This is a genomic window from Micromonospora humida (assembly GCF_016901255.1).
GTDB classification, from domain to species: domain Bacteria; phylum Actinomycetota; class Actinomycetes; order Mycobacteriales; family Micromonosporaceae; genus Micromonospora; species Micromonospora wenchangensis.
Window position 1 is genome coordinate 113,910 of record NZ_JAFEUC010000009.1, and the last position, 57,671, is coordinate 171,580.

Below are 57,671 nucleotides of genomic sequence, written 5' to 3' on the forward strand. Positions count from 1 at the left end.
CGAACCTCTTCGCCATCAACGGCCTGTCCACCGAGGCCCAGAACATGGTCAAGGGCGGCATCATCGTCGGCGCCGTCCTGATCCAGCAGGTGCAGTTCCGCAGCGTCACCCAGTTCCTCAGCCGCAACAAGCTGACCACCCCCGCCTGACCCGGACGCGTCGCCCCACCGGGCGCGTCCCGACCCTCCGCATCACCGCATTCCGGCGGCCACCGACGGTGGCCGGGATCAGCACAACCTTTTTCACCCCCACCATCCGTCATTTCCTGGAGGTCGTCATGACCCAGCCCCGTGACCTGTCCCGTCGCCGGTTGCTCTTCGGCGGCGCGGCGGTCGGCGCCGGTGTGCTCCTCGCCGGTTGCACCAGCAACGAGTCCACACCGACCGCGGCGCAGACCAAGGCGGCCGACAACGCCGAGGGCGGCAACAGCGCCCCCGGCAAGAAGGTCACCATCGGCTTCTCCGCCCCCGCCGCCGACCACGGCTGGATCGCCGCCATCACCAACAACGCCAAGGCGCAGGCCGGGGCGTACTCGGACGTGGACTTCAAGACCGTCGAGGCCGGCGCGGACGCGGCGGCCCAGCGGGCGGCGCTGTCCACCCTGGTCGCCCAGAAGCCGGACGTCATCGTGGTGCTGCCGCACGACGGCAAGGAGCTCAACGCGTTCGGCCTGGAGTCGATGAAGGCCGGCATCCCGGTGGTCAACCTGGACCGGGCGTTCCCCGACGCGCTGGCCTACCGGCTGCAGATCATGGGCGACAACTACGGCATGGGCGTGGCCGCCGCGAACTTCATCGTGGAGCAGCTCAAGGCCAAGGGCGTCAGCAACCCGATCATCGGTGAGATCCCCGGCATCGACTCGCTGGAGCTGACCCAGCAGCGGTCCAAGGGCTTCGCCGACACCCTGGCCACGGCCGGGTTCAAGGTGGCCAACCGGCGGCCGGCGGAGTTCACCGCCGACTCCGGCCAGCAGGCGGCCACCGGGCTGTTCCAGGCCCTGCCGAAGATCGACGCGGTCTGGAACCACGACGACGACCAGGGCATCGGTGTGCTGGCCGCGGTCAACCAGGCCAACCGCAAGGAGTTCTTCATGGTCGGCGGCGCCGGCTCGAAGAAGGCCATGGAGGACATCCAGGCCGACAACACGGTGCTCAAGGCGACCGTGACCTACAGCCCGTCGATGGCCTCCTCGGCCATCTCCCTGGCGCGTCTCATCGCCCAGGGCAAGGGCATGTCCGACCTGGTGGAACTCCAGGTGCCCAAGGAGATCGTGCTCGCCTCGGAGACGATCACCAAGGAGAACGCGAGCAACTACCTCAAGCTCGGGTTCTGATACACGGGGGGAGACCCACCTTGTCCACTCACGACAGCGAACTCCGGATCGGGATGATCGGGTATTCGTTCATGGGCGCCGCGCACTCACAGGCGTGGCGCACCGTGAACCGGGTGTACGACCTGCCCGCCCGGGTCCGGATGGCGAAGATCTGCGGCCGGGACGCCGCGAAGGTCGCCGAGGCAGCCGACCGGCTGGGCTGGGACGCGCACACCACCGACTGGCGTGCCCTGGTCACCTCGGACGACATCGACGTGGTCGACATCTGCACACCAGGTGACAGCCACGCCGAGATCGCCCTCGCCGCGCTCGCCGCCGGCAAGCACGTGATCTGCGAGAAACCGCTGGCCAACACGGTGGACGAGGCGCGGGCGATGACCGCCGCCGCGACCACCGCGGCAGCCGCCGGGGTCCGGTCCATGTGCGGGTTCAACTACCGCCGGGTGCCCGCCGTCGCCCTGATGCGACAGCTCGTCGCCGAAGGACGGCTGGGGACGATCCGGCACGTCCGGGCGACGTACCTGCAGGACTGGATCGTCGATCCGCAGTTCCCCCTGGTCTGGAGGCTGGAGAAGGACAAGGCGGGCTCCGGTGCCCTCGGTGACATCGGGGCGCACATCATCGACCTGACCCAGTTCGTGACCGGGCAGCGGATCACCGGGGTCAGCGCGGTGACCGAGACGTTCGTCAAGGAGCGTCCGCTGCCGGGCGCGTCGAGCGGTTTGGCCGCCGAGGTCGACGGCACCGCCACGGCGACCGGCACGGTCACCGTCGACGACGCTGCGATCTTCGTGGCCCGGCTGGACGACGGGGCACTGGCCACGTACGAGGCGACCCGGTTCGCCACCGGCCGCAAGAACGCCCTCCGGGTGGAGATCAACGGTTCGCTCGGTTCGGTGGTGTTCGACCTGGAACGCCTCAACGAACTGGAGTTCTACGACGCCACCCGGCCGACGGCCGAGCAGGGGTTCGCCCGCATCCTGGTCACCGAGGCCGAGCACCCGTACATGGCGGCCTGGTGGCCGCCGGGTCACATCATCGGCTACGAGCACTCCTTCACGCACGAGATGCGCGACTTCGTCGAGGCGGTCGCCACCGGCGTCGACCCGACCCCGTCGTTCGCCGACGCGTTGCAGGTCCAGCTCGTGCTGGATGCGGTGACCCGCTCGGCGGAACTCGGTTCCCAGTGGACCGACGTCGAGCCGGCCCTGGCCGCGCTCGCCGTCTGACCAGCCACCTCCGCCGCCGACCGGCGAGGGACCGGCCGCGGTTGCGCCCCGCGGCCGGGCCGGGGTCGGTGTCGGAGGGCGTGCGCCGGGCAGTCGGCCCGGGGCACGCGCACGTCGGCCGTCCGGTGCGGCCGGACCGGGATTCCCCGGTCGCACCGGAGGGCCGCCTGTTAGAACATTGATGAACGTGATTCGATAAACCGGATCACCAACCACAGTCGTCCGGCCGGAGGCGCGCCGCCGCCGTCGGCCGGATGCGGGGAGGCAGGGCCGAGACGCCGAACCGGCCCTGCCTGCCAGCCCCGTCCGCACGCCGTACGGGAACCGGATGCGGTGACGATGCCGCCGACATCGTCGCCGCGCCCGGTGCCATCCCGCACGACGGGCGGGCGGGGCCACCCCGCGCCCCACCCGTACGACTCGACCGACGCGATGTTTCCACCCGACGGAAGGAGCACCATGAGAACGGGTGTCTGGCTGGTGGGAGCGCGCGGTTCCGTCGCGACCACCGCCATCGTCGGGGGCCTCGCCCTGCGTGCCGGTCTCACCGGCCCCACCGGCTGCGTCACCGAACTGCCCGACCTGCGCGGGCCCGCCCTGCCCACCTTCGCCGACCTGGTCTTCGGCGGTCACGACGTGGCCACCACCCCGCTGACCAAGCGGGCCGAGGCGCTCGCCGCCGCCGGGGTGCTGCCCGGCCGGCTGGCCACCGCGCTCACCGCCGACCTGGCCGCCGTCGAGGAGGACCTGCGGCCCGCGCCCACCGCCGGCAGCCAGGCCGACCGGGCCGCCGCCGTGGCCGCCGAGCTGACCGCGTTCCGCGACCGGCACCGGCTGGACCGGGTGGTGGTGGTCAACGTCTCCGCCACCGAACCCGCCCCCGCCACGCACCCCGGCCACGCCGACCCGGACGCCCTGCGGGCCGCCCTCGCCGGCACCGACGAGGTGCTGCCGCCCAGCTCGCTCTACGCGTACGCGGCCGTCGAGGCGGGCTGCCCGTACGTCGACTTCACCCCCTCCACCGGGCTGCGCCTGCCGGCGCTCGCGGCGCTGGCCGCCCAGCGCGGCCTGCCGTACGCCGGGCACGACGGCAAGACCGGCGAGACCCTGGTCAAGTCGGTGCTCGCCCCGATGTTCGCGATGCGGAACCTCGCGGTGCGCTCCTGGTCCGGGGTCAACCTGCTCGGCGGCGGCGACGGGGCGACCCTGGCCGAGCCGGGCGCCAACGCCGCCAAGGTGGACAGCAAGCAGCGGGTCCTCGGCGAGACCCTCGGCTACGTGCCGCAGGGCGGCACCCGGATCGACTACGTCGAGGACCTCGGCGACTTCAAGACCGCCTGGGATCTGATCACCTTCGCCGGGTTCCTCGGCACCGGGATGCGGATGGAGTTCACCTGGCACGGCTGCGACTCCGCGCTGGCCGCCCCGCTGGTGCTCGACCTGGCCCGGCTCACCGCCGCCGCGCACGCCGCCGGCCGGGTCGGACCCCTGCCCGAGCTGGCGTTCTTCTTCAAGGACCCGATCGACTCGCCCACCCACTCGCTGAGCACCCAGTGGCAGCGGCTCGTCGACTTCGCCCGGGAGCTGCACGCCGGCGGTGCCGGGTGACCAGCCTGGCCGACCTGGCCGAGCTGGTCCGGGCACCGGCCGCGCTGTCCGTACCGGGGGACCTGGTGGCCGGGGCGGCGGCGGCCGGGGTGCTCGGCCCGCGTACCGCCGGGCTGGCCGGCGCGTCGGTGCTGCTCTACTGGGCCGGGATGGCCGCCAACGACTGGGCCGACCGGGGGCTGGACGCCGAGGAACGCCCGGAACGGCCCATCCCGAGCGGCCGGATCACCCCGGCCGCCGCCGCCGGGGTCGCCGCCGGGCTCACCGCCGCCGGCCTGGGCCTGGCCGCCGCCGTGGGCGGTCGCCGCGCCGCCGCCGTCGCGCTCCCACTCGCCGCCACCATCTGGGGGTACGACCTCGCGGCGAAGAACACCGCCGCCGGTCCCGCCGTGATGGCCGCCTGCCGGGGGCTGGACGTGCTGCTCGGCGCGTCCCCCGGCCGGCCGGTGCGGGCGCTGCCGGCGGCGCTCACCGTCGCCGCGCACACCTGGACGGTCACCGCCCTGTCCCGACGCGAGGTCAGCGGCGCCGACGCGGCGCTGCCCCGGCGTACCCTCGCCGGCACCGCCCTGGTCGCGCTGGCCGCCACCACCCTGCCCCGCCGCACCGCCGCCGCGCCGTCCCCGCGTCCCCTGGCCGCCGTGCGGTCCCCGGGCCCCCGGGCCGGGATGGTCGCCGCCGCGTTGCCGGTCGGCCTGGCCGGCTGGTACGTCGCCCGGTACGGCGGCGCGCAGGCCCGGGTCGCCGCCGACCCCACCGCCGGCCGGGTCCGGGCCGCCGTCGGGGCCGGCATCACCGGGCTGCCCTCGTTGCAGGGCGCGCTCACCGCGCGGGCCGGTGCCGGGCTGGTCGGCGCGCTGGTCGCGCTCGCCGCGCCGCTGGGCGGCCGGTTGGCCCGGAAGCTCTCCCCGACATGACCACCCCACCGCCCACCACCCCCGCCGACCCCCCGGCCGTCGAGCGGCTGCGGTTCGGTTACGGCACCAACGGGTTCGCCAACCACCGGCTCGACGACGCCCTGACGGTGCTGGCCGACCTCGGCTACGAGGGGGTCGCGCTCACCCTCGACCACGACCACCTCGACCCGTACGCGCCGGGGCTGGCCCGTCGGGTCGACGCGGTGGCGCACCGGCTGGCCGCGCTGGGCCTCGGCGTGGTGGTCGAGACCGGCGCCCGCTACCTGCTCGACCCGTGGCGCAAGCACGCCCCGACGCTGCTGCACGACGAGGCGGCCGGCCGGATCGACTTCCTGGAACGGGCGGTGCGGGTCGGCGCGGACCTCGGCGCGGAGGCGGTCTCGTTCTGGGCCGGGGTCCGGCCCGGCCACGTCCCGGTGGAGGTGGCCCGGGACCGGCTGGTCGCCGGCTGCGCCACGGTGGTGGCCGCCGCCGACCGGGCCGGGGTGACCCTGGGCTTCGAGCCGGAGCCGGGGATGCTGGTCGAGGACATCGCCGGCTGGCGGTGGCTGCACCGGGCCCTCGGCGAGCCGGCGTGCTTCGGCATCACCCTCGACATCGGACACTGCCGCTGCCTGGAGTCGGCGACCGTGCCGGACTGCGTCCGCCAGGTGGCCGGCCACCTGGTCAACGTGCAGATCGACGACATGCGCCGGGGCGTGCACGAACACCTGGAGTTCGGCACCGGCGAGATCGACTTCCCGCCGGTGCTGCGTGCCCTGGCCGACGGCGGCTACCGGGGACTCGTCGCCGTGGAGCTACCCCGGCACTCGCACGCCGCGCCCACCGTGGCCGCCCGGTCGCTGGACTTCCTGCGTACCGCCGCCCGGCAGGCCGGTCTCGCGGTGGGCGCACCACCCGTGCCCGCCGGCACCACCGGGGCGGCCTGACCACCGCCGACCGTACGCACCTGGGGAGGGAAGACGGATGACACCGGATCGACTGCGGGCCGCGCTCGGGGGCGCACCCGGTCCCGACTGGCTGGACACCGCGCTGCGGCACGTCGCGGCCGAGCCCGACACGGTCGCGCGGTACTTCCCGGCGGCCGCCCGCCGGTGCGGCCGGCACGAGCTGCCCGACGCACCCGGCTGGAGCGCCGACGAGGCGGCCCGCGCGCTGCTGCTGGCCGCCCTGCCCGCCGGCCGGGCCGCCGGGCAGGTCGAGCAGGTCTACCGGTACGGCGACGCCGCCGAGAAGCGGGCCGTGCTCAAGGCCCTGCCGCTGCTGCCGATCGGCGACGCCGGGGTGCCGCTGCTGCACGACGCGATCCGCACCAACGACACCCGGCTGGTCGCCGCGGCCCTCGGCCCGTACGCCCGGCACCTGACCGCCGACGCCTGGCGGCAGGCGGTGCTCAAGTGCGTCTTCATCGGGGTGCCGCTGGCCGTCGTCGCCGACCTGGACGACCGGGCCGACGGGGAACTGGCCACCATGCTCGCCGCGCTCGCCGCGGAACGGCACGCCGCCGGTCGGCAGCTCCCCGCCGACGCCACCGCACTGCTCGACCGGCTCACCATCAGGGAGGCGTGAATGCGCATCTTCGACCCCCACATCCACATGACGTCGCGGACCACCGACGACTACGAGCGGATGGCCGCCGCCGGGGTCCGCGCCGTGGTCGAGCCGGCCTTCTGGCTGGGGCAGCCGCGCACCAGCGCCGCCTCCTTCGCCGACTACTTCGACTCGCTGATCGGCTGGGAACCGTTCCGGGCCGGCCAGTTCGGGGTCCGGCACCACGCCACCGTGGCGCTGAACCCGAAGGAGGCCAACGACCCCCGCTGCCGTCCGGTGCTCGACCTGCTGCCCCGCTACCTGGAGAAGGACGCCGTGGTGGCGGTCGGCGAGATCGGCTACGACGACATGACCCCGGCCGAGGACGAGGCGTTCGCCACCCAGCTCGCGCTGGCCGTCGACCACGACCTGCCGGCCCTGGTGCACACCCCGCACCGGGACAAGGCGCGCGGCGTCGAACGCAGCCTGGCGGTGGTCGCCGAGAGCGGCATCGCGCCGGGCCGGGTGGCGCTGGACCACCTCAACGAGGTGACCGTGAAACTGGCCCGGGACAGCGGCTGCTGGCTGGGCTTCTCCATCTACCCCGACACCAAGATGTCGCCACCGCGGATGGTGGAGCTGCTGCGCACGTACGGCACCGAGCGGATGCTGGTCAACTCGGCCGCCGACTGGGGCCGGTCCGACCCGCTGCTCACCCGGGCCACCGGCGAGGCGATGCTGGCCGCCGGGTTCACCGACGACGACGTCGACCTGGTGCTCTGGCGCAACCCGGTGGAGTTCTACGGGCAGTCCGGCCGGCTCGACCTGACCGACCTGGACACCCCGACCAGCGGCACCTTCGAGGGCAACTCCATCCTGCGCGGCGGCGACTGATGCGGCTGCGGCACGCCGACGGCAGCACCGTCCACCTCGGCTACTGCACCAACGTGCACCCCGCCGAGGACGCCGCCGGCATCCTCGCCCAGCTCGACACGTACGCCCTGCCGGTGCGGGAGGCGCTCGGCTCCGACCTGCTCGGCCTGGGGCTGTGGCTGGCCGCCCCGGTCGCCGCCGAGCTGGCCGCCGACCCGGCCGCCCGCCGCCGGCTGCGCGCCGAACTGACCCACCGGGGGCTGGAGGTGGTCACCCTCAACGGCTTCCCGTACGCGGCCTTCCAGGCCCCGGTGGTCAAGGGCGCGGTGTACCACCCGGACTGGACCACCGGGCAGCGGCTGCGCTACACCCTCGACCTGGCCCGGATCCTGGCCGACCTGCTCCCCGACGACGCGGCCCGGGGCTCCATCTCCACCCTGCCGCTGGCCTGGCGGGAGCCCTGGGACGCGGCCCACGCCGACACCGCCCGTCGCCGGCTCGACGCGCTTACCGCCGGCCTGGCCGAGGTGGAGCGGGACACCGGCCGGGTGGTGCGGGTGGCCTTCGAACCGGAACCGGGCTGCGTGGTGGAGAGCAGCGGGCAGGCCGCCGCCCTGCTGGGCGGCCTGGACCCGGACCGGCTCGGGATCTGTCTCGACCTGGCCCACCTCGCCTGCGCCTGGGAGGAACCCGTCGCGGCGCTGGCCCGGCTGCGCGCCGCCGGGCTGCCGGTGGTCAAGGTGCAGGTGTCCGCCGCGCTGGAGTCGGCCGACCCGGTCGCCGACGCCGAGGCGCTGGGCCGCTGGGTGGAGCCGAGGTTCCTGCACCAGACCCGCACCGCCGGCTGCGCCCATGCCGCCGATCCGGCCGATCCGGCGTACGCGGCCGACGACCTGGACGCGGCGCTGACCGCGCGGCTGCCCGGGGCGTGGCGGGTGCACTACCACGTGCCGCTGCACGCCCCGCCCGAGCCGCCGCTGACCTCCACCGTGCCGGTGCTGCGCGCCGCGTTGGCCGCGCTGCTCGCCGGCCCCACCGCCGGCTGCGACCACCTGGACGTCGAGACGTACACGTGGGGGGTGCTGCCGGCGGCGCGGCGGCCACGCACCGACGCGGAGCTGGCCGTGGGCATCGCCGCAGAGCTGGCCTTCGCCCGCGACGAACTGGTCACCCTCGGCCTCACCCCGGCCGAGCGAGCCGTCCCGACGACCCTGGGAGTACGACGATGAGCGAGCGTCACCGACCCGGTACGACGAGGTGCCACCGCCGCGCCGGACGCAGCGGGGTGTCGGCATGAGCCGCCGGCTGGTGGTGCTGGACGTGGTCGGGCTGACCCCCCGGCTGCTGGCCCACATGCCCCGGCTGCGCGCCGTCGCCGAACAGGGTTTCTCCGCCGAGCTGGGTACCGTGCTGCCGGCGGTGACCTGCTCGGCGCAGGCCACCCTGCTGACCGGTGAGCAGCCGTCCGGGCACGGCATCGTCGGCAACGGCTGGTACTTCCGCGACCTCGGTGAGGTGCTGCTGTGGCGGCAGCACCACGCGCTGGTCGGCGGGGAGAAGGTGTGGCAGGCGGCCCGCCGGGTCGAGCCCGGCTACACGGTGGCCAACGTCTGCTGGTGGTACGCGATGGGCGCGGACGTCAACTGGACCGTCACGCCCCGCCCGATCTACTACGCCGACGGGCGCAAGGAACCGGACTGCTGGACCGACCCGCCGGAGCTGCACGACACGCTCACCGACGCGCTGGGCACCTTCCCGCTGTTCACCTACTGGGGGCCGGGGGCCGGGCTGCCGTCGTCCCGGTGGATCTGCCGGGCGGCCGAGCGCATCCTCGCCGACCAGGCCCCCGACCTGACCCTGGTCTACGTCCCGCACCTCGACTACGACCTGCAACGCTTCGGGCCGTCCTCGCCCCGGGCCGCCGCCGCCGCGGCGGAGCTGGACGCGGTGCTCGCCCCGCTGCTGGACGCCGCGCGGGCCGCCGACGCGACGGTGGTGGCGCTGTCCGAGTACGGCATCACCGACGTCTCCCGCCCGGTGGACGTCAACCGGCTGCTGCGCGCCGAGGGGCTGCTGCGGGTCTACACCCAGGACGGCATGGAGTACCTGGACCCGTGGACGTCGCGGGCGTTCGCCGTCGCCGACCACCAGATCGCCCACGTCTACGTGAAGGACCCGGCGGACGTGGCGGCGGTGGCGAAGCTCTGCGCCGGGTTGCCCGGGGTGGCCGAGGTGCTCGACGCCGAGGGCAAGACGGCGGCCGGGCTGGACCACGAGCGGGCCGGCGAACTGGTGCTGGTGGCCGAGCCGGACTCCTGGTTCACCTACTACTACTGGCTCGACGACGCCCGCGCCCCGGACTTCGCCCGGAACGTGGAGATCCACCGCAAGCCCGGGTACGACCCGGCGGAGCTGTTCTTCGACCCGGCCGCGCCGGGTGCGGCGAAGCGGCGGGCGGGGGTGGCGCTGGCCCGTAAGAAGCTCGGCATGCGCTACCTGATGAGCGTGGTGGGTCTGGACGCGGGGGCGCGGGCGGTGCGCGGTTCGCACGGCCGGTTGCCGGCCGACCCGGCGGACGGTCCGGTGCTGCTCTGCTCCGACCCGTCGCCGGCCCGGGACACCTTCGCCGCGACCGAGGTCAAGGCCCTGCTGCTGGAGCTGGCCGGGCTGGGAGCGGGTGCCGGTGCCGACGGGGCGTCGGCGGCCCCGACCGGCCCGCCGGGCGCGGGGGAGCGGCGGTGACGCTCACCGCCGCCCCGACCGACGCCAGTGAGCTGCGCACCCGTTTCGACGCCGAGCTGGTGGCGTTCCTCGACCGGCAGGGCCCGGACTGGCCGGACGGTGCCCCGCGCGGCATCTTCTCCGCCCTGCACCGGTTCGTGCTGGCCGGCGGGAAGCGGCTGCGGCCGTTGTTCTGCTACTGGGGTTGGCGGGGGGCCGGCGGCGTGGACGACCGCCCGATCGTGGTGGCGGCGGCGGCGTTGGAGCTGTTCCACGCGTTCGCGCTGATCCACGACGACATCCTCGACGGCAGCGACCACCGTCGGGGCGCGCCGTCGGTGCACCGGGTCTTCGCCGAGCTGCACACCCGTTCGGCGTGGCGGGGCGACCCGGAGACGTACGGCCGCAACACCGCGCTGCTCTGCGGGGACCTCTGCGCGGCCTGGTCGGACCAGATGTTCCACGAGTGCGGGATGACCTCCGCGCAGATCTGGCAGGGGTACCGGGTCTTCGCCCGGATGCGTACCGAGGTGATCGCGGGGGAGTACCTGGACCTGGTCTCCGGGGTCGGGGACGGCTCGGTGGCCAGCGCGCTCACCGTGATCCGGATGAAGGCGGCCCGGTACACGGTGACCCGGCCGTTGCAGATCGGTGCGGCGCTGGCCGGGGCCCCGGCGGAGCTGATCGCCGCGCTCGTCGACTTCGGTGACCCGCTGGGTGACGCGTTCCAGCTCCGCGACGACGTGCTGGGGGTCTTCGGTGATCCGGCGGTGACCGGCAAGTCGATCCTGGACGACCTGCGGGAGGGCAAGCCGACGGTGATGATGGCGATGGCCCGCGACGCCGCCGACCGGGCCCAGGCCGCCCGGCTGCGGGACCTGTTCGGCAATCCCGAGCTGGACGCGGCGGGCGCCGCCGAGCTGCGGACGATCATCGAGGCGACCGGGGCGCGGGAGAAGATCGAGCGGTTGATCCGGGTCCGGGCCGACGCCGCCCGGGTGGCGCTCGCCCAGGTGCCGCTGGCGGAGCCGGCCCGCACCGCGCTGGCCGCCCTGGCCGACCAGGCCGTGCACCGGCAGCACTGAGCCGTCGCCGCCCCGGCCCGCTGCGGCGGCCCCGGCGCGTGGACCGGGTGCGGTGGGTGGTGTTCCGACCGGAAGCGGTCCGGACTTTCATCAGATGAATGTGGATTCGCCTCCGGGCGGCCCGTTCCGGTGCCACGGGCCGGCGTCGCCGGGGTCGGGCAGGTCCCGGCCGCCCGGGGGGTGGAACGTGGGGTCACCGCCCGGTGACCCGCAGGTCGTCTCCCGTGCCGCACGGCCCGCCTTTGTCGGGCGTGGGGCCGGGGAGGGTGGCCGGGGTGCGGGCTTCATCTGATGAAAACCCACAACGGTGGGCAGAGGGTATGGACATTGATATAGGTCACCATTAATGTTTGTGGCATCACGGGCATGTTTCGTCAAGGTGAACCGGCGGCGCGGTAACCCCTCGACGAGAGACCTTCCGCCGGGCGCTTCGCGCCCCGGCCGAGGGTGCTGACCGGCCGACCGGGACACCCCCCGGCCGCCCGGCCTGCCCTGCCACACCCCACCACTCCACCCCACCACCCCGGCATCCGGCGCGGCGGCACGCGTCCCGCCCTGGCCGTGATCCGTCAGGAAGGGACAGCCCTCCAATGTCCATAAAGGACCCCACCGGTCACCGTTCCCGACGGTGGCTACCCTCCGCCGCCGCGCTGCTGCTGGCCGTCACCGCCGGCACGGTCGCCGCCACCACCGGCCCGACCGCCCCGGCCGCCGCCCACACCATCAACGCCAGCGACTTCCAGCAGGTCGAGCTGGCCCGGGGCGTCAACGAGATGGGCGAGCCCATGTCGCTGGCCGTGCTGCCGGACCGGTCCGTGCTGCACACCGCCCGCAACGGCACGGTGCGACGCACCGACTCCGCCGGCACCACCCGGACCATCGGCACGATCCCCGTCTACACCCACGACGAGGACGGGATGCAGAGCCTCGGGGTCGACCCGAACTTCGCCACCAACCGGTTCATCTACCTCTACTACGCGCCGCCGCTGTCCACCCCCGGTGGCGACGCGCCCGCCACCGGCAGCAACTGGTCGGCCTGGCAGGGCGTGAACCGGCTGTCCCGGTTCACCCTGAACGCCGACTTCACCATCAACATGTCCAGCAAGGTCGACATCCTCGACATCGGCACCGACCGGGGCATCTGCTGCCACGTCGGCAGCGACATGGACTTCGACGCCGCCGGCAACCTCTACCTGTCCACCGGCGACGACAGCAACCCGTTCGACTCCGCCGGCTACTCGCCGCTGGACGAGCGCACCAACCGCAACCCGGCGTACGACTCCCAGCGCAGCGCCGGCAACACCAACGACCTGCGGGGCAAGCTCCTGCGGATCAAGGTGAACGCCGACGGGACGTACTCGATCCCGAGTGGGAACCTGTTCCCCCCGGGCACCGCGAAGACCCGCCCCGAGATCTACGCGATGGGCTTCCGCAACCCGTTCCGGATCAGCGTCGACAAGGCCACCGGCGTCGTCTACGTCGGCGACTACGGGCCGGACGCCGGCAGCACCAACGCCAACCGGGGCCCCTCCGGCCAGGTCGAGTTCAACCGGGTCACCGGCCCCGGCAACTACGGCTGGCCGTACTGCACCGGCACCAACACCACGTCCGAGACGTACAACGAGTGGAACTTCGCCACCAACTCGACCGGCCCGAAGTTCAACTGCACCGGCGGGCCGACCAACAACTCGTTCCGCAATACCGGTCTGACCACCCTCCCGCCGGCCAAGCCCTCCTGGATCAAGTACGGCGGCGACTCCGGCAGCCCGCCCGCGTTCGGCGGCGGCTCCGAGTCGCCGGCCGCCGGCCCGGTCTACCGGTACGACCCGAACAACCCCTCGGCGACGAAGTTCCCGCAGAGCTTCGACGGGCTGTTCTTCGCCACCGAGTTCGGCCGGGGCTGGGTCAAGCCGATCCACGTCAACGCCGACGGGTCGCCCGGCACCATCGACAGCTTCCCCTGGGTGGGCAAGCAGGTGATGGACTCCGCGTTCGGCCCCGACGGGGCGTACTACCTGCTCGACTACGGCACCGGCTACTACAACGGCGACGCCAACTCGGCCCTGTACCGCTTCGACTACGTCGGCGTCGGCAACCGGGCACCGGCGGCCCGGGCGAGCGCCGACCGGACCTCCGGTCCCGCGCCACTGACCGTGAACTTCTCCTCGGCCGGCTCCGCCGACCCCGAGGGCGGCGCGTTGACCTACTCGTGGGCGTTCGGCGACGGCACCACCTCCACGGCGGCCAACCCGACGAAGACGTACACCACGGACGGTTCGTACACCGCGACGCTCACCGTGCGGGACCCGCAGGGGGCGACCGGCACGAACAGCGTGACGGTCAACGTCGGCAACACCGCCCCGACGGTCACCATCACCGGCCCGGTCGACGGCTCGCTGTTCTCCTTCGGGGACACGGTGCCGTTCAGCATCACCGTCACCGACCCCGAGGACGGCACGGTCGACTGCACCAAGGTCAAGATGACCTACGTGCTCGGCCACGACCAGCACGGTCACCAGATCTCCTCGGTCGACGGCTGCTCCGGCACGATCACCATCCCGGTCGACGGCGAGCACGACGACGCGGCGAACATCTTCGCCATCTTCGACGCCGAGTACACCGACGCCGGTGGCCTCACCACGCACACCCAGCACACCCTCCAGCCCCGGCACCGGCAGGCCGAGCACTTCAAGACCTCGTCCGGCGTGACCCTCTACGACAAGACCCCGGCCGAGGGCGGCAAGACCGTCGGCAACATCGAGAACGGGGAGTGGATCGGGTTCTCCCCGTACCAGATCGGCAACGTCACCTCGTTCACCGCGCGGGTCTCCTCGGCCGGTGCCGGCGGCACCCTCCAGATCCGCGCCGGCTCGCCCACCGGCACCGTGCTCGGGCAGGCCAGCGTGCCGGTCACCGGCGGCTGGGAAACCTTCACCACGGTCACCGGCACGGTGTCCGGTGCGCCCACCGGCACCACCACGCTCTACCTGACCTTCGCCGGTGGCAGCGGGCTGCTCTACGACCTGGACGCGTTCACCCTGAACACCGGCACCGTCCCGCCGCCGACCAACGGCACCGGGCCGATCAAGGGGCTGGGCGGCAAGTGCCTGGATGTGCGTAACGCGGCCACCGCCGACGGCACCCAGGTACAGATCCTCACCTGCAACGGTGGGGCCGGGCAGACCTGGACGGTCACCCCGAACGGCCCGATCAAGGCGCTGGGCAAGTGCCTGGACGTCAACGGCGGCGGCACCGCCAACGGCACCAAGATCCAGCTCTGGAGCTGCACCGGTGGCAGCCCGCAGGTCTGGTCGGCGCAGTCCGACGGCACGCTGCGCAACCCCGCCTCCGGCAAGTGCCTGGACGTCTCCGGCAACAACTCGGCCGACGGAACCGTGGTCCTCCTGTGGACCTGCAGTTCCTCCGCGGCCAACCAGAAGTGGACCCTGCCCTGACCTGACGGGCGCGGGACCGGCGGTGTCCGGTCCCGCGCCCCCGGCGTACTGGAGCACGACATGAGACTCTTCCGACCGATCCTCGGCGCGGCCACCGCCGTCCTCGCCGCCCTCGCCTGCACCGCCCCGGCCACCTCGGCATCCGCCGCCGACGCCGCCTACGACGTGCTCGTCTTCTCCAAGACCGCCGGTTTCCGGCACGACTCCATCGCGGTCGGCACCCAGGCCATCCGCGACCTGGGCGCGGCCAACAACTTCACCGTCACCGCCACCGAGGACGGCGGCCAGTTCACCACCGCCAACCTCGCCCGGTTCGAGGCGGTGATCTTCCTCAACACCACAGGTGACGTGCTCAACGCCAGCCAGCAGAGCGCCTTCGAGTCGTACATCGGCGCGGGTGGCGGGTACGTGGGCGTGCACTCCGCCGCCGACACCGAGTACGACTGGCCGTTCTACGGCAACCTGGTCGGGGCGTGGTTCGCCTCCCACCCGGCCATCCAGCAGGCCACCGTACGGGTGGAGGACCGCGCGCACGCGGCCACCGCCCACCTCGGCCAGACCTGGCAGCGCACCGACGAGTGGTACAACTTCCGCACCAACGCCCGCTCCACCGCGAAGGTGCTGGCCAACCTCGACGAGTCGTCGTACTCGGGGGGCGGGATGGGGGCCGACCACCCGCACGTGTGGTGCAAGACGTACAACGGCGGCCGGTCGTTCTACACCGGCGCCGGGCACAACCAGTCGGCGTACTCCGAGCCGGCGTTCCGGGCCCACCTGCTCGGCGGCATCCGGTACGCGGCCGGCCGGACGAAGGCCGACTGCCGGCCCGAGACCGGTTACACCGCGCTCTACAACGGTTCCACCAACGGCTGGTCGCAGGCCGGGCCGGGCAGCTTCACCAACTCCAACGCCACCCTCAGCTCCGTCGGCGGGCTGGGCATGCTCTGGTACAGCGCGAAGCAGTTCACCAACTACTCGCTCAAGCTGGACTGGAAGGTCGACGGGGACGACAACTCCGGCGTCCTGATCGGTTTCCCGCCGTCGAGCGACCCGAACTCGGCGATGGACAACGGCTACGAGGTGCAGATCGACGCCACCGACACCGTCGACCGGACCACCGGCTCGGTCTACTCGTTCCAGGCCGCCGACCAGGCAGCCCGGGACGCGGCGCTGAACCCGCCGGGGGAGTGGAACACCTACGAGCTGCTGGTCGAGGGGGAACGGCTCCAGGTCTTCCTCAACGGCACGAGGATCAACGACTTCACCAACACCAACCCGGTGCGCTCGCTCGCCGGCCACATCGGCATCCAGAACCACGGCACCGGTGACGACGCCTCGTTCCGCAACATCCGGATCAAGGAGCTGGGTGGCACTCCGCCGCCGACCAACGGCACCGGCCCGATCAAGGGTCTGGCCGGCAAGTGCCTGGACGTCCGCAACGGCGCCACCGCCGACGGCACGCAGATCCAGATCTTCACCTGCAACGGCAGCGCCCGCCAGACCTGGACGGTCACCCCGAACGGCCCGATCAAGGCGCTGGGCAAGTGCCTGGACGTCTCGGGTGGCGGCACCGCCAACGGCACGAAGATCCAGCTCTGGACCTGCACCGGTGGCAGCCCGCAGGTCTGGTCGTCGCAGTCCGACGGCACCCTGCGCAACCCGGCGTCGGGCAAGTGCCTCGACGTCTCCGGCAACAACTCCGCCGACAACACCGTGGTCCTGCTCTGGACGTGCAGTTCCTCCGCCCCCAACCAGAAGTGGACCCTCCCCCAGTAACCCCACCCAGCCCCGTCCCACCCACCCGGCCGTGCCTGCCGCTCGGCCCTCGGCCGGCCCCGGCTGGCCCTCCGGCCGGGCCCCCGGCCGGGCTGAGCATCGGTGATCAAGAGGTTTGCGTCACGCGGGTCACCCCGTCGTGACGCAAACCTCTTGATCGTCGTGGGCGTGTGGGCGTGTGGGCGTGTGGGCGAGCGGGCGGGCGGGGGAGAGGGGTTTCGTGGGGGGTGGGGTGGGCTTAGAGTGGTGGGCGGCGACCTGCGGGTGGCCGGTGACCCGACGGGAGGCGCAACCCGTTGGGCCCAGGTGCGTGTGCACCCACCGGTGACCCGGCACGGCCGTCGACGTACCGGCCCGGCCCGGTCACCCTCGCCCCGGTCAGCTCAGGAATCCCCACCACAACAGGGGAGACAGACGATGGCGCGACCGATCACGCTCTTCACCGGCCAGTGGGCCGACCTGCCGTTCGACGAGGTCTGTCGACTCGCCTCCGAATGGGGCTACGACGGGCTGGAGATCGCCTGCTGGGGCGACCACTTCGAGGTCGACAAGGCGCTCGCCGACGACTCGTACGTCGAGCGCAAGCGGGAGACGCTGGCCAAGCACAACCTGAAGGTCTTCACGATCTCCAACCACCTGGTGGGCCAGGCCGTCTGCGACCACCCGATCGACGAGCGGCACCAGGACATCCTGCCCGCCCGGATCTGGGGCGACGGCGAACCCGAGGGGGTACGCCAGCGGGCCGCCGAGGAGATCAAGGACACCGCCCGTGCGGCGGCGAAGCTCGGCGTGGACACGGTGGTCGGCTTCACCGGGTCGTCGATCTGGCACACGCTGGCGATGTTCCCGCCGGTGCCGCCGGCAATGATCGAGCGCGGCTACCAGGACTTCGCCGACCGGTGGAACCCGATCCTCGACGTCTTCGACGAGGTGGGGGTGCGGTTCGCCCACGAGGTGCACCCCAGCGAGATCGCGTACGACTACTACACCACCAAGCGGACGCTGGAGGCGATCGACCACCGGCCCGCGTTCGGGCTCAACTGGGACCCGTCGCACTTCGTGTGGCAGGAGCTGGACCCGGTGAACTTCATCTTCGACTTCGCCGACCGGATCTACCACGTCGACTGCAAGGACGCGAAGGTGCGCACCGGGGACGGTCGGCGTGGCCGGCTCGCCTCCCACCTGCCCTGGGCCGACCTGCGGCGCGGCTGGGACTTCGTCTCCACCGGCCACGGTGACGTGCCCTGGGAGGACTGCTTCCGGGCGTTGAACGCCATCGGGTACACCGGGCCGATCTCGGTGGAGTGGGAGGACGCCGGGATGGACCGGCTGGTCGGCGCGCCGGAGGCGCTGGAGTTCGTCCGCCGGCTGGCGTTCGACGCCCCGACGGCGGCGTTCGACGCGGCGTTCAGCAGCGGCAAGGACTGACACGTACTTCGGGCCGGTCGCCACCTGGCGACCGGCCCGACGACGTACGGACGATCAGAGGGTGCTGCCGTTGGTGCCGGTGCCCGGCGCCTTGGGCTTCGGGGTGGTGGTGGTCGAGCTGGTCGGGCTGACACCCGACTTGGCGCCGACGGTGGCCGGCGTGCCGGCGAAGGCGTCGTCGGCCGGGGTCAACTCCGGCTTGCCGCCGTTGCCGGTGTGCAGCTTCTCGCCGAGCTTGGACTGGCCGAGCTTGTCCTTGCCCTCGCTGTACAGGCGGGTGGCCTGAGCCTGGGCGACTCCGGCGGCCTCCTGAACGGTCGGGTGGTCGAGCACCTTGCGGCCCCGCACGACCAGCTCCTCGTACTTCTCCCGGCCGGCACGGGCGCCCAGGACGAAGCCCGCAGCCAGCCCGCCAAGAAACATGATCTTTCCGCGCATGGCGGCTCCTTCCGTACCTGACGCTCCCGTCGCTCCCGCCGGTGGTGCCCGGTCGGGACCGACCATCGTCGCGCCCCACGTTTTTCCTCGGTCGACAGCTAACTACCCATCCTGCTCCGCAGTCATACCTGGTTGTGCCGGGATGACGAATTGTCCGCATTGTGAGCGTAGATCGTTCCGGGCGGTAGCGCGGTGGTCGAATGCGGTAACCCCCTGGACCTAACCCCCCCGAAGTCCTGTACTCTTGTGCCGTCGCCGAGCGCCGGAGAGATCCGGAACGACGCGGTGCAGCAGTCCCCCGTAGCTCAATTGGCAGAGCAGCCGGCTGTTAACCGGCAGGTTTTTGGTTCGAGTCCAAACGGGGGAGCCTAGTCTTCCACTCCCGCCCGTCGGCCCCGCCGACGGGCTTTTTCGCGTATCCCCTTCCCCGCCGCCGACGATCCGCGCTGACCGCGAAGAGGGTGCGCCGGATGGGCGGTTTCGGCCCCGCACGACGTACCTGGGCGGCAGGATGACGGATGTCGACCTGGACTCGCGCCGCGTCGACCGGTGCGTCGACTGAGGGGTGGACCGGGATGGCCGGTGGACGGGGCCGCGGCGCGGCCACGCTGACCGCCGTGGCGGTCGTCCTGGCCTGGCTGGTCGTCGGCGGCATCGCCGGACCGTACGCCGGCAGGCTGAGCGACGTCGCCACCAACGACAACGCCGCCTTCCTGCCCGCCGACGCCGAGGCGACCCGGGCCCAGGACCTGGCCGCCGACTTCGTCGCCCGACCCACCACCCCCGCCCTGGTGGTGTACGCGCGCAGCACCGGCATCACCGGGGCCGACAAGGAACGGGCGGTCGCCGACAGCACCCGGTTCGCCCAGGTCAAAGGGGTGGCAGGGCCGCTGCCCCCACCGATCCCCAGCCAGGACGGGCAGGCCCTGCAGGTGGTGGTGCCGATCGACGACGCCGAGGGCGAACAGATCGGCCGGGTGGTCGACGAGTTGCGGAGCATCGCCGGGGGCGACCGGGACGGGCTCACCGTGGACGTCGCCGGCCCGGCCGGCCTGCTCGCCGACCTGATCGAGGTCTTCTCCGCCATCGACGGGCCACTGCTGCTGGTCACCCTGGTCGTGGTCCTGATCATCCTGCTGGTCGTCTACCGCAGCCCGGTGCTGTGGGTCTTCCCGCTGCTGGCGGCGGGGATGTCGTACGCGCTGGCGTCGGTCTTCGTCTACCACCTGGCCAAGCACGACGTGATCAAGCTGAACGGGCAGGCACAGGGCATCCTCACGGTGCTCGTCTTCGGCGCCGGCACCGACTACGCGCTGCTGCTGATCGCCCGCTACCGGGAGGAACTGCACCGGCACGAGCGCCCCTGGGACGCGATGCGTACCGCCTGGCGGGGTGCCGCCCCGGCCATCGCCGCCTCCGGGGCCACCGTCATCGTGAGCCTGCTCTGCCTGCTGCTGTCCAGCCTCAACTCCAACCGGGCGCTCGGTCCGGTGGCCGCCATCGGCATCGCCGCCACCCTGCTGGTGATGCTGACGTTCCTGCCCGCGCTGCTGGTGCTCGGCGGCAGGTGGGCGTTCTGGCCGCGTACCCCCAGGGTCGACCTTGCCGACCCGCAGGCCGAACACGGGCTGTGGGCCCGGATCGCCCGCTTCGTCGCCCGGCGGGCCCGGGTGGTCTGGCTGGCCACCGCCGTGGTGCTGGCGCTGCTCACCCTCGGCCTCACCCAGCTCGGTGCGACCTCGCTCGGCCAGTCCGAGCTGTTCACCAACCGTACCGACTCGGTCGCCGGGCAGGAGGTGATCGCCCGGCACTACCCGGCGGGCACCGGCAGCCCGGCGACCATCTTCACCCTCCAGCAGACCGCCGGGGAGGTCGCCCGGGTGGCGCAGGGCGTCGCCGGGGTGTCGACCGTCCGCCCGGTCACCCAGCGGGACCAGACCGGCCCGCCCAACCCGGACGCCCCGCCCCTGGTGGTTGACGGGCGGGTGCAGCTGGAGGCGACACTCACCGACCCGCCGGACAGCGACGCGGCCGAACAGACCATCCGTGACCTGCGCGAGGCGGTGCACCGGGTGCCGGCCGCCGACGCCGTGGTCGGCGGGTTCACCGCGATCGACGTGGACACCTCCGACGCGTCCACCCGGGACCGCAACGTGATCATCCCGGTGGTCCTGGTGGTCATCGCGGTGATCCTGGCCCTGCTGCTGCGGGCGCTGGTCGCACCGGTGCTGCTGATCGCGACGGTCGTGCTGTCCTTCCTGGCCACCCTCGGGCTCTGCGCGTTGATCTTCACGTACCTGTTGGACTTCCCCGGGGTCGACGCGTCCTTCCCGCTGTTCGCGTTCGTCTTCCTGGTCGCGCTGGGCATCGACTACAACATCTTCCTGATGAGCCGGGTCCGTGAGGAGTCCGCCCGGCGGGGCACCCGGGCCGGGGTGCTGGCCGGACTCACCGTCACCGGCGGGGTGATCACCTCGGCCGGTATCGTGCTCGCCGCCACCTTCTCGGCGCTCGCCGTGCTCCCGCTGGTGGTGCTCGTCGAGTTGGGTGTGGCGGTCGCCGTCGGGGTACTGCTGGACACCATCGTGGTCCGCTCGCTGCTGGTGCCCGCCCTGTCGTACGACATCGGGCCCGCGGTGTGGTGGCCGAGCCGACTGTCCCGGTCGGCGCGCGACGACGCGGAGGTGGCACATGGTCGCTGAGACGGACGTGGTGATCGTCGGCGGTGGTCTCGCCGGGCTGGCGGTCGCCCGCCGGCTGCACCGGGCGGGGGTGCCCTGGCGGCTGCTGGAGGCCGGCGACCGGATCGGCGGCCGGGTCGCCACCGACGCGGTCGACGGCTACCTGCTCGACCGGGGCTTCCAGGTGCTCAACACCGCCTACCCGAGGCTCGGCACCCTGCTCGACCTGGACACCCTCGACCTGGGCTGGTTCACCTCCGGGGTGCTGGTCCGCCGCGGCGACCGGCTCGACCGGCTGGTCCACCCGGTACGCGAACCCGGCGGCACACCCGCCACCGTGCTCGCCGGCGTCGGCTCACTGGCCGACCGGCTGCGCTTCGCCGCCCTCGCCACCGGCTGCGCCACCCTGCCGGCACACCGGCTGCTCGGCGCGCCGGAGACCACCAGCGAGAGCGCCCTGCGCCGGGCCGGGCTGTCCGACACCATCATCGAGGAGCTGATCCGGCCGTTCCTGTCCGGCGTGCTCATCGACCGGGAACTGGAAACCTCCAGCCACGTGCTGGCGATGATCCTGCGCTCCTTCGTCCGGGGCCGGATCGGCCTGCCCGCCCGGGGGATGGCCGCGCTGCCGCAGGCCGTGGCCGCTCCGCTGCCCGCCGACCTGATCACCTGCGACACCCCGGTCACCTCGGTCGCCCCCGGCCGGGTCCGCACCCCGGCCGGTGAGATCACCTGCCGCGCCGTCGTGGTCGCCGCCGACCCGACGGCGGCGACCACGCTGCTGCCCACCCTGCCCCGGGTACGCACGCACAGCTACACCACCTACTACCACAGCGCCCCCGAGCCGCCGCTCGACGAACCGATCCTGCTCGTCGACGGCGACCGGCGGGAACTCGTCGCCAACACGGTGGTGGTCAGCCGGGCCGTCCCGTCGTACGCTCCGCCCGGCCGGCACCTCGTGGCGACCTCCGTGGTCGGCCCCGCCGCCCCGCCCGAGCCGACGATCCGGGCCGAACTGGACCGCCTCTACGGACGCTCCACAGCGGACTGGGAACACCTGACGACGGTGTCGGTCCCCGAGGCGCTGCCAGCCGCGCCACCCCCGCAGGGGCGGCTGCGCAAGCCGGTGGCGCTCGGCGGAGGGATCTTCGTGGCCGGTGATCACCGGGACAGTCCGTCCATCCAGGGGGCTCTGGCCAGCGGCTGGCGTACGGCCGGTTCGGTGCTCGCGGAACTGCGCGCGGCGGGCTGATTCGGGTGCCATCGCAGCCGCTGCTGACTGTTATCCTCGCGTAGCCCATCGTGCCGAGACGGTGCCGACGGGTGGCACCGTTTCGGCGGTGGCCGGTGGTTCGTCGGGCGGGTTACGATCCGGCGCGGTACGGGGGCGGTAGCTCAGCCGGTTAGAGCAGGGGACTCATAATCCCTCGGTCGCGGGTTCGAACCCCGCCCGCCCCACCAGCGAAGGGATGTCCGGACCGGCGGGGCGTAAGAGGTGCGGAAGCACAGGCCGCGACCGGTATCCCCGTGCCCGGTGCTGGTCAGTCCTGGCCGCCGCGGTACTCGTACAGGCCGTCGATCATCCTGCGTTTGAGCGCCGGCACCCGGTCGACCACGCGCAGGTAGCCGCGCATGCCGGCCAGCGCGACGCGACCCAGCACCGGCTTGTGGACCAGGGCGTCGGCGGTCATCTGCTCCCGGGAGTCGCGGACGGCCTGGAAGCCGTACTCGATCATGCGGGTCTCGTAGTCGTGGACGGCCTCGACCAGCCCCTTGCGCCCGTCGCGGACGAGCGTCAGCTCGTCGGTCAGGCGCTGCGCGTCGCGCAGCGCGGTGTTGGCGCCGACCCCCCGGCCCGGCGTCATGGTGTGGATGGCGTCGCCGAGCAGGGTGACGTTCGTGCTGGGCCAGGCCGGGATCGGCACCGAGGTGCGGATGGTGATGGCGAACGCGGTGCTCGGGTCGCCGAGGGCGAACAGTTGGCGCAGCCGGGGGCTCCACGTCGGGGTCATCCGCAGGGCGGCACGGACGAGGTCGTCGCCGCCGTGGGTCGTGATGTCGGCCGGGAACGTGTCGGCCGCTGCCGCGATGCCCCAGTTGAGGTAGTCGCGGGTGTTGTCGAACAGCAGGCCGGGCCAGCGCGCCAGCAGTTCGTCGTCGTTCCTCGGCCGGCCCTGCTGGTCCCAGGGGAACTCCATCCAGTGCAGGATGCAGGATTTGCCGCCGGGCGCGAGGACCATGCCGATGCCGGGGAAGAACCGCGTCGGCAGCAGCGCCGTGGTCCGGGGTGTCATCGGGACCTTGGCGGCGATCGCGATGATGCCCGTGTCCTCGGTGCGGGCGTGGGGGAGGTACTGGCGGCGTATCGCCGAGTTGGCGCCGTCCGCCGCCACCAGCAGGTCGCCGGTCGCGGTGGTCCCGTCGGCGAAGTGTGCGGTGACGCGACCGTCGGCCTGGTGCTGGTAGCGGACGAAGGTCTTGTCGAAGTGGATGACGTCCTGCATGCCGGTGAAGAGCACCTGGCGCAGGGTCATCCGGCTCACCGACTTCTCGCTGTCGACGTCGTCGGTGGCCGGGCGCAGGGGCAGCGCGAGCGTCGGCCGGAGCTGCTCGTCGAAGAACACGAAGTGTTCCGGCGCGCGGGCGCAGGTTGCCACGAACGTGCGGTAGAGCTGGTCGGGCAGGCACGCCTTGAGCGCCCGGCTGCCGTGCGGGTCGATGCCGACCCGGTAGCCGTGCAGGCCGTCGCTGCGGGTGCGGTCCCGCTCGTAGACGGCGACGTTGATGCCGGCTTGCCGCAGGCCGTGTGCCAGGCACATCCCGCCGGTCCCGGCACCGATCACGAGTACGTCCACGTCCCCGCTCCTCTAGAAACTCTGATTACTAGATTCTCTAGATACCTTACGACGGTTCGCTAGAATTTCCCACCATGGGTCTGGCAGAGCAGCTCGGCGAGGCGATGCAGGCGTACCAGCGCGCGGTCGACGTGCTCGACCAGCGCGCCGCCGACCTGCTCGGCCTGAACCGCACGGACATGCGCTGCCTCGAGCTGCTGTTCGCGCCGGAGCCCCCGAGCCCCGGCGAGCTGGCCGTCGCGGCCGGGATGACGACCGGGGGCGTCACCACCGCGATCGACCGGTTGGAACGCGCCGGATACGCGACCCGGGAACGCGACACCGCCGACCGTCGCCGGGTGACCGTCCGTCCCACCGAGGCGGCCAACCGGAAGATCGGCGCGATCTACGGGCCGATCGTGACCGACGGACAGGCGTTCCTGCGGCGGTACGACGACGAGACGCTGGCGCACATCCTCGAATTCGTCAGGCACGCCACGCAGAGCTGTCACGAGCACGCCGAGCGGCTGGGCCGGTAGCGGGTTGCCGCCGTGATGCGCGGCGTCACGCACGCGGGGGAACGGGGCTGCCCGGTGGCCGGGGCGGACCTGGCGGCCCCGGCAGGGGCAACAGCAAAGGCAGGGAGTCAGACCCTCCCTGCCACTTCTAACATATATCGCACCCCGGGTCTTGTGGCAAGACCCCGGTGCCGGTGCAGAATCTCCAGTCGACGCCAGAACCTGGCGAAATCCGAGATTCGCGAAGCATGCGTTGGTTTCGACGCATCAGGCAACGCGAGCAGTCGAACGGGGAATCCATGATCGATGTGACCATCGTGGGCGGTGGGCCGACCGGCCTGATGCTGGCCACCGAGCTGCGGCTGCACGACGTACGGGTGGTGGTGCTGGAGCGCGACGCCGAGCCGACCAGCGTGGTGCGCTCGCTCGGCATGCACGTGCGCAGCATCGAACTGCTGGACCAGCGGGGCCTGCTGGAGCGGTTCCTCGCGCACGGCAAACAGTTCCGGATCGGCGGCTACTTCGCCGGGATCGTCAAGGACTGGCCGTCGGGGATGGAGACCGCGCACGGCTACATCCTCGGCATCCCGCAGCCGGTCACCGAGCGGCTGCTGGCCGAGCACGCCACCGCGGTCGGCGTCGAGATCCGGCGGGGCACGGAACTGGTCGGGCTGAGCCAGGACGGGGACGCGGTGACCGCCGAGCTGGCCGACGGCACCCGCCTGCGTACCCGCTATCTCGTCGGCTGCGACGGCGGCCGCAGCACGGTGCGCAAGCTGCTGGGTGTCGGCTTTCCCGGTGAGCCCACCAGGAACGAGACGCTGCTGGGCGTGATGGAGCTGACCGCGCCGACCGACGAGGTCGTCGCGGTGATGACCCGGGTGCGCAAGACGCAGCTACGGTTCGGGGTCGGCCCGGTCGGGGACGGCGAGGGGTTGTACCGCGTCGTCGTACCGGCTGCCGGGGTGAGTGAGGACCGGGCGGTCCCACCGACCATCGAGGACTTCCGGCAGCAGTTACGGGCGACCGCCGGCACGGACTTCGGGGTGCACTCGCCCCGCTGGCTGTCCCGCTTCGGCGACGCCACCCGGCTGGCCGAGCAGTACCGGGTCGGCCGGGTGCTGCTGGCCGGCGACGCGGCACACGTGCACCCGCCGTTGGGCGGGCAGGGGCTCAACCTCGGTCTCCAGGACGCGTTCAACCTGGGCTGGAAGCTGGCCGCGCAGGTCGCCGGCTGGGCACCGGCGGACCTGCTGGACACCTACCAGGCGGAGCGCCGGCCGGTGGCGGCGGACGTGCTGGACAACACCCGCGCGCAGACGGAGCTGATGTCGCTCGCCCCCGGTCCGCAGGCGGTGCGTCGGCTGCTGACCGAGCTGATGGACTTCGAACAGGTGAACCGGTACCTGATCGAGAAGATCACCGCGATCTCGGTCCGCTACGACCTCGGTGCCGATCACGACCTGGTCGGCCGGCGGATGCGGGACGTGGAACTGAAGCGGGGACGCCTCTACGGACTGATGCACCGGGGCCGGGGGTTGCTGCTGGACCAGACCGGGGAACTCTCGGTGCAGGGCTGGACCGACCGGGTCGACCGCGTCGTCGACGTCGGTGGGGAACTGGAGGTGCCCGCGCTGCTGCTGCGGCCCGACGGGCACGTGGCGTGGGTCGGTGACGACCAGGGAGAGCTGCGTGACCGGCTGTCCCGGTGGTTCGGCGTCGCCACCGTGACCCAGGGACTGTCCGGGTTCAGCCGTTCCGGCCGGTAGGGCCGGCGTCAGGGTGCGTCGGGCCGGGTCGTGCCGTCGCCGCCGTTGCGCTGGGCGGCCCGCAGTGCGGCGTGCATCTCCCAGGGTGCCTGGGGCAGCGTGCGGCCGGTTTCGAGCAGGGACTTCAGGTTGGCCATGACCGCGGGCCACCCGGCGGAGACCGCGTCGAAGTCCTCGTCGGACGGCAGGTTCACGTGCGTGACGGTCAGCCGGACGATGTCCCGGTGCGGTTCGATGAGGAAGGTGACCGTGGAGGCGTCCGGCCCGGCCTCGGCGTCGACGTCGCCGAAGGTCATCACCAGCCGGGTCGGCGGGGTCGCGTCGAGGACCGTGCCGCCGCCGTCGGCGATGCCCGAGCCGTCGGTGCGTCGGTGTTCCCACCGGGAGCCGGGTCGCCAGTCGGAGACGTTGTGGTGACCCCAGTAGGCGCCGGTCAGGTCGGCGTCGGTCAACGCCTCCCAGACCCGTTCCGGGGTGGCGTGGATGTAGGTCACGTACACGAAGGTGGGTTTGGTGACGGTCATCTGCGGCTCCTCTGCCTGTCGGCGGATCGCGTCGAGCACCCGTAGCCGGGGTTCCTCGAACGCGGCGATCCAACGCTGTGGCAACTCGTGGATGGGGACCGGGTTGAGGTAGTGCCACCTCTCCCGGCCGCGTCGGACGGCGTTGACCAGGTTGGCCTCCTGCAACACGCCGAGGTGTTGCGTCACCGACTGCCGGGTGATGGCCAGTTGGGCACAGAGTTGGCCCAGGGTCTGACCGTCCTGGCGGCGGAGGCTGTCGAGCAACCGGCGACGGGTCGGGTCGGCGAGCGCCTTGAACACCTTGTCCATGTCACCGGCCATGACCAGCATTATGCAGGCATCTGACTGCCTAATGTCAAGCGAGGTTCCGCCGGCGGCGAGGAGGGTGGGCGGCCCGCGCACCGGATCCAGGAGTCGGGCGCGGAAAGCTCCCCCGCCCGTCACCGGGCGGGGGAGCGGATCATCAGGTACGGGCCGCGCGGCCCGCACCTGATGACAGGTCGCACCTGGAGAGGTGGACCGGGTCGGTCAGGCGACCGTGCAGGCCGCGCCGTTGAGGGTGAACGAGGAGGGTTTGGCGGTGTTGCCGGTGTGGTTGGCCTGGAAGCCGATGTCGATCGAGCCGCCGGCCGGGATGGTGCCGTTGTAGCTGGCGTTACGGGCCGTCACCTGCCCCGACGAGGGGGAGTAGGTGGCGTTCCAGCCGGAGGTGATGCTCTGCCCGCCGGGCAGCGTGAACACCAGGGACCAGCCGTTCACGGCGCTGGAACCGGTGTTGGTGACGGTCAGGTTCTCGGTCAGACCGCTGTTCCAGGCGTTGACGCTGGCGGTGACCCGGCAGGCCCCGGAGCTGGGCGGCGGGGTGGTGGTCGGCGGGGGCGTGGTCGGCGGCGGGGTGGTGGGCGGGGGCGTCGTGGGCGGCGGGGTGGTGGGCGGAGGCGTGGTCGGCGGCGGGGTGGTGGGCGGGGTGGTCGGGGTCGGGTTGGTCAGGCCGAAGAACTGGAGGGCGACGGCGGCCATCCCACCGGAGGGCAGGCTGTGCCCCGCCCCCTGGACGCTGTACGCCTCGACGAGCACGTTGCCGCTGGCGTCGGCGTAGCGGCGGCGGTTCCAGTTGGCCTGGGGGGTGTCGGTGGAGGTGGGCGTCTGGCTGAGCCCGAACACGTTCGTCCACTGCTCGATGGTCTCCTGGAGCAGCGAGTACGGCACCAGGGTGTCGGCGGTGCCGTGCCACAGCTGCACCTTCGGCCGGGGGCCGGTGTAGCCGGGGTACGCCTGCTGGCGCACCGCGTCGCCCCACTGCTGCGGGGTGCGGTTCATGTTCCCGCCGGTGCACTGGCTGGCGCCGGGCGGGTAGTCGGCCGCGTTGGCGAAGCAGTTGTAGGGCACCCCCATGAACGCGGCCCCGGCGGCGAACACGTCGGGGTAGACCGCCAGCATGTGGTTGGTCATCATGCCGCCGGACGAGCTGCCGGTGGCGAACACCCGGCGGGGGTCGCCGCCGTACTGCCGCTGGGTGTAGTTGATCATCGAAACGATCGACACGGGGTCGCTGCCGCCGCCCCGGCGCTTCGCGGCGTCCGACCAGGTGTCGAAGCAGTTGCCGAAACCGGCCTGCTGGGTCGCCGACGGGTAGATCACGATGTAGCCGTACCGGTCGGCGAGCGAGGCGAACTCGCTGCTGGAGTAGAAGCCGGGGCCGGTGCCGCCGCAGCCGTGCATGGCCACCACGATCGCCGGGTTGGTCGGGCGGGTGTTCGGCACGTAGATGTGCATCCGCATCCGACCGGGGTTGTCGCCGAAGTTGGTCACCTCGACCAGCGACGCGGCGTACGCCGGCTGGAGCGTCGGTACCACCAGGGCGGCTGCCGCCACGGTGGCGACCAGCGGCGCCGCCAGGGCGAGCAACAGTCTCCGTCTGATTCTCATGGGCGTGACTCCCTCACAGGTTGAGATCGGCCGCGCGACCGTGCGGCACGGGTACGCCCGGATGCCCGTGTCGTCCGCGCCGGCCCACTACGTCCGGCATGCCCTGCCCCGGCCCTAGGGCATTGCATGGCACTTAGTGTTCTCCTCGGTCCCACAAGTGTCAATCGAATGGCCTCGATACACTTGACGGTCACCGGTTCCGCACCCGGGTCCACCCCGGACCGCGTTCGGTAGGCGGGCACCGGTGCGCCGTCTACAGTCGGTGCCACCGTCGCCCAGCCGAGCCCGGAGCGTCCCAGTGCCACACCCGTTCGACATCGAGGAGATCTTCCCCGACGACGGGGACCACCCGGTGCGGCTGCCCCGACGGCAGGCCGGCAACTCGCCCCAGGGCGTCGCGGTGACCCTGCTGGCCGACTACACGCTGCGTACCCGGGCGTGGCTGCCGTCCGCCGCCATCGTCGCGCTGCTTGCCGAGTCCGACGTCAGCCTCGCCGGCGCGCGGACCGTGATCAGCCGGCTGGCCCGCCGGGGCGTACTGGAGGGCAGCAGGCAGGGGCGGCGCAGCTCGTACCGGCTCAGCCGGTCCGCCGCCGTCAGCCTCTCCGTCGGCGGCAGCTGGGTGATGGCCGCGACCACCACCACCCAACCGTGGGACGAGTGCTGGACCCTCGTCGCGTTCTCCCTGCCCCAGGAGCGCAGCGCGCAACGACGTGCCCTGCGCGGCCAGCTCCGGTGGCTGGGCTACGCGCCGCTGTACGACGGACTGTGGATCTCGCCGCACGAGCTGACCCCGAAGGTACGGGCCCAGCTCACCCAGCTCCATCTCGGCGCGGTCACCGTGTTCCGGGGCCGTCGGATCGACCTCGACGCGGTCGCCGGCCGCGACCCGCTCGACGCCTGGGACGTCGCGGCGGTCGCCGCCCAGTACGAGAGCTTCCTGCGGCGCTGGCGGCCCCTGCTGCCACGGATCGCCGCCGGCCGGGTCGACGGCGCCGAGGCGGTCCGGGCCCGCACCGAGGTGATGGACACCTTCCGGCGGTTCCCCACCCTCGACCCGCAGCTACCGCTGCGGCTGCTGCCCGCCGGCTGGCTGCGCGGCCCCGCCCGGGAGACCTTCGCCGCCGTCTACGACGGGCTCGCCGACACCGCCGAGCGGCACGTCCGGGCCGTCGTCGCCCGGTTCGCCGACGGTACGCAGGCCGACGTGCGGGCGCACACCACCGCCGACCTGCTGGCCGGCGTGTGCGCCGAAGCCCACAGCCCCGTCCCACCCGCAGCCGCCACCGACCTGGCGGAGTCGTCCCCGGCGCACTGACCCGGCCGTCCGGCCCCGGCGCTAGAGTTTCAACCCCTCGACGGTGCCCAGGTCGTACCAGGTGAGGGAGAAGAGGTCGTCGCCGGACGGCACGACCGGGAACACGCCCCAGCTCTCCAGGACCGCACCGGGCCGCAGGGTGAAATCCGTGCCGGGCCGCTGCGACGCGCAGTACGTGTCGACCGGGAAGACCTGCCGCCCGTCGCCCATCGTCAGATGCGACGACTGGAGATCCGCCGTCCGGGCCGGGCAGCTGAGCACCCAGCCGCCGGGGGACCGGGTCGCATAGCGCAGCTGCACCCGCAACGTCCCCGCCGTCACCTCCAGACCCGTGACGGTCGCCGTGTTCTGCCCGTCGTCGTACAGCAGGCGACTCATCTGCCGTGGGCCGGCCTCCGGCGACGCCGAAGCGGCCGTGCCGGTCGACGGGGTGGCACTGCCGGACGGCGATTGCGGTGCCCCGGAGGTGGTTGCCCCGGCCGGTGCCGCCGCGTCCGGACCCGGCCCGGTCGGCTCCGGCCCGTTGAGCGTGAGCCAGACCACGGCGGCGGCCCCCAGCGCCACGATGACGACGACGCCGACGATCAACCCGACCAGATGCTTGCGCAACATCGATGATCCTTACTGCCGGTGAACAGGCTCCTTCCACGCTAGATCCCGGTGGCAAGATCCGCAGGTCGGCGGCCGTCGGCTCACCGGCGGCGGGCCCGGTCCAGCACCTCCTCGACGGTCAGCGGACTACGCGGGTGATGGGTCAGACACAGCGGCGCCTGGACCTTGGTGAACTCGCTCCCCTCGAGCGTCGCGTAGAACTGCCCTGTCCGTAGCCGTGCGACATCGCTGATTTCGCTGCCCTTGGCCCTGGCGAGTTCCTTCGCTGCGTCGATCTGGGCCGGGCTGTTCAATAGCCCGAAGAACTGGGTCGCCGCGTTTCCGGGGATCTGGTTGTGTAGACCCTTCGGTGCCTGGGTCGCGAAGACCAAGCCGAGCCCGTACTTGCGGGCCTGCGATGCCAGCGCGAGCGTGCTCTGGGTGCAGGCGGTCAACGCCCCGGACGGGGCCAGGGTCTGCGCCTCGTCCATCACGAACAGCCCGCCGAGCGGCCGGTCCCCCGCCGGATTCCGCTTGATCCAGGCGAAGAGCGACAGTTGGAGTTGATTGACGAAACTCTGCCGTTGTTGGTCATCAGGTAGGCCGACGAAGCTGATGACCGACACCCGAGCCCGTCGGCCTGGCGGAGGAGTCAGGAGCACACCCGGGTCCACCGGTGCGCCGTTGCCGCCGAAGAGTGGGTCATTGACCATAGCCGCAGTCAGTAACTGAGCCATGTTCGCGCCCAGCCGAGGCGCATCGGCCAACAGGCTGACACCATCCGGGAGCGCGTTGAGCAAGCCGATGAAAGCCCGCAACTCGCTGCCTCCGGTCCGCGCGTAGCTCATGAGCGCTTCGCGGAGCACGGCACGGCCCAGTCTGGCCTTGTCCGTTCCGCCGTCCACTCTCGCATGCGGAGCGAGGGAGACCACGGCGGCGTCCACGCCGGCGGCGAACGCGTCCGGGTCGTCAAGAATGTCGGCGAAGTTCGGCAGCGGCTGGAAGGTCAGTGGCCGGCCACCTGTCAGGCGGGGAGTCCACACGGTCACCTCGGTCTGCGCGAGGTAGGCCGCTGCCCGATCGGTGTCCGTGTCCTCCCACGCGCCAGGTGGAGTGGGCCATCGGTCGCCGAGTCGGGCGAGGTCATTGTTCGGGTCGAGCACGATCGAGGAGACCCCTCGCAGGGCGCACTCCTCGACCAACCGCCGGATCAGAACTGTCTTGCCCGAGCCTGACCCGGCGAATATGGCGACGTGTCGTCGCAACGCCTCCAGATCAATGCCCACGGGCGAGCCGTCTCTGACCATCCGCCCGATCGGCAGGGCCGCATCTGGAGTCGGGGCGACAGCCGGTGCTGGAACGCCATCGCCCTCGGAACGCAGCGCCTCGGGCGGCATCGTCGTCTCGGACCGCCCGGCCGCCTCGGACGGTCCCACCACCGCTGGGGGACCGACCGGTTCGACGTGGGCGGCTGCCTCTGACGAGGTGGTGTCGGATGGGAGGGTGACATCGGCGAACGCTTGGCGGAAGATGACCACCTCATCGGCCGGGCAGCGGGTGATGAACCACTCCCGGAGACTCTCCAGCCCGAACTCGCCGATCAGATCACGCAGCGCCATGAGCCGGACCACATCCGGTTCATCGAAGGGCAGCGTTCTTCCCCCGGCGTCCTGGAACGCCTTGATGACCTCCTGGGTGCGGGTTCCCGGCGACCAGGCAGGCGTGCGGAGCAGGAAGAGCCGGCGTTCCGCCACCCCGGCGGTGAGCCCTGCGGTGGTGACGGCGTTCCGAATCCGGTTCAGGGCGGCGATGTGGTGCGGTGCGCGGACAGCCCGGAACGACCAGTGCTCCTGGCGTTCGGTCTCCTCGTCGACGTTGCGTCGCATCCGTGCATGGAGTGCGGGTTTGCCGCCGGCGCGAGGGTCGATGCTGAACGGTCGTGTAGTCGTGCCCTGCGCGGCGATCCAAGCAGTGAGACCGGCCGTGAGCAGTTCGGGTACCACCGCGTCCTCGGTCTCCGGCCGCAGCGCCGAGGAAGGATCCACCTGCGCGAGCAACTCGGCGAACCGGCTGTCGATCAGGCCTGGGTTTCCTTGACCCGCTGCCGGCCCGGAGGTCTCGTCAACCGTCCTGACCAGCACCCGTGCTGCGCGCGCGGGCTGCGTCAGGTGTGCCATCTCGTGGACCTCGCCGACGGACAGGCAGGTCCGGATGTGTGCATCGACCGTGCGGAGCAACTCACGCGGGGTGAAGTCTACCGCCTCGTCGAAGGCAGCCGGCAACACCGGCCAGGTGTCGTACGGCGGAGTGAAGTCCACCTCCGCGAAACAGCGGGCGAATCGCCGAGCGACCAGATCCCGGGCGACCTCGGCATTGGGCAGGCCGTTGAGCTGGATGGCCTCCCGGAAGCGGTCCTGGACCGTGTCCGTCGCCTCATTCTTGATCTTTGCCCACACCTGAGGAAGGCAGGAGACCACCGACAGCGACCGACGGGTGTGCTCCCGCAGGGCCATCAGCCCACCGGCGATCTGCTCCAGCAACAACGTGGCCTGCCAGCGGGCCTGCTCGTCGTGGGCCTGCATCTTCTCGGACTGGTTGACCAAGATGTCGATCTGGTCGACTGCGACAACTGTCGGTCCGGTCAGGGCCAGGAGGCGAGACACATCGCGAACGACCTCCTGGGCGGACCGCTTCCCTCGTCGCATACCCCAGGCGGCCCGCTGACCGGCCTCCTCCTCGTCGTTCGAGCAGAGGAACTCGTAACCGATGTCCTGAAGCCGCGGATCCTCCGCGGCCTGGAGGACGAGGGCACGTATGGTGTCCTGGCACTCCATTCCAACCTGGCGGTTGAGCTTACGAGTCAGGTCAACGAAGGCGTCGAGATTCGGGCGGGTTAACTCGGTGTCCCCGATCACCGCCCGACGGACCGCCCGAGGTGCGCTGACCTGCTCTGCGAGTCGGCGCAAGAAGGTCCTGAGTTGGGTCTCCCCGCTGGGTAGCTCGCGGAAGAAGCCATCGAGGATGGACAGAGCCGTGCTGCGCCAGAACGCGCTTGCCTCTAGCAGGCTCACCAGGAAGAAGTAGCCTCCCTCGGCATGGACCTGCTCCCTGACCGCGCCCAACAGGTGGGTCTTGCCGGTGCCGCGGATACCGAGGATGGCGAAACCGATCGGGCTGGAGTCGCCGGACTTCCTCGCCTCGGCGACCCCGTCGAGCACCTGGCGCAGAATGCTGTCATGCAGCGCCGGAACATGCACGTCGGTCAGTGGTTGCCAGACATCGTCCGGGGTGGGAGCCCAATCGAAGCGGAGCGCTGTCAACGCGCGCTGGTGTGCCTCGTCCATCACGAGGTGATGGAGATTAGGTGCCGGTCCTGGTTTCCGATGCGGACTGCTGCGGCGCGGTCCTCGGCCGTGAGATCTCCCTGCTGGGAGTTGGGGATGATCTGTACGTCCGGTTCACGGTTCATCCGAATGAGGGCGGCATCGATCTGGGCCTTGAGCGCGGTGCGCAGTTGGGTGAGAGGGAGCAGATCCCCGCTCTGTGCCACCGTCCCGTACGCCTCGCGGATGGCGGATGCCACGTCGAGTTGCGAGGTAGGGGGCTCAGCCTGGGCCGGAGTGAGGGTAGCTTCGTGGATGGCGAACCGTAGCGTGAACAACTCGGATGGCGCGACCTTCAAGTGATCAAGGAGACCTCGGAGGAAGCCCAGGGCGATGTAGAGCGCACCGCCGGCCGCGCCGGCCCGTGGCGGAACGCTTCCGCTCAACTCTTCAATCGCCTGACCCCACCCTTTCTCGGTGAGTTCCAGAACGAGCGGCTTCTCGGCGACGGTGATGAATCCACGATCGCGCAGATCATCGCGGTGTGGTCGACTCAGACTGATGCCGGCGGTGTTTCGCAAATAGGTGTTCGGCACAGCGCTGCCTTTGATCATCAGGGTGATCAGAACGAACCGCTGGACGGATGACAGCTCTGCGCCGGCCATGCGGACGCTCCTTCGGGCAGGGAACACGGATTTTGTCGAAGCCGACAAGCCGAGGGTTACTCGGCACCTCGCCGATTCTGCACACGGTGTGCGGACCGCGCAAGCTCCACGAATAGCTGCCGATATCCGACAGCTGATCGCTACCCGGTCAGGAAAACCGCTGCTCACCAGGGGTTTGGTAAGTCGAGAGGGGTGTGTGGTCGGGGCTCGTGGTCGGGTCCTGTGCGCTATGGTCGGCGACCTGTCCTGGTTGCTGCGGCCAGAGCCCGGCGCGCTGCCGACTGCCTGCCGATCCACCCACTTCGAGGCTGCGTGCGGATGAGCGACGAGAGGTGACGTAGGTGTCCTCAGAGGTTGTCAGTTACGAGTTGACCGACACGTCGACGGTACGGTTCGAGATCGAGCCGGTCGCTGGTTTCCAGCCCGCTGGAGTAGGGGACATCGCCGGCTGTGTGAAGGACGCCGCAGGCCCGGCGATCGAGGCTGCCCGCGAAGTGCTCGAGCAGGTCAGATCCCTCGCCCCCGATGGAGTCGACGTCAAGTTCGGTATCAAGGTGACCGGCACCACGAACTGGTTGGTGGCCAAAGCCGCCACCGAGGGAAACTTCGAGATCACCCTCTCCTGGCGGCCGGGAAACCCGTTGGCCGGTGTCGATCGGGCGGAGGGCTGAGAGCGGTGCCGCGATGACCGCGCCGGTGGACCCCTGGGCCGTCGCCCTCCACATCGGCGGGCGGAGCGTGAAGCCGCCGATCGGCTCCGGAGTGGTGATTGACACCAATCTTGTGCTGGCCTGCGAACACGTGGTGTTCCACAACGGCGCGCTGCGAGACGATCTGTGGGTGTCGTTCCCCAGGGCCGCAGGAGTCGGCTACTGGGACCGGCGACAGGTGGGGCAGTGTCTGCACAACGGCCGAGTGGATAAAAACGTCGATCTGGTCTTGCTGGAACTCGTCGAACCGGTGCCCGCATCGGTCATCCCCGCCAGGCTGCGCTGCCTCACGTCAAAGGAACTGGTGGAGAAGCCGTGGTGGGCGTACGGCTTCCCGGCGCACACCGAGGGTGGTCGTTCCGCCCAGGGGACGATCCGCTCCGAAGGGGGATGGGGCCGGGTCCACCTGGTGCCCGACTCCGGCACCGAGGTGGTCGGCGGTTTCAGCGGGGCGGGACTCTGGTCCCCCGACTACCAGGCGGTCGTCGGCATCGTCATCGAGGCCGCCGGCCAGACGGGTGACGGGCACGCGCTCACCCTTGCCCACGCCGAGGAACAACTACCAGAGTTCAAGCTCTCCGCGTTGGCCGCATGGCGTGCCGAGGACGCGGGTGACTCCGCCCTTGCTGCCTGGGGCTGGTCTCTCAGCAGTGACGAGGAGGCAGGGCGACACTGGTCGCCCCGGGCGCGTGGAGTGGCGTCCAACACCGAGGGAGGATCGCGCTTCCGCGGTCGTACTGCGGCGCTGCGCCGGGTGATCGACTGGCTCGACCAGCCGCTTGCCGCCGGCCGTCCCCTGGTCGTCACGGGGTCACCCGGGGTCGGGAAGTCAGCGGTGCTGGGTCGGATCGTGACCACGGCGGACTCCAATTTTCGCGCCATGTCCCCCGCCGACGACACAGCGGAGCAGGCGACCGTCGGCTCGGTCTCCTGCGCCGTACACGTCAAGGGCAAGACGGCCTTGGAGGTGGCGACGGAGATCGCCCGGGCCGCCGCCGTGGCGCTCCCGGCAGCCCCGGTGGACCTCGTACCCGCTCTGCGGGACCGGTTGGCATCCCATCGGGACCGCTTCACCCTGGTGATCGACGCGCTCGACGAGGCGGTCGCGCCGCAACACGCGCGGACCCTGATCAACGACGTGCTCGCTCCGCTCGCCCGGGCGGTCGGCGTGCAGGTCGTCGTCGGGATGCGGCGGGCCGACGGCCGCGGGGACCTGCTTACCGAGTTCGGGAGCGACGTGGAGATCGTCGACCTAGACGCGTCCGAGTTCTTCGCCGAGACGGACCTTGCCGACTACGCCCAAGCCACGCTTCAACTACTCGGGGCGGAACGTCCTGACAACCCATACCGGGATGCCGAGGTCGCAGCGCCAGTCGCCCGCCGGATCGCCAGCCTGGCCAACGGGAACTTCCTTGTTGCCGGACTGATCGCCCGTGCCCGTGCTCTGCGGGACACCGAGGCCGTCGCGCCGCACCGGGTCGACTTCACCGCCACGGTTGCGGATGCCCTTGACACCTACGTGGCGGGGCTGCCACCGATCGGTGTGTTGCCGGCCCGGTTGGCGCTCACCGTGCTCGCCTACGCCGAGACGCCGGGTCTGCCGATCGCTCTCTGGCAGGCGGGGACCGAGGCGCTCGGTGGGATAGTGAGTGGACCTCAGCTAACCGAGTTCGCCCGGACGTCGGCGGCGAACTTTCTGGTTGAGTCGGGCGGTGCCGGCAACCCGACCTACCGCCTGTTCCACCAAGCCCTCAACGAGGCCCTACTGGCCAACCGGGAGGAGGTGGGCGTTCGGTCGTCCGACGAACGACAGCTCGTGCGGACCTGGATGACACTGGGTTGTTCTGTTGGTTGGGAGGCTGCCCCTGAATACCTGCTCCGCTCGTTGCCCCAGCACGCCGCGCATACCGGCCTGGTGGACGAACTGCTGACCGACGACGGCTACCTGCGGCACACCCACCTCGACCGACTGATGCCGGTCGCCGAGTCAGCAACCGGGCCGGTGGCGCGAGCCCGCGCCCAACTGCTGCTGCGTACCCCGGCCGCACTGGCCGCCCGTCCCACAGAGCGGGTCGCCCTCTGGTCGGTGGTCGATCGGCTCGACCAGCTCGGTGGGGAGGTACCCGCCGACGATGCCCCGTACTTCGCCCGCTGGGCGAACACCCCCGCCCGCACCGAGCGTACCGTGCTCGAAGGGCACTCCCAAGCGGTACACGACGTGTGCGCGGTGCCGGTAGGCGGCCGTCACCTGTTGGCCTCGGCGGGGGAGGACGGCACCGTTCGGCTCTGGGATCCACTGACAAACCAGAGTGAGTACGCCTTCGACTGCCATGACGACTGCGTCCGAGCCGTTCATGCGGTGCACCTCGGCAACGAAGCACTTGTAGCCACGGGAAGCCACGATGGCACCGTCGCCCTCTGGGACCCGCTCACCGGGCTGCGGATGCACGAACTGCGCGGACACCAGGACTGGGTCCGCAACCTGTGCACCGTGCGGACAGCGGACGGCCCACTGCTGGCCTCGGCAAGTGATGACCGCACCGTCCGTCTGTGGGACCCCGTCACTGGAACGTTGCGTCACCTCCTGACCGGCCACCGGGGGTGGGTGACCGCCGTGACGGAGGTGCCAGTGGCGACAGGGTCGCTCCTCGCCTCCACCGGATTCGACGGAACGATCCGGCTCTGGAACCCGTTGAATGGCCGGCAGATGCGGGTACTGGGCGGCCATGGAGGCTGGGTGACCACCCTGTGTTCGGTGCGCTCCTCCGGGCGGGTGCTGCTGGCCTCCGCCGGCTACGACGGGGTGGTACGGCTGTGGAATCCGCTCGACGGTGAGCTGGTCAACGAGTTCTCGGTCGGCGGCAGACCTCTCACCGACCTCTGTGCTGTCGACGGTGACGACACGTGCCTGCTCGTTGCTACGGGTGAGGACGGCGTGATCCGGCTCTGGGACGCCAGCACCGGCCAGCACCAGAACAGCCTGCGCGGACAATCCGACTGGATCCGGGCGGTCTGCGAGATTCCGATGGCGGATCGGAAGCTGATCGCGACGGCCGGTGATGACGGGATGGTGCGACTGTGGGATCCCCGCAGCCTGACCGCCGCCCCGGTGGTCAGCGGCGGGTGGTCCGGACCGGTCACCGCCGTCTGCGCGGTACCGACGGAAGGTGCGGCGCTCGTCGCGTCGGCCGGTCTGGACGGCTCGGTGCGGCTCTGGTCACCGATCGACGGTAGCTCTCGGGGGGAACTGCCGCCTGTGGGTATCGACGGCGCGATTCATGACCTGAGCATCATCGACGACGAACCGCGCCAACTGGCTGCCGCCCATGAGAACTACTCCGTGCAGCTCTGGGAGGTCGACTCGGGTCAGGCTGGCTGCCGAATGGCGGAGCACTACGGTGCGGTCAACGCGGTTCGGGCCATCCGGACGGCGGCCGGGGTGACCATGGCCTCGGCCGGGGAAGACGTGACCATCCGTCTGTGGCATCCGTTGCGGGGCAGCATCCGCAATCGACTCACCGGGCACAGCGACTGGGTGACAGCGCTGGCGGTCGTTGAGTCGGCGGAGGGCGAGGTGCTCGTCTCCGGCGACAAGAGCGGCGTCATACGGCTCTGGAACGACGACGGGAGCCAGCGGTGGCAGCAACTCGCCCACCACGACGCGATCACCGCACTGGGCGCGGTGCCACTCGAAGGTCAGGTGTGCCTTGCGTCGGCCAGCGCTGACCGGACCGTCGGGCTCTGGGACTGCGCAGATGGCCGTCGGCTGCATGTTCTGGCCGGACACACCGGCCAGGTAACCGGTGTGTGCGTGGTTCGGATCGGCCAGCGGACCCTGCTGGCGTCCACCAGCCGCGACCGGACGGTCCGGCTCTGGGATCCGCTTACCGGGCGGGCTCTGCTGACAATTCCGGTTCATCACCCTGCGCTGACCTGCTGTCACGTTGACGGCACCCTGGTGGTGGGGCTCGATCGAGGGCTGCTGGCCCTGACCATCCGGCTTTGAAGCACTCCAAGCCCGACCCGGGTCGGTGCGACGGGCTACCCGGACCTGCCGGGTTTTCCGTCGGCGAGCGACTGCGCCCGGCGGCTCAGCGACTCGACGTGGGTGGTCAGCTCCCGTACCGCCGGCTCGTCGGCGTCGTCCAGGGTCGACAGCCGGTCGAGCAGGGCGGTGTGGTCGGCGGTCAACTGCCGGTAGCGTCGGACGAAGCTGCTGTCGTCGCCGTCGGGGCGGCTGCTCAGCAGGGCGTACGTCGGGTCGAGGTCGATGATCTGCTGGGCCAGGCCGGCGGTGGCGGCGCTGAGCGCGCTGCGGCTGTCGGTGCGTTCGTCGCGGCGGACCCGCCGGGCCGCCGCCAGCCGCCCGGCCCGCCGGCCGCCGAGGTAGAGCACCGACGCTCCGGCGACGACCCCGGTCACCGCCGCGGCGGCGAGCAGGAACCGGGGCAGCGACGGGCTGATCGTCCGCGCGCCGTCGGGCACGGTGCCGGCCTTGACCAGCCGGTCGTAGTTCACGGCGATGACCTTCACGGCCTCCAGTGGGCGGTCGACGAACGTGTCGATGCCCCGACCGATGATCATTTCTGCGGCGGCGGCCTTGCCCAGGTTCTTCTTCTCGTAGCCGGGCACCAGGGCGCAGCCGTAGGTGTCGTAGTCGTCGCCGTCGCGGCTGAGCACCAGCACGACGGTCCCGTCGGCGGCCCGGTGCACCTGCTTGCAGGTGTCCCGCAGGTCGGCCCCGGGCGAGCGTAGGATCACCACCAGCCGGCGGTTGCCGATGACCCGTTCCGCCTCGGCCCGGTCCACGTCGAGCCCGGGGTCGGCGTAGAACGACGTGGTGCGCACGTGCCTGGCGATCGGGCCGTCCAGCGCCCCACCGCTCCACACCGCCCAGCCGGCCAGCACCAGGCAGGCCAGCACGGCCAGGCCGAACGGGGTGCCGAGCAGACCGGCGACGCGTCCCCGCCCCGGGCGGGCGGTGGCGGTCTGCGGGGACGGTGAACGTGTCATGACAGCCTGCCCCGCAGGTAGTTGTCCGGTCGGTAACTGGAGATGCCTACCTGGCGCGCGGTGTCGTCCAGCTCGGCCGCCGCCTCGTCGAGCAGGGTGCGGACGTGCCGGGCGGGCAGCTTCTCCTCCCACGCCGACCGGGCGGCCTGGAGTTTGACGATGCCCCGGGTCAGCGCCGGGTTGCTGCGGGCGTCGGTCAGCAGGGACACCTCGACGGCCAGCGCGGTCAACCCGGCAAGCCGGGTCGGCGCGGTGTCCCGCCGGCTGCCCGGCCGGCGGTCGGGCCGGCGCAGCGACCGGGCCGACAGCACCATGAACGCCGCCACGCAGCCCGCGAAGAGCCACGGCAACGCCGGCAGCGCCACCCGCAGCGGATCGGCCGGCCGGTACGGCAGGGGCCGCTCGAACAGGCCCGCGTAGCGGATGTCGGTCACCCGGTTGAGGTAGACGCCCAGCACGTTGCGCTGCGGATAGTCGGAGCGGCTGAGCACACCGGCGAACTGACCGTAGAAGCTGGCCCCGGCCAGCTCCGCGAAGTCCGCCGCGCCGGGCCCGTGGTATTCGATCCAGAGCCCGTACATCACCACGATCGGCTGGTCGGGGAACCGGGCGCTCAGGGCGGGGCCGTACCGGGGCAGGGGTTCGCCGTAGCGTTGCACGGGCAGCGCGACGTACCAGGCGCCGTCGGGGAAGGCGTTGCGGGCGGCGGTCTCGGGCACGTCGGTGAGGGTCGCGCCGGGCGCGATGTGCCGGCCGGTCGCCCGCAGGTCGGTCAGGACGGTGGTCAGCTCCGGCCCGCTCGGCTCGCGCCAGCGCAGCTCGTCCCGGTCGGCCGGGGTGGACTCCTTGCGCAGCGCGGTGATCAGGGCGATCAGCAGGTCGGTCACGTCCCCGGTGGCGAACTGCGCCCGCCAGGCGGGCAGCCGGTCGGAGCTGGCCTGGTAGAAGCCGCCGCTGACCTCGGTGCCGATCACCCGGATCGTGGCGTTCTCCACGTCCCGGACCCGCTCCCGTTCATCTTTGTCCAGGCCGGGCGGGGCGACCAGGATCCGGGTGTCGCCGGCCACCTCCCGCACCCGCTGCTCGTTCCAGTACGCCACCGAGCCCGGCAGGCGGACCACCGGCGCGGCGGCCACCAGCGCGGTCATCTCGTCCACCGACGGCACGGTGGCCCGGTCGGAGGTGCCGGCGCCGCCCGTCTCGACGCCGGCCGTCGACGCCGGTGACCGGCCGTAGCTGACGTCGATGCCCTGCTGCCGCTGGGCGAGCAGGAAGACCACCAGGACGAGCACGGCGAGCCCGAGCAGCGTCCAGCGCAACGGCTCGGCCAGGCGGCGGTACCTGCCGGCGTTCACCGGTGCTCCCGCCACAGCCGGTCGGCCTGCCGGGCGTGCTCGGCCGCCGCCCGCGCCGCGTCCACCCCGCCGCGTGCACCCGCGAGCGACTCGGCGCGGGTCAGCAACCGTTCCGCCTCGGGCACCCGGTCGGGGGCCGCGTCCCGGCTGACAGCCGCGCTGTCGATCGCCGCCCGCGCGGCCGACCAGGCGGTCCGTCGCTGCTCGGCGTGGGCCCGCCGGTGGGGCAGCAGGCTGGTCGCCACGCCCGCGGTCACCAGCAGCACCGCGCCGGCCAGCCAGAGCAGGGAGGGGTCTGCCATGGGCTCCAACCGTTCGCCGGGGTCCGGGGGACGGCCCCCGGGGGTGGTCCGACCGAGTCTCGCCGATCGGGGCAACCCGCGCCACACGGCCCCCGAGCAGGGCGGTTACGGCTGCGAAGGGTGGTGCGACGGTGATCGTGAGTACGGGTGCTCATCCGGTGACCGGCCCCGCCGACGATGATCGGGGCGTGCAGATGACGCGTACCCGTACCCTCCTCGCCGGTGTGCTGCTCGCGGCCGCGACGATCGGCACCTGGGCAGCCTGGCTGGGGTGGGAGAGCGGCTACTCGACCGACCCCCGCACCGGCGCGACCACCGGCCCGTACGCGGTCTGGCAGGTGGTCGGCGCGGTGCTCACCCTGGTCGTGGTCGCCGCCGTTGCCGGCTGGCTGCTCAGCCCGGTGCTGGTGGCGCCGGTGATGACGGTGGCGTTCACGGCCGCCTGGTCGGGGCACGCGGCGGCCACCGACGACTCCGGGCTGTGGGTGGTGGGGGCGGTGCTGGTGCTGTTCGGCACCGGCGTCGGCAGCACCCTGGTCAGCCTCGGCACCCATCTGCTCCGCCGCCGCACCCGGTGACCGCACCGCCGGCCCTGCTGGCGGATTGCCGACAGGACGCCCGGGGCCGGTAGGGGGCACTGTTGACGCAGGTGGATGGGGGTGTGGCCGGGGAGGCGCGGCGCACCCGCCCGGCCGGCCGGTGGTGACCGCGCCCGGCCGCCACCGCCCGGTCCGGACAACGACGTCACCATCTCCGGCCGGCGGGCGTCGCGTCCGTCGACCGGGCCAGCAAGGAAGGAGGGGCCGGGATGGCCGCTCCCACCGTGACCGCCAGCCTCGACGCCTCGACCTACGCCCCGGGTGAGCCGATGACGCTCACCGTCGGCTACGCCGACCCGGACACCCGCCCCGTGACCGTCACCATCGTGCTGACCGACGCGGACGGCAACAGCAGCGCCCCGGTGCGGGTCACCGCGGTGATCGACCCGCTCGGCGTCGAGGTAGCCGACGACTCCGGCCGGGCCTGGACGAGGGTCTCGGACACCGGGACGACCGCCGTGTACCGGGCGGTGGCCTGATGCCCCGGGTCACCGTGACGGTACGTGACCAGGGTGGACGTACCGCCAGCGCGGCGGTCGACTACGCCCTGGCGCCCCCGGTGTGGGGTGGCTACTACCTGGCCGGCAACGCCGACCCGACGGGGGACATGGTGGGCGGGAACTTCCGTTCGCTGACCCAGTACCGCAGCCTCGCCGACGCCTACGTCTTCCCCGGCTACGGCATGTCCTGGCTGCGTGATCTCGGTCGGGCCGGGGTCGCGCCGAACATGGTGCTGGAGTTGAAGCACTACGGCGCGGGTAGCCCCGGCGCGCAGACGTTCACCGTCGACGGGGTGAACTGGACCGTTCCCGCGCCGGCGATGACCATCCAGCAGCGTCCGGGCACCACCTGGCCCCGGGCGTACGGGTACGGGCAGGTGCTCGCCGGTCAGTGCGACGGGCTGCTCGCCCGCGCCCTGTCGCAGTACCGGACGCTGGGGTTCCCGGTGAACCTGCAACTCGCCTCGGAGTTGGACACCGACCACGAGTTCGGTACCACCGAGTCGGGGGTGTCGTTCACCTGGGCCGAGTCGGACGCCCGCGCGGTGCAGGCACTGACCTACGTGGTGAACTGGCTGCGGGCCCGGGGCCTGCCCGCCGGCACCACCTTCTCGGTCGGCTCGGGCGGCTTCGACCGGGCCGCCTTCCGGCGTACCCATCCGGAGGCGTTGATGTCCCGGGTGGATTTCCTCCAGTGGAACGTCTACGCGACCGACCCGACCCACACCGCGCTGGGCCGGTTCCGCCGGACGCGGGACTGGGCGGTGGCGGACCTCGGGCCGGTGGCGCTCTCCCGACCGGTGATCATCGCCGAGTGGGGGGTGCAGGCGTCCGCCCTTCCCGACCAGGCGGCCTGGATCGCCACCGTGCCACCGGCCCTGGCCCGGCTCAACGCGGAGCGGGGGCCCCGGATCGTGCGGGCGAACTACTTCAACTCCGGCTGGGGCACCCTGACGCCGAAGCAGCCGGGCCTGGCCGCCCTGCGCGCCGCGTACGCGACCAGGCCGTTCGGCTGAGGCGCGGGTCGCGGGTCAGCCGTCGCCGAGCCGGCGGGCCGGGGCGGAACGCGCGGCATATGCCTGTCACGGTATATGAGCTGCCGGTGGAGCCCGAGCGGGTGCCCGCCCGGCTCCCTATGCTCGGGGCATGGAACTGCGGATCTTCACCGAGCCCCAGCAGGGCGCCACCTACGACCAACTGCTCACGGTGGCCCGCGCCGCCGAGGACGCCGGCTACGGCGCGTTCTTCCGCTCCGACCACTACGTGGCGATGGGGTCGTCCACCGGCGAACCCGGCCCCACCGACGCCTGGACCACCCTGGCCGGGCTGGCCCGGGACACCACCCGGATCCGGCTCGGCACGCTGGTCACGGCGGCCACCTTCCGGCTGCCCGGCCCGCTGGCGATCACCGTCGCCCAGGTCGACCAGATGAGCGGCGGCCGGGTCGAGCTGGGCATCGGCGCCGGCTGGTTCGCCGAGGAGCACACCGCCTACGGCATCCCGTTCCCGCCGGTGGGGGAGCGCTTCGACCGGCTGGAGGAGCAGCTCGCCGTCATCACCGGGCTGTGGGCGACCCCGGCCGGCGAGCGGTTCGACCACGCCGGGAAGCACTACCCGGTCAGCAACTCCCCGGCACTGCCCAAGCCGGTGCAGCAGCCCCGCCCGCCGATCCTGCTCGGCGGCAAGGGACCCAAGCGCACCCCGCGCCTGGCTGCCCGCTACGCCGACGAGTTCAACCTGCCCTTCGTCTCGGTCGAGGAGACGGTGGCCCAGTTCGGCCGGGTCCGCGCCGCCTGCGCCGAGGCCGGCCGCGACCCGGGCACCCTGCGCTGGTCCAACGCGCTGGTGCTCTGCTGCGGCCGGGACGACGCCGAGGTGGCCCGCCGGGCCGCCGTGATCGGTCGGGAACCGGCCGAGCTGCGGCAGAACGGCGTCGCCGGCACCCCCGCCGAGGTGGTCGACACGATCGGCCGGTACGCCGAGGCGGGCAGCGAGCGGATCTACCTCCAGGTGCTCGACCTGGCCGACCTGGACCAGCTGGAACTGGTCGCCGCCGAGGTGATGCCCCAGCTGTGACCCCGGCGGCCACCCACCGGTGGCGGTCGGCCGGAACGGTCAGGGGCGGCGGGCGCCCGGCTCGCGCAGCACCGTGTCCAACCGGCCGTCCCGGTCGCTGTCCAGGTAGGTGATGTCCGGTACGCCGTCGCCGTCCAGGTCGAACTGGACCACGTCGGCGATCCCGTCCCCGTCGAGGTCGGTCACCACCTGCGTCGAGCCGTCCAGGTGGTGGGTGACGATCGAGTGCGCCCCGCCCGGTGCCACCCGGGGCGTCGGCGTCGTCGTCGGTCCCGCCCGGTCCGGGTACGCCGACGGCGGGTCGCTCGCCGGCTCCAGGCCGACCCCGGTCGGGTCGATCTCCTCCTCGGACGGATAGACGTCGCCGTGCAGGATCGGGTCGCGGTAGCTGCTCATCGCGCCATGGTTCCCCGTGGACGCCGCCGACAACCGTGCCGGATGATGCACCGGACCGCGCTCATCGACGGGGAGACGACGTGGAGCTGCACCGGGAACGGGGCCGGCAGGTGTTGTCGGCGGTGTGCGTACTGGCCGGGACGGTGCTGCTGGCCACCGGCGGCGGGCTGCTACGGACGGCCACCGCCCTCGGGGGCGTCGCGCTGGGCGGGGTGGGGCTGGCCAACGGCCTGCGACCGTTCCGGTTCGTCATCGACGCCGACGGGCTGACCGTACGCCGACGGGGGCTGCGGCGTCGGCTGCCCTGGGCCGAGCTGGCCCTCGTCGTGCTCGACCGCCGGGCACCCGGCACCGGCGGGGTGCGGCTGCTCGGCGTACCCGTCGAGGGCGTCGGGTTGCCGCCCGACGCCCGGGTCGACGGCCGGCCGGCGACCGAACTGCTCGACCTGGGCCAGGTGCGGGAGAACCCCGACGAGATCGCGGCGGCCCTGGCCCGGTACGCCGGCGACCGGTTCCGCGACGACCGCGACGTCGCGGTCCGTTCCGGCACCGAGTTCGGCGTCGGACTGCGCGGGTACAGTTCCGACGTGGTCGACACACTGGTGGGACACGCCCGCGCGGCACTGGACTCGGACGACCCGGCGCGCCGTCGGGCGGTCCGCGACGAGCTGGCCGCCGCCCGGGCGCAGGGCCTGCCGGTCGCCCTGCGCGGCTACGACGTGCGGCAGGTCGACGCGGCGCTGGACGACCTGCATGCGGCGCTGGCCGAGGGCGGCGACGCGTGAGCGGGGTGCCCCGGCACAACTGGGCCGGCAACGTGCACTACGCCGCCCGTGCCTTCCACCGGCCGACCACCCTCGACGAGCTGCGCCGGCTGGTCGCCGGCAGTGACCGGGTCCGGGCGGTCGGCAGCGGCCACTCGTTCAACCGGATCGGCGACACCACCGGCGACCTGGTCTCGCTGGCCGGGTTGCCGCCCACCGTCGAGGTCGACCGGGAACGTGGCACCGTCACCGTCGCCGCCGGGCTGCGCTACGGGGACGTGGCGACCCGGCTGCACGAGCAGGGGCTGGCCCTGGCCAACCTCGCCTCGCTGCCGCACATCTCGGTGGCCGGGGCGGTCGCCACCGGCACCCACGGCTCCGGCGACGGCAACCGCAACCTGGCCGCCGCCGTGGCCGGTCTCGAACTGGTCACCGCCGACGGGGACGTGCTCACCGTGGACCGGTCCGCCGGTGACCGGTTCGCCGGCATGGTCGTGTCGCTCGGCGCGCTGGGCGTGGTCACCCGGGTCACCCTGGACGTGCTGCCCACCTTCACCGTCCGCCAGTACGTCCGCGAGGGCCTGCCCGTCGGCGCGCTGGACGCGGCGCTCGCCTCGGCGTACAGCGTCAGCGGGTTCACCACCTGGCGCTCGACGGACATCGACCAGCTCTGGCGCAAGCAGCTCGCCGACGCCCCGCCGCCGGAGCCGGACTGGCTCGGCACCACCCCGGCCGACCGGCCGGCGCACCCGGTGCCCGGGATGGACCCGGTGAGCTGCACCCCGCAGTTCGGCGAGCCCGGCCCGTGGCACGAGCGGCTGCCGCACTTCCGGCTCGGCTTCCTGCCGAGCAGCGGCGACGAACTCCAGTCCGAGTACCACCTGCCCCGCTCGGCCGGGGCCGGGGCGCTCGCCGCGCTGGCCGGGATGCGGGAGCGGATCGCGCCGGTGTTGCAGATCTGCGAGCTGCGCACCGTCGCCGCCGACGAGCTGTGGCTCAGCCCCAACCAGGGGCGCGACACGCTTGCCGTGCACTTCACCTGGGTCGACGACGCGGCGGCGGTGCAGCCGGTGCTGGCCGAGGTCGAGTCCCGGCTCGCCCCGTTCGACCCCCGGCCGCACTGGGGGAAGGTCTTCACCCTCGACCCGGCCGTCGTCGCCACCACCTTCCCCCGGTACGCCGACTTCGCCGCCCTGCTCACCGAGCTGGACCCGGCCGGGGTGTTCCGCACCGACCTGCTCGACCACTACTTCCCCCGCGCCTGACCGGTCGGTCGTCGGGGTCGACCCGGGTGGCGACCGGTCAGGGGTTGGGGATGTCCCGCACCCCGTCGCGGCACGGGCCGGCCCGGCGTCACGGACTCGCGGCCGGTCGACGTGCCGCTCACACGACAGCCAGGTAGCACCCCGCCGCGAGGAGCACGCCGGTGACCGCTCCGGCGACCACCTGGGCGACGGTGTGCGCACCGAGATGCACCCGGGACCAACCGATCAGCACCACGACCAGCATCCCGACGGCCGCCACCCCGACGGCCAGCGCCGGCCAGACCAGCAGGACCAGCACGGTGCAGGCACCGGCGGAGACGGCCGTGTGGGCGCTCATCTTCCACATCTGATTGACGGCGGTGGTGCCGGCCAGCACGACCAGCATCACCGCGATCACGGCGACCAGTGGCCGGGGAGCGTCCAGGGCCACGAACAGCACCAGCCCTGCGGCGACCGAGGCGACACCGGCCAGCAGGACGCCCCGGCGCTGCTCGCGGCGGCTGAGGTGATGGTCGGTGACCCGGCCGGTGTGCTTGGCGTAGAGGATCGCCCCGAACGGCACCACGGCGGTGAACAGCGCCGCGAGCGCTCCCCACCCGAGGCCGGCGGGGACGGTCCGGGCGGCGACCACCGCGACGACGACGGGCATGGCAGCCGCCCACACGGCGGGCTGGAGCACCTCGGTGACGACCCGGGCGATCCGCGTCGCGGTGCGGGTGACGCCGGTGGTGGCGTGTCCGGTCACAGGCTCCCCTCCCTCGTTCAGCAGTCGTCATTCTGTCGTCGTCGACGGTGCCGGAGATTCGTCGGGGTCATTCGGAGACCATGTCATCGGTCCCGGGACCCGTGAGCGGAAGGAGATCAGGTGCTGGAGCGGCTGAACGAGGCCCTGGCGTACGTGGAACGGCACCTCGACGCACCGGTCGAGGTGGCCGATCTGGCGCGGATCACCCTCACCTCGGAGTACCACTTCCGGCGGATGTTCTCGGCGTTGGCCGGGATGCCCCTGTCGGAGTACGTCCGCAGGCGGCGGCTCACCGTCGCGGCGGCCGAGGTGCTGGCGGGTGAGCGGACGTTGCTCGACGTCGCGGTCCGCCACGGGTACGGCTCGACCGAGGCGTTCACCCGCGCGTTCCGGGCGATGCACGGCATCGGGCCGGGTGAGGCGCGGCGTACGGGGGCCGTGCTGCACTCCCAGCAGCGGTTGTCCTTCCGGCTCGTCGTCGAGGGGAGTGGCAGCATGCGGTACCGGGTGGTGGAGAAGCCGGCGTTGCGGCTGGTGGGTCGGCGGGCCCGGGTGCCCCTGGTGCACGAGGGGATGAACCCGGCGATCGTGGCGTTCGTCAAGGGCATCCCGGCGGAGACGACGGCCCGGATCGAGGCCCTGTCCGACCAGGAGCCGGCGGGCATCGTCAACGTCAGTGAACTGCTCGGTGAGGACCGGTCCGAGGGTGTCGAGCTGGACTACTGGTACGGCGCGGTGACCGGTGCGGACGTGCCGGACGACCTGGAGGCGCTCGACGTGCCGGCGGGGACCTGGGCGGTCTTCGCGGCCTCCGGCGAGTTCCCGGCGGCCGTGCAGCACCTGTGGCGGGACGTGTTCACCCAGTGGTTCCCGTCGAACCCGTACCGGAGCCGGCCGGGCCCGGAGATCGCCAGTGTCCGCATCGCGGCCGGTGGCACCCACGCCGACGCCGAGCTGTGGATCCCGGTGGAGCGGGCCGGCACTCCCTGATCGACACCATTGTCGGCGATGTTGCGGGGTCCGCATGCTGCGGATGCCGCAACATCGGCCCAGTTGCGGCCCGCCGGCCGGCGGCCGGCGGGCGCGGCCGGGCGGTCACCTGGTGGGGTGGGGGTGCAGGGTGCTGCGTTGGACGGCGCGGCTGATGTCGCTGGGGGAGACGATGCCGACGAGTTGGTCGCCGGTCACTACCAGGGCGCGGCCGTCGGAGCACTCGCCGAGGCGGGGGAGCAGGTCGTTGAGCTGCTCCTCCGGCCGGGCCAACACCAGGTCGTCGGCCCGGCAGGCGACCTCGGCCAGCGTGGTGGCGGCCCGTCGGTCGGCCGGGACGCCGCGTACCCGGTCCAGGGTGACCAGGCCGACCGGTCGGCCGTCCTCGGTCAACGGCAGCGCCGTGTGCCGGTAGGCGAACAGGTAGTGGTCGACGAAGTCGGCGACGGTCATCTCCGCCGAGGCGGTCTGCGGCTGCGGGGTCATCACCTCACCGACCCGCACGCCGGTCAGCGCGCTGCCCAGCCGGGCCTGGCGCTCCTCCATCCCGGCCGCGCCGATCAGGAACCAGCCGATCAGCGCCAGCCACAGCCCGCCCACCCCGTAGCCGGCCAGGAACTGCCAGATGCCCAGGCCGATCAGCAGCACGCCGAGCACCCAGCCGGCGCGGGCGGCCACCACCGACGCCCTGGCCCGGTCGCCGGTGGCCTTCCACACGGCGGCGCGCAGCAACCGACCCCCGTCCAGCGGGGCCGCCGGCAGGATGTTGAACACCGCCAGCAGCACGTTGATCCCGGCCAACCAGGACACCGAGCCGAGCAGCAGCCCCTCCTGCCCGGCCAGCGCCAGCAGCACCGCGATCGCCCCGAAGAACACCCCGAGGAGCAGGCTGACCAGCGGGCCGACCCCGGAGATGCGCAGCTCCGCGCCCGGGTCGGCGGGCTCGCCGCGCAGCTCCGCGACGCCGCCGAACAACCACAGCGTGATCCCCTCCACCTGGAGGCCGTTGCGTTTCGCCACCACCGCGTGTGACACCTCGTGGGCCAGCAGGCCGACGAAGAAGACCACCGCCGCCGCGAGCCCGGCCAGCAGGTACGCCCAGCCGGGCCGGTCGGGGTACGAGCGGGGGAACTGGTTGGCCGACAGCAACCACGCGATCAGCACGAAGATGACCAGGACGCTCCAGTTGACCCCGACGGGTACCCCCGCGATCCGGCCAAGCCGGAAGCTCGCCCTCATGCCCCGCTCATACCCGGCGCTGCCGCGCCCATGCCAGGCCGGCGCGACGGGTCCCGGGGTCCGGGCCCGGTCAGGGGCAGGGTCGAGGGCGGGTTGACCGGTCGGGAATACTAAACGGGGTGACGCTGATCGATGAGGGCGACGACCCGTACCGCTGGTTGGAGGAGCTGGACGCGGAGCCGGCCGCCGGCTGGGTCCGCGAGCGCAACGCGGCGACCGTCGCGGCGCTGACCGGCGACGACGCGTTCGCCGCGATGCAGGCCGAGATCCGGCAGGTGCTCGACGCCGACGACCGCATCCCGTACCCGGGCTGGCGTGGCGACGGGTACTACTACGACTACTGGCGGGACGCGGCGCACCCCCGGGGGCTGTGGCGGCGTACCACGCTGGCGGAGTACCGGCGGCCCGAGCCGGCCTGGGACGTGCTGCTCGACCTGGACGCGCTGGCCGCCGCCGAGGACGAGAACTGGGTCTGGGACGGGGTGACGGTGCTGCGCCCCGGCCACCGCCGCTGCCTGGTCAGCCTGTCGCGGGGCGGCAAGGACGCGGTGGTGGTCCGCGAGTACGACCTCGACACCCGCGCCTTCGTGCCCGACGGGTTCACCCTCGCCGAGGCCAAGAGCGACGTCACCTGGATCGACGTCGACCGGATCTACGTCGGCACCGACCTCGGCCCCGGCTCGCTGACCGTCTCCGGCTACCCGAGGGTGATCCGCCGGTGGCGGCGGGGCACCCCGGTGAGCGAGGCCGAGATCGTCTACGAGGGGCAGGCCGACGACGTCTCCGCGTACGCCTCGCACGACCCGACACCCGGGTACGAACGGGACTTCGTCGGCCGCAGCCTGGACTTCTACCGGACCCGCAATTTCCTGCTGACCCCCGACGGCGGGCAGGTCCCGGTCCCGGTGCCCGAGGACGCCCAGTGGGACGTGCACCGGGAGTGGCTGCTGGTCCGGCTGCGTACCCCGTGGGAGGTCGCCGGGGTCACCCACCCGGCCGGGGCGCTGCTGGTGACCCGGTTCGACGACTTCGTCGCCGGGGAAGGCGACCTCACCGTGCTGTTCGAGCCCGACGAGCGGACCGCGCTGAGCTACCACGTCTGGACCCGGCACCACCTGATCCTGGCCACCCTGGTCGACGTACACCGGCGGTTGGAGGTGCTGACCCCCGACGGTGTGTCGGGCTGGCGGCGGACGCCGCTGGCCGGGGTGCCGGAGGGCGACGAGCCCTGGATCGTGGACACCGACCCGGACCTCGGCGACGACTACCTGATCGCCTCCACCGGCTACCTGCGGCCGGCGTCCCTGCGGCTGGGCCGCGTCGGCGGCCCGGTCGAGACCCTCAAGCGGGAGCCGGCGTTCTTCGACGCCACCGGCCTGACCGTGCGCCAGTTCTTCGCCACCTCCGCCGACGGCACCCGGGTGCCGTACTCCGTGGTCGGCGACCCGACGGCCGCCGCCGGACCGACCCTGCTCACCGGGTACGGCGGGTTCGAGGTCTCGCTGACGCCGCACTACGACGGGGTGCTCGGCCGGGGCTGGCTGGCCCGGGGCGGCACCTACGTGGTGGCGAACATCCGGGGCGGCGGGGAGTACGGCCCGCGCTGGCACCGGGCGGCGCTGCGCGAGAACCGCCCCCGGGCGTACGAGGACTTCGCCGCCGTCGCCGCCGACCTGGCGGCCCGGGGGATCACCACCGCGCCGCAGCTCGGTATCGAGGGCGGCAGCAACGGCGGGCTGCTGATGGGGGCGGTGCTGACCCGCTACCCGACCCTGGTCGGCGCAGTGGTGGCGAACGTGCCGCTGCTGGACATGCGGCGCTACCACCTGCTGCTCGCCGGGGCCTCCTGGACGGCCGAGTACGGCGACCCGGACGACCCGGCCGACTGGGCGTTCCTGCGCGGGTACTCGCCGTACCACAACGTGCGGCCCGGGGTGACGTACCCGCCGGTCCTGTTCGTCACCTCGACCCGCGACGACCGGGTGCACCCGGGGCACGCCCGGAAGATGGCCGCCCTGCTGAGCGCGCACGGCCAGGACGTGTCGTACTACGAGAACGTCGAGGGCGGGCACGGTGCGGCGAGCAACAACGAGCAGCGGGCGTTCCTGTCGGCGTTGACGCTGCGCTTCCTGTGGCAGCGGTTGGGCGGCGGTGACGCCGGGTCGTGAGGGCGACGGGGCCGGTCGTCAGTAGGCGCCGGTCATGATTCGTCGTCGCCACCGCCGAGGTCGATGCCCGGTGGACGCCTGCTTTTCCTCAGGTAGTCCCGTCGGGCGTCAGGATCGTCCGGCCAGCGGGTCTTTGCGTAGTTGATCTGACGGGTGATGATCGAGTTCGCTATCGCGAACGTGACCACCAGCCAGACCAGCATCAGGGTCGCGCACAGCAGGACACGGAAGCCGGTCGCCCATTCGGTGGTGGCCTTCCACACCTGCACAGGAATCCCGACGCACCCGAAGACCATCAGGGCGGCAGCACCGTAGCGGAGGTGTCCCAGGCTGCTGCCGCCCCTGCCCAGGTCATCATCTGCCATGTCTTGAAAGTAGCGACACGGATCAATCGAAGAACCTGGCTGTACGGCATTTCGGACGACCCGGGTTCCGGACGACCATAGCCGGGGTTCGTCTGGGGTCAGCGGCGGGACGGGCCGCCCGCCGTCGCCGGGGCCTGCGTCATGCGTACCGCCCAGTCCAGGGCGTAGTCGGCGACCGCCTCCCAGCCCGGCTCGCCCACCGTGAAGTGCGAGCGGCCGGGGAACTCGTGGTACGCGGTCACCGCCCGCGACTTCTGGTAGAGCCCGGCGTTCGCCTTCACCAGCGACGGCGGGGCGACATGGTCCTCGCCACCGGCGATCAGCAGCAGCGGCGGCCGGTCGTCGCGGCCGGTGTCGACGGTCGCGGCGGAGTGCGGGTCGAGGTTGGCGAACGCCCCCTCGAACAGCACGTGCCCGGCGGCCGGGACGGCGTAGCGCCGCCAGGCCCGGTCGGAGTCGTCCGGCTGGAGGGTGTTGCCGAAGGCGTACCGGAACTCGTCCGGACTGATCTGCACCCCCCGGTGCCGGTTGACCGGGCTGCGCAGCACCGGGTACGACGCCCGCAGCGTGCTGATCGGCAGCCGGAGCACCCCCTTGACCGGGGCGGACGCGACCGCCACGACGGCCGCGCCGAGCCCCCGGTCGGCCAGCACCTGGGCGACCAGCCCGCCGAACGAGTGGCCGATCACGATCGGGGGGTTGGGCAGCTCGCGGATCACCGCCGCGTAGTGGTCGATGATCTGCCGCAGGGTGGTGCCGGCGATCGTGCCGGGGTCGGCGCGCAGCGCGGTCACCTCCCGGTCGAAGCCCGGCCAGGCGGGGGCGAGCACCCGGAACCCGCGTGCCGCGTACCGCTCGGCCCAGCCTTCCCAACTGCGCGACGTCATCCACAGCCCGTGCACGAGCACCACCGTGTCGACCTGCCCGTTCGACGCGTTCCCCATGCGGTCCTCCCCGACCTCGCCCCGACCGCGGCGGCATACCCACCTTCCACCGCCCGATGCCCCAAGCCGGGACCCACCTGTCCGCCCGGGATGAGGTGCGAACGGTGCCGGGCGCGGAACGCCGGATGGTGGGCGACCGACATTCCTGTCAGGCATAAAAAATGCCCAGCAGGCATACGACTCCCGTGCGGAACGGACACCGGGTGCGACACCGCTGACATTTGTCACGGGTGGAAGGTGACGGGCGGGCCGGGAAGGAGCCGACCGGCAGGCGCACGCTCGTTGGCATGACCAGTGAGTGTCCGGCCGTCGCACTGCGCGGCCTGCGGAAGAGCTTCGGGCCGGTGACCGCCGTCGACGGGCTCGACCTGACCATCCACCCGGGCGAGGTGGTGGCCTTTCTCGGCCCCAACGGCGCCGGCAAGACCACCACGATCGACATGCTGCTCGGCCTGGCCCGCCCCGATGCCGGGGAGGTCCGGCTGCTGGGCGGCACCCCCGCCGAGGCCGTCCTCTACGGCCGGGTCGCCGCCGTCATGCAGAGCGGCGGCCTGCTCAAGGATCTCACCGTCGCCGAGACGGTACGGATGACCGCGTCCTTCTTCGGCCGGACCCGGCCGGTCACCGAGGTGCTGACCCGGGCCGGGATCGCCGACCTGGCCGACCGGCTCGTCGGGAAGTGCTCCGGGGGCCAGCAGCAGCGGCTGCGGTTCGCGCTGGCCCTGCTCTGCGACCCGGACGTGATGGTCCTCGACGAGCCGACCACCGGCATGGACGTCGAGGGGCGACGCGACTTCTGGCAGGCGATCCGCGCCGACGCCCGGTCCGGCCGGACGATCATCTTCGCCACCCACTACCTCGACGAGGCCGACGCGTACGCCGACCGGATCGTGCTGGTCCGGCAGGGCCGGGTGGTCGCCGACGGCACCACCGCCGAGATCAAGAACCTGGCCGCCGGCCGGATCGTCCGGGCCACCCTGCCCGACGCCGACCAGTCCGGCCTGGCCGCGCTGCCCGGCGTGGAGGCCGTCGAGGTACGCGGCGACGCCGTGCTGATCCGTACCGGCGACTCGGACGCCGTCGCCCGGCACCTGCTCACCCGTACCGCCGCCCGGGACCTGGAGATCACCTCCCGCAACCTGGAGGACGCCTTCCTGGCCCTGACCGCCACCGACGCCACCCCGCCCGAAGCCAACCCCGCCGAAGCCGCCCCCACCGCGACCGTTGGAGCCTGAGATGACCACCTCCGCCCTGACCACCCCCACCGCGGACCGCCGCCCGCCGGCCCTCGGCGGCTTCTCCCCGGCGGTGCTGCTGATCGAGATGCGCCGGATGCTGCGCAACCGGCGGACCCTGCTGTTCACCATGGTCATGCCGGCGGTTTTCTTCCTGCTGTTCGGGCTGCCGCAGCGGGACGAGACACTCCCCAACGGTCGGCAGGTGCTCGCCTGGATCATGGTCAGCCTCGCCGTCTACGGGGCGATGGTGGCCACCACCAGCGCGGGCGCGGCGGTCGCCACGGAACGGGCCCTGGGCTGGAGCCGTCAGCTCCGGCTCACCCCGCTGCACCCGGCCGCGTACGTCGCCACGAAGGTCGCCACGGCGATGGTGCTCGGGCTGGTCGCGGTCGTGATCGAGTTCGCGGTCGGGGCCGCCGCCGGGGTCCGGCTGCCGGTGTCCGTCTGGCTGCTGGCCGGGTCGGCGGCCTGGCTCGGCTCGCTGGTCTTCGCCGCGCTGGGGCTGCTCATCGGCTACCTCGGCCCGGCCGAGAACGTCATGCAGTTCATGGGGCCGGTGCTCGCCCTGCTCGCCATGTTCGGCGGCCTGTTCCTGCCGGTGGAGATGCTGCCCGACGTGATGCAGCGGATCGCCCAGTTCACCCCCGTGTGGGGGGTGGGTCAACTGGCCCGCGCCCCGCTGACCGGTGACCCGGTGAGCGTCGGGGTGCTCGTCAACGTGCTCGGCTGGACGGCGGGCTTCGCCCTCGGCGCGGCCCGGCTGTTCCGCCGCGACACCCAGCGGGTCTGAGCGGTGGCCCGGCACCGGCGGGCCCGGACACCGGCCGGCGGGGACTAGCGTGGACCCGATGGACCTCCCGTTCGACAGGCCGTCGCCGGTGACCCGCCGCTGGCGGATCACCGGCTGGCTGCTCGCCGGGGTCTGGCTGTTCTTCCTCAACATCCCGCTGTTCACCGCCGTACACCAGGCACAACCCTGGCGGCGGGCGGTGGGGGTGGGCACCCTGGTCGTGTTCGGCGTGCTCTACGTGCTGATCTTCCAGTGGGCGCGCGGCCTGCGTCAGGCGCACCGGCCGATCCCGGTCGGCCGGGCGCGGGCGTCCGTGGGGCTGCTGCTCGCGTTCGGTCTGGCCGGCATCCCCGGCACCGCGGGGGACTGGCTGACCACCCTGGTCTTCGTCGCGGCGGCGGCGGTGTTCCTGCTGCCCCCGGTGGACGCCCTGGTGGTGGTCGTGCTGAGCGCGCTGACCCCACCTGTCGCCGCCGCGCTGGTGCCCGGCTGGCAGGCGGAGAGCACCGTCGTCTTCGCGGTGCTGCTCGCCTCGTTCGCGATGTTCGGGGTGAGCCGGCTGGCGCAGCGCAACGGCGAGCTGCGGGCCGCCCAGGCAGAGATCCGCCGGCTCGCGGTCGCCGAGGAACGCGCCCGCACCGCCCGCGACCTGCACGACATCCTCGGGCACTCGCTGACCGTGGTGGCGGTCAAGGCGGAGCTGGCCGGGCGGCTGCTGGAGCTGGACCCGGTCCGCGCCGGCACCGAGATCGCCGACGTCGAGCGGCTGGCCCGGCAGGCGCTGGCCGACGTACGGCGTACCGTCGGGGCGTACCGGGAGATCAGCCTGACCGGCGAGCTGGCCGGCGCGCGGACGGCGCTGGCGGCGGCGGGCATCGTCGGTGACCTGCCGGACGACCTGCCGGCGCTGCCGGCGGCGCGGGAGGAACTGTTCGGCTGGGCGGTCCGGGAGGGAGTGACCAACGTGGTGCGGCACAGCGGCGCGCGGCGGTGCGTGATCCGGGTCCACCCGGAACGGGTGGAGATCGCCGACGACGGGCGCGGCCCGGCCGGCGACGGCGTGCCCGGCCCGCAGCCGGCCGGCGACGGCGGGCACGGGCTGCTCGGCCTGCGGGAACGCGTCCGGCGGCTCGACGGCACCGTGACGGTCGGCCGGCGGCCGGACGGTACCGGGTTCCTGCTGCGGGTCACCGTGCCGGTGGAGCAGCGGTGAGCGACCCGATCCGGCTGCTGCTCGCCGACGACCAGGCGCTGGTGCGGGGCGCGCTCGCCGCGCTGCTGTCGCTGGAACCGGACCTCGACGTGGTGGCCGAGGTGGGTCGGGGCGACGAGGTGGTGGACGCGGCCCGCCGCACCGGCCCGGACGTGGCGCTGCTCGACGTGGAGATGCCGGGGCTGGACGGGATCGCCGCGACCGCCGCGCTGCGGGCCGCGCTGCCCGGCTGCCGGGTGCTGGTGGTCACCACCTTCGGCCGGCCCGGCTACCTGCGACGGGCGATGGAGGCCGGGGCGGGCGGCTTCGTGGTCAAGGACACCCCGGCCCGGCAGCTCGCCGACGCGGTCCGCCGGGTGCACGCCGGGCTGCGGGTGGTCGACCCGGCGCTGGCGGCGGAGACCCTCGCGGCGGGGACGAGCCCGTTGACCGAGCGGGAGACGGCGGTGCTGCG

Annotated in this window: 48 protein-coding genes and 2 tRNA genes (2 of these 50 cut by a window edge); 35 read left to right on the plus strand and 15 right to left on the minus strand. The window is 72.4% G+C overall.

The window, feature by feature from the left end; genetic code table 11:
- The 14 genes from JQX11_RS19195 to JQX11_RS19260 all read left to right on the plus strand — a co-directional run.
- Nucleotides 1-149, plus strand: partial view of an ABC transporter permease gene (locus JQX11_RS19195; RefSeq protein ID WP_204926332.1) — the final stretch only. 973 nt of this gene lie to the left of the window's left edge; 149 of the gene's 1,122 nt are visible here — the last part of the coding sequence; the start codon falls outside the window, past its left edge; its stop codon occupies nt 147-149.
- A gap of 128 nt (nt 150-277) precedes the next feature.
- The gene (locus JQX11_RS19200) at nt 278-1,333 is read left to right on the plus strand and encodes a substrate-binding domain-containing protein (protein ID WP_204926333.1); all 1,056 of its coding nucleotides are present in this window, start codon (nt 278-280) and stop codon (nt 1,331-1,333) included.
- A 20-nt stretch (nt 1,334-1,353) separates the two neighbouring features.
- Nucleotides 1,354-2,562 carry a Gfo/Idh/MocA family protein gene (locus tag JQX11_RS19205; protein WP_232378165.1) on the plus strand — a complete coding sequence of 403 codons (1,209 nt, stop codon included), beginning with the start codon at nt 1,354-1,356 and terminating at the stop codon, nt 2,560-2,562.
- A gap of 459 nt (nt 2,563-3,021) precedes the next feature.
- Nucleotides 3,022-4,170, plus strand: a complete 1,149-nt coding sequence (locus tag JQX11_RS19210) for an inositol-3-phosphate synthase (protein ID WP_204926334.1) — start codon at nt 3,022-3,024, stop codon at nt 4,168-4,170.
- Complete coding sequence (locus JQX11_RS19215) at nt 4,167-5,087, plus strand: SCO3242 family prenyltransferase (RefSeq protein WP_204926335.1); 921 nt, start codon at nt 4,167-4,169, stop codon at nt 5,085-5,087. The genes JQX11_RS19210 and JQX11_RS19215 overlap by 4 nt, the downstream gene beginning before the upstream one ends.
- A complete protein-coding gene (locus tag JQX11_RS19220) occupies nt 5,084-6,016 on the plus strand; it encodes a sugar phosphate isomerase/epimerase family protein (RefSeq protein WP_204926336.1) in 933 nt (310 codons plus the stop codon). The genes JQX11_RS19215 and JQX11_RS19220 overlap by 4 nt, the downstream gene beginning before the upstream one ends.
- 37 nt (nt 6,017-6,053) lie before the next feature.
- On the plus strand, nt 6,054-6,656 hold the full coding sequence (locus tag JQX11_RS19225; protein WP_204926337.1) for an EboA domain-containing protein: 603 nt from the start codon (nt 6,054-6,056) through the stop codon (nt 6,654-6,656).
- Nucleotides 6,657-7,511, plus strand: coding sequence for a TatD family hydrolase (locus JQX11_RS19230; protein ID WP_204926338.1), 855 nt, complete (start codon nt 6,657-6,659; stop codon nt 7,509-7,511).
- On the plus strand, nt 7,511-8,719 hold the full coding sequence (eboE, locus tag JQX11_RS19235) for a metabolite traffic protein EboE (protein WP_204926339.1): 1,209 nt from the start codon (nt 7,511-7,513) through the stop codon (nt 8,717-8,719). Before JQX11_RS19230 ends, eboE begins: the two co-directional genes overlap by 1 nt.
- Nucleotides 8,720-8,783: 64 nt before the next feature.
- Nucleotides 8,784-10,232, plus strand: a complete 1,449-nt coding sequence (locus JQX11_RS19240) for an alkaline phosphatase family protein (protein WP_204926340.1) — start codon at nt 8,784-8,786, stop codon at nt 10,230-10,232.
- Nucleotides 10,229-11,296: a polyprenyl synthetase family protein gene (locus tag JQX11_RS19245; RefSeq protein ID WP_204926341.1), complete on the plus strand. Its 1,068-nt coding sequence runs from the start codon at nt 10,229-10,231 to the stop codon at nt 11,294-11,296. The genes JQX11_RS19240 and JQX11_RS19245 overlap by 4 nt, the downstream gene beginning before the upstream one ends.
- A gap of 590 nt (nt 11,297-11,886) precedes the next feature.
- Complete coding sequence (locus JQX11_RS19250; RefSeq protein WP_204926342.1) at nt 11,887-14,751, plus strand: carbohydrate-binding protein; 2,865 nt, start codon at nt 11,887-11,889, stop codon at nt 14,749-14,751.
- Nucleotides 14,752-14,811: 60 nt separating this feature from the next.
- The gene (locus JQX11_RS19255) at nt 14,812-16,527 is read left to right on the plus strand and encodes a ThuA domain-containing protein (protein ID WP_204926343.1); all 1,716 of its coding nucleotides are present in this window, start codon (nt 14,812-14,814) and stop codon (nt 16,525-16,527) included.
- A gap of 417 nt (nt 16,528-16,944) precedes the next feature.
- The gene (locus JQX11_RS19260; RefSeq protein WP_145921227.1) at nt 16,945-17,955 is read left to right on the plus strand and encodes a sugar phosphate isomerase/epimerase family protein; all 1,011 of its coding nucleotides are present in this window, start codon (nt 16,945-16,947) and stop codon (nt 17,953-17,955) included.
- 54 nt (nt 17,956-18,009) lie between these two features.
- On the opposite strand, the gene JQX11_RS19265 is transcribed toward JQX11_RS19260, so the two are convergent.
- Nucleotides 18,010-18,393, minus strand: a complete 384-nt coding sequence (locus tag JQX11_RS19265; RefSeq protein ID WP_204926344.1) for a hypothetical protein — start codon at nt 18,391-18,393, stop codon at nt 18,010-18,012.
- Nucleotides 18,394-18,687: 294 nt separating this feature from the next.
- Here JQX11_RS19265 and JQX11_RS19270 point away from each other — a divergent pair.
- The 4 genes from JQX11_RS19270 (at nt 18,688) to JQX11_RS19285 (ending at nt 22,535) form a co-directional block, all read left to right on the plus strand.
- Nucleotides 18,688-18,760 (plus strand) — tRNA-Asn (locus JQX11_RS19270).
- Between the two features lie 208 nt (nt 18,761-18,968).
- Entirely contained in the window at nt 18,969-21,095 is a 2,127-nt protein-coding gene (locus JQX11_RS19275) for an MMPL family transporter (RefSeq protein ID WP_204926345.1), read from the plus strand.
- Nucleotides 21,085-22,326 carry an NAD(P)/FAD-dependent oxidoreductase gene (locus tag JQX11_RS19280; RefSeq protein WP_204926346.1) on the plus strand — a complete coding sequence of 414 codons (1,242 nt, stop codon included), beginning with the start codon at nt 21,085-21,087 and terminating at the stop codon, nt 22,324-22,326. The genes JQX11_RS19275 and JQX11_RS19280 overlap by 11 nt, the downstream gene beginning before the upstream one ends.
- A 132-nt stretch (nt 22,327-22,458) precedes the next feature.
- Nucleotides 22,459-22,535 (plus strand) — tRNA-Ile (locus JQX11_RS19285).
- A gap of 80 nt (nt 22,536-22,615) precedes the next feature.
- On the opposite strand, the gene JQX11_RS19290 is transcribed toward JQX11_RS19285, so the two are convergent.
- Nucleotides 22,616-23,929 (minus strand): FAD-dependent oxidoreductase, encoded by a 1,314-nt coding sequence (locus JQX11_RS19290; RefSeq protein ID WP_307826249.1) that lies wholly within the window; start codon nt 23,927-23,929, stop codon nt 22,616-22,618.
- A gap of 74 nt (nt 23,930-24,003) precedes the next feature.
- Between JQX11_RS19290 and JQX11_RS19295 the strand changes: the two genes are divergently transcribed.
- A complete protein-coding gene (locus JQX11_RS19295; RefSeq protein ID WP_204926347.1) occupies nt 24,004-24,447 on the plus strand; it encodes a MarR family winged helix-turn-helix transcriptional regulator in 444 nt (147 codons plus the stop codon).
- Nucleotides 24,448-24,725: 278 nt separating this feature from the next.
- Nucleotides 24,726-26,195 carry a rifampin monooxygenase gene (rox, locus tag JQX11_RS19300; protein WP_204926348.1) on the plus strand — a complete coding sequence of 490 codons (1,470 nt, stop codon included), beginning with the start codon at nt 24,726-24,728 and terminating at the stop codon, nt 26,193-26,195.
- 8 nt (nt 26,196-26,203) lie between these two features.
- Here the strand turns inward: rox and JQX11_RS19305 are convergent, their stop codons facing one another.
- Together JQX11_RS19305 and JQX11_RS19310 are read right to left on the minus strand one after the other, a co-directional pair.
- Nucleotides 26,204-27,040: an ArsR/SmtB family transcription factor gene (locus JQX11_RS19305; protein WP_232378166.1), complete on the minus strand. Its 837-nt coding sequence runs from the start codon at nt 27,038-27,040 to the stop codon at nt 26,204-26,206.
- Nucleotides 27,041-27,247: 207 nt separating this feature from the next.
- Nucleotides 27,248-28,648 (minus strand): extracellular catalytic domain type 1 short-chain-length polyhydroxyalkanoate depolymerase, encoded by a 1,401-nt coding sequence (locus tag JQX11_RS19310; RefSeq protein ID WP_204926349.1) that lies wholly within the window; start codon nt 28,646-28,648, stop codon nt 27,248-27,250.
- A gap of 298 nt (nt 28,649-28,946) precedes the next feature.
- On the opposite strand from JQX11_RS19310, the gene JQX11_RS19315 reads away from it, so the two are divergent.
- Complete coding sequence (locus JQX11_RS19315) at nt 28,947-29,966, plus strand: PaaX family transcriptional regulator (protein WP_204926350.1); 1,020 nt, start codon at nt 28,947-28,949, stop codon at nt 29,964-29,966.
- Nucleotides 29,967-29,987: 21 nt separating this feature from the next.
- Here the strand turns inward: JQX11_RS19315 and JQX11_RS19320 are convergent, their stop codons facing one another.
- From JQX11_RS19320 to JQX11_RS19330, 3 genes are all read right to left on the minus strand, one after another.
- The gene (locus tag JQX11_RS19320; protein ID WP_204926351.1) at nt 29,988-30,578 is read right to left on the minus strand and encodes a hypothetical protein; all 591 of its coding nucleotides are present in this window, start codon (nt 30,576-30,578) and stop codon (nt 29,988-29,990) included.
- 80 nt (nt 30,579-30,658) lie between these two features.
- Complete coding sequence (locus JQX11_RS19325; RefSeq protein ID WP_204926352.1) at nt 30,659-33,901, minus strand: ATP-binding protein; 3,243 nt, start codon at nt 33,899-33,901, stop codon at nt 30,659-30,661.
- Nucleotides 33,901-34,545 carry a hypothetical protein gene (locus JQX11_RS19330; protein WP_204926353.1) on the minus strand — a complete coding sequence of 215 codons (645 nt, stop codon included), beginning with the start codon at nt 34,543-34,545 and terminating at the stop codon, nt 33,901-33,903. Before JQX11_RS19330 ends, JQX11_RS19325 begins: the two co-directional genes overlap by 1 nt.
- A gap of 341 nt (nt 34,546-34,886) precedes the next feature.
- Here JQX11_RS19330 and JQX11_RS19335 point away from each other — a divergent pair, with 341 nt between their 5' ends.
- Complete coding sequence (locus JQX11_RS19335; RefSeq protein WP_204926354.1) at nt 34,887-35,216, plus strand: CU044_2847 family protein; 330 nt, start codon at nt 34,887-34,889, stop codon at nt 35,214-35,216.
- A 13-nt stretch (nt 35,217-35,229) separates the two neighbouring features.
- Nucleotides 35,230-39,261 carry an nSTAND1 domain-containing NTPase gene (locus JQX11_RS19340; protein ID WP_232378167.1) on the plus strand — a complete coding sequence of 1,344 codons (4,032 nt, stop codon included), beginning with the start codon at nt 35,230-35,232 and terminating at the stop codon, nt 39,259-39,261.
- A 35-nt stretch (nt 39,262-39,296) separates the two neighbouring features.
- Here JQX11_RS19340 and JQX11_RS32615 read toward each other — a convergent pair whose 3' ends face one another.
- The 3 genes from JQX11_RS32615 to JQX11_RS19350 are packed head-to-tail and all read right to left on the minus strand — an operon-like array spanning nt 39,297 to nt 41,925.
- Entirely contained in the window at nt 39,297-40,268 is a 972-nt protein-coding gene (locus JQX11_RS32615) for a hypothetical protein (RefSeq protein WP_232378168.1), read from the minus strand.
- Nucleotides 40,265-41,623, minus strand: coding sequence for a hypothetical protein (locus JQX11_RS19345; protein WP_204926355.1), 1,359 nt, complete (start codon nt 41,621-41,623; stop codon nt 40,265-40,267). Before JQX11_RS19345 ends, JQX11_RS32615 begins: the two co-directional genes overlap by 4 nt.
- On the minus strand, nt 41,620-41,925 hold the full coding sequence (locus tag JQX11_RS19350; RefSeq protein ID WP_204926356.1) for a DUF6403 family protein: 306 nt from the start codon (nt 41,923-41,925) through the stop codon (nt 41,620-41,622). Before JQX11_RS19350 ends, JQX11_RS19345 begins: the two co-directional genes overlap by 4 nt.
- 131 nt (nt 41,926-42,056) lie before the next feature.
- Here JQX11_RS19350 and JQX11_RS19355 point away from each other — a divergent pair, with 131 nt between their 5' ends.
- From JQX11_RS19355 to JQX11_RS19370, 4 genes are all read left to right on the plus strand, one after another.
- On the plus strand, nt 42,057-42,503 hold the full coding sequence (locus JQX11_RS19355; RefSeq protein WP_307826250.1) for a hypothetical protein: 447 nt from the start codon (nt 42,057-42,059) through the stop codon (nt 42,501-42,503).
- Between the two features lie 230 nt (nt 42,504-42,733).
- Nucleotides 42,734-43,003, plus strand: coding sequence for a hypothetical protein (locus JQX11_RS19360; RefSeq protein ID WP_204926357.1), 270 nt, complete (start codon nt 42,734-42,736; stop codon nt 43,001-43,003).
- Nucleotides 43,003-44,040: a hypothetical protein gene (locus JQX11_RS19365; protein WP_204926358.1), complete on the plus strand. Its 1,038-nt coding sequence runs from the start codon at nt 43,003-43,005 to the stop codon at nt 44,038-44,040. Before JQX11_RS19360 ends, JQX11_RS19365 begins: the two co-directional genes overlap by 1 nt.
- Before the next feature lie 130 nt (nt 44,041-44,170).
- Nucleotides 44,171-45,100 (plus strand): LLM class F420-dependent oxidoreductase, encoded by a 930-nt coding sequence (locus JQX11_RS19370; RefSeq protein WP_204926359.1) that lies wholly within the window; start codon nt 44,171-44,173, stop codon nt 45,098-45,100.
- 39 nt (nt 45,101-45,139) lie between these two features.
- On the opposite strand, the gene JQX11_RS19375 is transcribed toward JQX11_RS19370, so the two are convergent.
- Nucleotides 45,140-45,496 carry a hypothetical protein gene (locus JQX11_RS19375; RefSeq protein WP_204926360.1) on the minus strand — a complete coding sequence of 119 codons (357 nt, stop codon included), beginning with the start codon at nt 45,494-45,496 and terminating at the stop codon, nt 45,140-45,142.
- A gap of 80 nt (nt 45,497-45,576) precedes the next feature.
- Here JQX11_RS19375 and JQX11_RS19380 point away from each other — a divergent pair, with 80 nt between their 5' ends.
- Nucleotides 45,577-46,281: a hypothetical protein gene (locus tag JQX11_RS19380; protein ID WP_204926361.1), complete on the plus strand. Its 705-nt coding sequence runs from the start codon at nt 45,577-45,579 to the stop codon at nt 46,279-46,281.
- Between the two features lie 5 nt (nt 46,282-46,286).
- Entirely contained in the window at nt 46,287-47,525 is a 1,239-nt protein-coding gene (locus tag JQX11_RS19385) for an FAD-binding protein (protein ID WP_204926488.1), read from the plus strand.
- Nucleotides 47,526-47,643: 118 nt separating this feature from the next.
- Here the strand turns inward: JQX11_RS19385 and JQX11_RS19390 are convergent, their stop codons facing one another.
- Nucleotides 47,644-48,270 carry a phosphatase PAP2 family protein gene (locus JQX11_RS19390; protein ID WP_307826251.1) on the minus strand — a complete coding sequence of 209 codons (627 nt, stop codon included), beginning with the start codon at nt 48,268-48,270 and terminating at the stop codon, nt 47,644-47,646.
- A gap of 120 nt (nt 48,271-48,390) precedes the next feature.
- Between JQX11_RS19390 and JQX11_RS19395 the strand changes: the two genes are divergently transcribed.
- A complete protein-coding gene (locus JQX11_RS19395; protein WP_204926362.1) occupies nt 48,391-49,260 on the plus strand; it encodes an AraC family transcriptional regulator in 870 nt (289 codons plus the stop codon).
- Between the two features lie 105 nt (nt 49,261-49,365).
- Here the strand turns inward: JQX11_RS19395 and JQX11_RS19400 are convergent, their stop codons facing one another.
- Nucleotides 49,366-50,499 (minus strand): site-2 protease family protein, encoded by a 1,134-nt coding sequence (locus JQX11_RS19400; protein ID WP_204926363.1) that lies wholly within the window; start codon nt 50,497-50,499, stop codon nt 49,366-49,368.
- A 119-nt stretch (nt 50,500-50,618) separates the two neighbouring features.
- Between JQX11_RS19400 and JQX11_RS19405 the strand changes: the two genes are divergently transcribed.
- Nucleotides 50,619-52,667 (plus strand): prolyl oligopeptidase family serine peptidase, encoded by a 2,049-nt coding sequence (locus JQX11_RS19405; protein WP_307826252.1) that lies wholly within the window; start codon nt 50,619-50,621, stop codon nt 52,665-52,667.
- A gap of 32 nt (nt 52,668-52,699) precedes the next feature.
- On the opposite strand, the gene JQX11_RS19410 is transcribed toward JQX11_RS19405, so the two are convergent.
- Both JQX11_RS19410 and JQX11_RS19415 read right to left on the minus strand, forming a co-directional pair.
- Complete coding sequence (locus JQX11_RS19410) at nt 52,700-53,032, minus strand: hypothetical protein (protein ID WP_204926364.1); 333 nt, start codon at nt 53,030-53,032, stop codon at nt 52,700-52,702.
- A gap of 98 nt (nt 53,033-53,130) precedes the next feature.
- Complete coding sequence (locus JQX11_RS19415; RefSeq protein WP_204926365.1) at nt 53,131-53,976, minus strand: alpha/beta hydrolase; 846 nt, start codon at nt 53,974-53,976, stop codon at nt 53,131-53,133.
- 287 nt (nt 53,977-54,263) lie between these two features.
- Here JQX11_RS19415 and JQX11_RS19420 point away from each other — a divergent pair, with 287 nt between their 5' ends.
- The 4 genes in view from JQX11_RS19420 to JQX11_RS19435 are tightly spaced (at most 58 nt apart) and all read left to right on the plus strand, a layout consistent with a single transcriptional unit that may run on beyond the window.
- Nucleotides 54,264-55,211 carry an ABC transporter ATP-binding protein gene (locus JQX11_RS19420; protein WP_204926366.1) on the plus strand — a complete coding sequence of 316 codons (948 nt, stop codon included), beginning with the start codon at nt 54,264-54,266 and terminating at the stop codon, nt 55,209-55,211.
- Nucleotide 55,212: 1 nt separating this feature from the next.
- Entirely contained in the window at nt 55,213-56,004 is a 792-nt protein-coding gene (locus tag JQX11_RS19425; protein WP_204926367.1) for an ABC transporter permease, read from the plus strand.
- A gap of 58 nt (nt 56,005-56,062) precedes the next feature.
- Nucleotides 56,063-57,217 carry a sensor histidine kinase gene (locus JQX11_RS19430; RefSeq protein WP_204926368.1) on the plus strand — a complete coding sequence of 385 codons (1,155 nt, stop codon included), beginning with the start codon at nt 56,063-56,065 and terminating at the stop codon, nt 57,215-57,217.
- Nucleotides 57,214-57,671: the 5' portion of a response regulator transcription factor gene (locus JQX11_RS19435; RefSeq protein ID WP_307826253.1), read on the plus strand. It continues 166 nt past the right edge of the window; 458 of the gene's 624 nt are visible here — the first part of the coding sequence; the start codon lies at nt 57,214-57,216; the stop codon falls past the right edge of the window. Before JQX11_RS19430 ends, JQX11_RS19435 begins: the two co-directional genes overlap by 4 nt.

Excerpts from the sequence above, each read along its gene's own strand:
- JQX11_RS19200 (WP_204926333.1), top strand. The coding sequence starts at position 278 with ATGACCCAGCCCCGTGACCTGTCCCGTCGCCGGTTGCTCTTCGGCGGC.
- JQX11_RS19210 (WP_204926334.1), top strand. The coding sequence starts at position 3,022 with ATGAGAACGGGTGTCTGGCTGGTGGGAGCGCGCGGTTCCGTCGCGACC.
- JQX11_RS19220 (WP_204926336.1), top strand. The coding sequence starts at position 5,084 with ATGACCACCCCACCGCCCACCACCCCCGCCGACCCCCCGGCCGTCGAG.
- JQX11_RS19225 (WP_204926337.1), top strand. The coding sequence starts at position 6,054 with ATGACACCGGATCGACTGCGGGCCGCGCTCGGGGGCGCACCCGGTCCC.
- JQX11_RS19230 (WP_204926338.1), top strand. The coding sequence starts at position 6,657 with ATGCGCATCTTCGACCCCCACATCCACATGACGTCGCGGACCACCGAC.
- eboE (WP_204926339.1), top strand. The coding sequence starts at position 7,511 with ATGCGGCTGCGGCACGCCGACGGCAGCACCGTCCACCTCGGCTACTGC.
- JQX11_RS19240 (WP_204926340.1), top strand. The coding sequence starts at position 8,784 with ATGAGCCGCCGGCTGGTGGTGCTGGACGTGGTCGGGCTGACCCCCCGG.
- JQX11_RS19250 (WP_204926342.1), top strand. The coding sequence starts at position 11,887 with ATGTCCATAAAGGACCCCACCGGTCACCGTTCCCGACGGTGGCTACCC.
- JQX11_RS19255 (WP_204926343.1), top strand. The coding sequence starts at position 14,812 with ATGAGACTCTTCCGACCGATCCTCGGCGCGGCCACCGCCGTCCTCGCC.
- JQX11_RS19260 (WP_145921227.1), top strand. The coding sequence starts at position 16,945 with ATGGCGCGACCGATCACGCTCTTCACCGGCCAGTGGGCCGACCTGCCG.
- JQX11_RS19265 (WP_204926344.1), bottom strand. The coding sequence starts at position 18,393 with ATGCGCGGAAAGATCATGTTTCTTGGCGGGCTGGCTGCGGGCTTCGTC.
- JQX11_RS19275 (WP_204926345.1), top strand. The coding sequence starts at position 18,969 with ATGGCCGGTGGACGGGGCCGCGGCGCGGCCACGCTGACCGCCGTGGCG.
- JQX11_RS19280 (WP_204926346.1), top strand. The coding sequence starts at position 21,085 with ATGGTCGCTGAGACGGACGTGGTGATCGTCGGCGGTGGTCTCGCCGGG.
- JQX11_RS19295 (WP_204926347.1), top strand. The coding sequence starts at position 24,004 with ATGGGTCTGGCAGAGCAGCTCGGCGAGGCGATGCAGGCGTACCAGCGC.
- rox (WP_204926348.1), top strand. The coding sequence starts at position 24,726 with ATGATCGATGTGACCATCGTGGGCGGTGGGCCGACCGGCCTGATGCTG.
- JQX11_RS19305 (WP_232378166.1), bottom strand. The coding sequence starts at position 27,040 with ATGGCCGGTGACATGGACAAGGTGTTCAAGGCGCTCGCCGACCCGACC.
- JQX11_RS19310 (WP_204926349.1), bottom strand. The coding sequence starts at position 28,648 with ATGAGAATCAGACGGAGACTGTTGCTCGCCCTGGCGGCGCCGCTGGTC.
- JQX11_RS19320 (WP_204926351.1), bottom strand. The coding sequence starts at position 30,578 with ATGTTGCGCAAGCATCTGGTCGGGTTGATCGTCGGCGTCGTCGTCATC.
- JQX11_RS19325 (WP_204926352.1), bottom strand. The coding sequence starts at position 33,901 with ATGGACGAGGCACACCAGCGCGCGTTGACAGCGCTCCGCTTCGATTGG.
- JQX11_RS19330 (WP_204926353.1), bottom strand. The coding sequence starts at position 34,545 with ATGGCCGGCGCAGAGCTGTCATCCGTCCAGCGGTTCGTTCTGATCACC.
- JQX11_RS19340 (WP_232378167.1), top strand. The coding sequence starts at position 35,230 with ATGACCGCGCCGGTGGACCCCTGGGCCGTCGCCCTCCACATCGGCGGG.
- JQX11_RS32615 (WP_232378168.1), bottom strand. The coding sequence starts at position 40,268 with ATGACACGTTCACCGTCCCCGCAGACCGCCACCGCCCGCCCGGGGCGG.
- JQX11_RS19350 (WP_204926356.1), bottom strand. The coding sequence starts at position 41,925 with ATGGCAGACCCCTCCCTGCTCTGGCTGGCCGGCGCGGTGCTGCTGGTG.
- JQX11_RS19360 (WP_204926357.1), top strand. The coding sequence starts at position 42,734 with ATGGCCGCTCCCACCGTGACCGCCAGCCTCGACGCCTCGACCTACGCC.
- JQX11_RS19365 (WP_204926358.1), top strand. The coding sequence starts at position 43,003 with ATGCCCCGGGTCACCGTGACGGTACGTGACCAGGGTGGACGTACCGCC.
- JQX11_RS19370 (WP_204926359.1), top strand. The coding sequence starts at position 44,171 with ATGGAACTGCGGATCTTCACCGAGCCCCAGCAGGGCGCCACCTACGAC.
- JQX11_RS19375 (WP_204926360.1), bottom strand. The coding sequence starts at position 45,496 with ATGAGCAGCTACCGCGACCCGATCCTGCACGGCGACGTCTATCCGTCC.
- JQX11_RS19400 (WP_204926363.1), bottom strand. The coding sequence starts at position 50,499 with ATGAGGGCGAGCTTCCGGCTTGGCCGGATCGCGGGGGTACCCGTCGGG.
- JQX11_RS19410 (WP_204926364.1), bottom strand. The coding sequence starts at position 53,032 with ATGGCAGATGATGACCTGGGCAGGGGCGGCAGCAGCCTGGGACACCTC.
- JQX11_RS19415 (WP_204926365.1), bottom strand. The coding sequence starts at position 53,976 with ATGGGGAACGCGTCGAACGGGCAGGTCGACACGGTGGTGCTCGTGCAC.
- JQX11_RS19420 (WP_204926366.1), top strand. The coding sequence starts at position 54,264 with ATGACCAGTGAGTGTCCGGCCGTCGCACTGCGCGGCCTGCGGAAGAGC.
- JQX11_RS19425 (WP_204926367.1), top strand. The coding sequence starts at position 55,213 with ATGACCACCTCCGCCCTGACCACCCCCACCGCGGACCGCCGCCCGCCG.
- JQX11_RS19430 (WP_204926368.1), top strand. The coding sequence starts at position 56,063 with ATGGACCTCCCGTTCGACAGGCCGTCGCCGGTGACCCGCCGCTGGCGG.